Annotated in this window: 35 protein-coding genes (1 of these 35 running past the window's edge); 28 read left to right on the forward strand and 7 right to left on the reverse strand. The window is 70.3% G+C overall.

What is annotated here, in order from left to right:
- Window positions 1-134 precede the first annotated feature (134 nt).
- From ACYVDG_RS12710 to ACYVDG_RS12720, 3 genes are all read left to right on the forward strand, one after another.
- Complete coding sequence (locus ACYVDG_RS12710) at window positions 135-323, forward strand: hypothetical protein (protein ID WP_460750283.1); 189 nt, start codon at window positions 135-137, stop codon at window positions 321-323.
- A gap of 762 nt (window positions 324-1,085) precedes the next feature.
- Complete coding sequence (locus ACYVDG_RS12715; RefSeq protein ID WP_460750289.1) at window positions 1,086-1,574, forward strand: septum formation family protein; 489 nt, start codon at window positions 1,086-1,088, stop codon at window positions 1,572-1,574.
- A 263-nt stretch (window positions 1,575-1,837) separates the two neighbouring features.
- On the forward strand, window positions 1,838-2,455 hold the full coding sequence (locus ACYVDG_RS12720) for a septum formation family protein (RefSeq protein ID WP_460750293.1): 618 nt from the start codon (window positions 1,838-1,840) through the stop codon (window positions 2,453-2,455).
- Window positions 2,456-2,565: 110 nt separating this feature from the next.
- Here ACYVDG_RS12720 and ACYVDG_RS12725 read toward each other — a convergent pair whose 3' ends face one another.
- Window positions 2,566-4,149 (reverse strand): alpha/beta hydrolase, encoded by a 1,584-nt coding sequence (locus tag ACYVDG_RS12725; protein ID WP_460750296.1) that lies wholly within the window; start codon window positions 4,147-4,149, stop codon window positions 2,566-2,568.
- Window positions 4,150-4,540: 391 nt separating this feature from the next.
- Here ACYVDG_RS12725 and ACYVDG_RS12730 point away from each other — a divergent pair, with 391 nt between their 5' ends.
- The 15 genes from ACYVDG_RS12730 to ACYVDG_RS12800 all read left to right on the forward strand — a co-directional run bounded on the left by ACYVDG_RS12730 (window position 4,541) and on the right by ACYVDG_RS12800 (window position 35,826).
- The gene (locus ACYVDG_RS12730; RefSeq protein ID WP_460750299.1) at window positions 4,541-5,632 is read left to right on the forward strand and encodes an ABC transporter permease; all 1,092 of its coding nucleotides are present in this window, start codon (window positions 4,541-4,543) and stop codon (window positions 5,630-5,632) included.
- A gap of 13 nt (window positions 5,633-5,645) precedes the next feature.
- Entirely contained in the window at window positions 5,646-6,527 is an 882-nt protein-coding gene (locus tag ACYVDG_RS12735; protein ID WP_460750302.1) for an ABC transporter permease, read from the forward strand.
- A gap of 5 nt (window positions 6,528-6,532) precedes the next feature.
- Window positions 6,533-7,606, forward strand: coding sequence for an ABC transporter ATP-binding protein (locus ACYVDG_RS12740; RefSeq protein WP_460750306.1), 1,074 nt, complete (start codon window positions 6,533-6,535; stop codon window positions 7,604-7,606).
- Entirely contained in the window at window positions 7,599-8,654 is a 1,056-nt protein-coding gene (locus ACYVDG_RS12745; RefSeq protein WP_460750310.1) for an ABC transporter ATP-binding protein, read from the forward strand. The genes ACYVDG_RS12740 and ACYVDG_RS12745 overlap by 8 nt, the downstream gene beginning before the upstream one ends.
- A gap of 6 nt (window positions 8,655-8,660) precedes the next feature.
- The gene (locus ACYVDG_RS12750) at window positions 8,661-8,852 is read left to right on the forward strand and encodes a hypothetical protein (protein ID WP_460750313.1); all 192 of its coding nucleotides are present in this window, start codon (window positions 8,661-8,663) and stop codon (window positions 8,850-8,852) included.
- Window positions 8,849-10,660, forward strand: coding sequence for an ABC transporter substrate-binding protein (locus ACYVDG_RS12755; protein ID WP_460750317.1), 1,812 nt, complete (start codon window positions 8,849-8,851; stop codon window positions 10,658-10,660). Before ACYVDG_RS12750 ends, ACYVDG_RS12755 begins: the two co-directional genes overlap by 4 nt.
- Before the next feature lie 859 nt (window positions 10,661-11,519).
- Window positions 11,520-13,982 carry a sensor histidine kinase gene (locus tag ACYVDG_RS12760; protein ID WP_460750320.1) on the forward strand — a complete coding sequence of 821 codons (2,463 nt, stop codon included), beginning with the start codon at window positions 11,520-11,522 and terminating at the stop codon, window positions 13,980-13,982.
- A 136-nt stretch (window positions 13,983-14,118) separates the two neighbouring features.
- Window positions 14,119-14,544: a roadblock/LC7 domain-containing protein gene (locus tag ACYVDG_RS12765; protein WP_191274938.1), complete on the forward strand. Its 426-nt coding sequence runs from the start codon at window positions 14,119-14,121 to the stop codon at window positions 14,542-14,544.
- 45 nt (window positions 14,545-14,589) lie between these two features.
- Window positions 14,590-14,949 carry a DUF742 domain-containing protein gene (locus ACYVDG_RS12770; protein ID WP_211716369.1) on the forward strand — a complete coding sequence of 120 codons (360 nt, stop codon included), beginning with the start codon at window positions 14,590-14,592 and terminating at the stop codon, window positions 14,947-14,949.
- A gap of 22 nt (window positions 14,950-14,971) precedes the next feature.
- On the forward strand, window positions 14,972-15,529 hold the full coding sequence (locus tag ACYVDG_RS12775; RefSeq protein WP_460750324.1) for a GTP-binding protein: 558 nt from the start codon (window positions 14,972-14,974) through the stop codon (window positions 15,527-15,529).
- Window positions 15,530-15,600: 71 nt separating this feature from the next.
- Window positions 15,601-16,860 (forward strand): styrene monooxygenase/indole monooxygenase family protein, encoded by a 1,260-nt coding sequence (locus tag ACYVDG_RS12780; RefSeq protein WP_460750328.1) that lies wholly within the window; start codon window positions 15,601-15,603, stop codon window positions 16,858-16,860.
- A gap of 438 nt (window positions 16,861-17,298) precedes the next feature.
- Window positions 17,299-25,419, forward strand: a complete 8,121-nt coding sequence (locus ACYVDG_RS12785) for an SDR family NAD(P)-dependent oxidoreductase (protein WP_460750331.1) — start codon at window positions 17,299-17,301, stop codon at window positions 25,417-25,419.
- Entirely contained in the window at window positions 25,419-28,790 is a 3,372-nt protein-coding gene (locus tag ACYVDG_RS12790) for a type I polyketide synthase (RefSeq protein WP_460750334.1), read from the forward strand. Before ACYVDG_RS12785 ends, ACYVDG_RS12790 begins: the two co-directional genes overlap by 1 nt.
- Window positions 28,791-28,824: 34 nt before the next feature.
- On the forward strand, window positions 28,825-35,010 hold the full coding sequence (locus tag ACYVDG_RS12795; protein WP_460750337.1) for a type I polyketide synthase: 6,186 nt from the start codon (window positions 28,825-28,827) through the stop codon (window positions 35,008-35,010).
- A gap of 24 nt (window positions 35,011-35,034) precedes the next feature.
- Window positions 35,035-35,826, forward strand: coding sequence for an alpha/beta fold hydrolase (locus ACYVDG_RS12800; protein WP_460750340.1), 792 nt, complete (start codon window positions 35,035-35,037; stop codon window positions 35,824-35,826).
- A 21-nt stretch (window positions 35,827-35,847) separates the two neighbouring features.
- On the opposite strand, the gene ACYVDG_RS12805 is transcribed toward ACYVDG_RS12800, so the two are convergent.
- From ACYVDG_RS12805 to ACYVDG_RS12820, 4 genes are all read right to left on the reverse strand, one after another.
- Complete coding sequence (locus ACYVDG_RS12805) at window positions 35,848-36,651, reverse strand: HAD-IIA family hydrolase (protein ID WP_460750343.1); 804 nt, start codon at window positions 36,649-36,651, stop codon at window positions 35,848-35,850.
- Between the two features lie 105 nt (window positions 36,652-36,756).
- The gene (locus ACYVDG_RS12810; RefSeq protein ID WP_460750346.1) at window positions 36,757-38,532 is read right to left on the reverse strand and encodes an ABC transporter permease; all 1,776 of its coding nucleotides are present in this window, start codon (window positions 38,530-38,532) and stop codon (window positions 36,757-36,759) included.
- A complete protein-coding gene (locus tag ACYVDG_RS12815) occupies window positions 38,529-39,863 on the reverse strand; it encodes an ABC transporter ATP-binding protein (protein WP_460750349.1) in 1,335 nt (444 codons plus the stop codon). Before ACYVDG_RS12815 ends, ACYVDG_RS12810 begins: the two co-directional genes overlap by 4 nt.
- A 144-nt stretch (window positions 39,864-40,007) precedes the next feature.
- A complete protein-coding gene (locus ACYVDG_RS12820; RefSeq protein WP_460750351.1) occupies window positions 40,008-41,021 on the reverse strand; it encodes an ABC transporter substrate-binding protein in 1,014 nt (337 codons plus the stop codon).
- 373 nt (window positions 41,022-41,394) lie between these two features.
- Here ACYVDG_RS12820 and ACYVDG_RS12825 point away from each other — a divergent pair, with 373 nt between their 5' ends.
- From ACYVDG_RS12825 to ACYVDG_RS12835, 3 genes are all read left to right on the forward strand, one after another.
- Complete coding sequence (locus ACYVDG_RS12825) at window positions 41,395-42,180, forward strand: DeoR/GlpR family DNA-binding transcription regulator (RefSeq protein ID WP_460750354.1); 786 nt, start codon at window positions 41,395-41,397, stop codon at window positions 42,178-42,180.
- 151 nt (window positions 42,181-42,331) lie between these two features.
- Window positions 42,332-46,318, forward strand: a complete 3,987-nt coding sequence (gene hrpA, locus ACYVDG_RS12830) for an ATP-dependent RNA helicase HrpA (protein WP_460750357.1) — start codon at window positions 42,332-42,334, stop codon at window positions 46,316-46,318.
- A gap of 187 nt (window positions 46,319-46,505) precedes the next feature.
- Window positions 46,506-47,744, forward strand: coding sequence for a lactonase family protein (locus tag ACYVDG_RS12835; protein ID WP_460750360.1), 1,239 nt, complete (start codon window positions 46,506-46,508; stop codon window positions 47,742-47,744).
- Window positions 47,745-47,915: 171 nt separating this feature from the next.
- On the opposite strand, the gene ACYVDG_RS12840 is transcribed toward ACYVDG_RS12835, so the two are convergent.
- Complete coding sequence (locus ACYVDG_RS12840) at window positions 47,916-49,358, reverse strand: MFS transporter (protein ID WP_460750363.1); 1,443 nt, start codon at window positions 49,356-49,358, stop codon at window positions 47,916-47,918.
- 610 nt (window positions 49,359-49,968) lie between these two features.
- Here ACYVDG_RS12840 and ACYVDG_RS12845 point away from each other — a divergent pair.
- The 7 genes from ACYVDG_RS12845 (at window position 49,969) to ACYVDG_RS12875 (ending at window position 57,583) form a co-directional block, all read left to right on the forward strand.
- Complete coding sequence (locus ACYVDG_RS12845) at window positions 49,969-51,294, forward strand: HNH endonuclease signature motif containing protein (protein WP_460750366.1); 1,326 nt, start codon at window positions 49,969-49,971, stop codon at window positions 51,292-51,294.
- Between the two features lie 905 nt (window positions 51,295-52,199).
- The gene (locus tag ACYVDG_RS12850; RefSeq protein ID WP_460750369.1) at window positions 52,200-53,360 is read left to right on the forward strand and encodes a DUF2786 domain-containing protein; all 1,161 of its coding nucleotides are present in this window, start codon (window positions 52,200-52,202) and stop codon (window positions 53,358-53,360) included.
- Between the two features lie 99 nt (window positions 53,361-53,459).
- Window positions 53,460-54,152, forward strand: a complete 693-nt coding sequence (locus ACYVDG_RS12855) for a TetR/AcrR family transcriptional regulator (RefSeq protein WP_460750372.1) — start codon at window positions 53,460-53,462, stop codon at window positions 54,150-54,152.
- Between the two features lie 150 nt (window positions 54,153-54,302).
- Window positions 54,303-54,977 (forward strand): biotin transporter BioY, encoded by a 675-nt coding sequence (locus ACYVDG_RS12860; protein ID WP_460750375.1) that lies wholly within the window; start codon window positions 54,303-54,305, stop codon window positions 54,975-54,977.
- Window positions 54,977-55,762 (forward strand): energy-coupling factor ABC transporter ATP-binding protein, encoded by a 786-nt coding sequence (locus tag ACYVDG_RS12865; RefSeq protein ID WP_460750379.1) that lies wholly within the window; start codon window positions 54,977-54,979, stop codon window positions 55,760-55,762. The genes ACYVDG_RS12860 and ACYVDG_RS12865 overlap by 1 nt, the downstream gene beginning before the upstream one ends.
- Window positions 55,759-56,385 (forward strand): energy-coupling factor transporter transmembrane component T family protein, encoded by a 627-nt coding sequence (locus tag ACYVDG_RS12870; protein ID WP_460750382.1) that lies wholly within the window; start codon window positions 55,759-55,761, stop codon window positions 56,383-56,385. Before ACYVDG_RS12865 ends, ACYVDG_RS12870 begins: the two co-directional genes overlap by 4 nt.
- 214 nt (window positions 56,386-56,599) lie before the next feature.
- A complete protein-coding gene (locus tag ACYVDG_RS12875; RefSeq protein WP_460750385.1) occupies window positions 56,600-57,583 on the forward strand; it encodes a serine hydrolase in 984 nt (327 codons plus the stop codon).
- A 16-nt stretch (window positions 57,584-57,599) separates the two neighbouring features.
- Here ACYVDG_RS12875 and ACYVDG_RS12880 read toward each other — a convergent pair whose 3' ends face one another.
- Window positions 57,600-57,671, reverse strand: partial view of a VOC family protein gene (locus ACYVDG_RS12880; RefSeq protein ID WP_460750388.1) — the 3' end only. The gene runs 327 nt beyond the window's last position; only the last 72 of its 399 coding nucleotides appear in the window; its start codon lies beyond the right edge, outside the window; its stop codon occupies window positions 57,600-57,602.

The raw sequence follows: 57,671 nt of genomic DNA on the forward strand, positions 1-57,671 counted from the left end.
TTTGGTACCCCTCCCCGAAGAGCGGCACCGAAGGGCCATATCCTTCATCTTTCACGCAGTTAGCACATCGATTAAGGTTTCCTACCTCCTTCTCAACCTTTCTTTGTGCGCGTGGCACACACAACATCCAGCCGTTGTGCTCGGACCACAACCGGCTCAAGTACCGCAGGGAGACCAACCCGGACCAGTCCACGTGGCAGGGCCGCCCCTCCCACCGCAACCGGGGAAGCAAGAACAAGGGGGAGGACTCGGGTGGGGGCAAGGACCCGGACGGGGACCCAGACCCAGCCCCCACACCCACCCCCACACCTGAGGAGCGGTAACCGCCCGCCAAGGCCCTACCGCCCCACGCCCCCACGCCCTGGGTCCCCGGCATTCTCCCGAGGGGTTCGCCGCACACCGTGACCGGCCGCGACACCCGACCCGCCAACGCTCCGGCGGAGTGGACCACCGGCCGTAGGCCGTGCTGTTCGGGGTTCGGCTTTCGCAGCAGAGATTGACCGGCCGTGACACCGCCAGGCGTCAACGCTCCGGCGCAGGGGCAGGCATCGGCCGCCAGGCCGAGGGGTTCGGTTTTTCGAGCGAAGCCCGAACCGACGCAGGCCTCAACCACCCGTCCCCCTTTCCCGATAGCCGCCAACCCGCCGTCGCAGCGGAGCGGGTCAAGGTGGAGCGCCAATGACGCGCGAAGCGCTCGATGGCGACGACCTTGAGGCGCGCAGCGGAGACGGCCACAATCGGGCGGCGGGAAAGGAGGACACCCCAACCCAAAGGAGGAACCCCCACCAGGGCAGGCAACCCCTAGCCACTAGAGCAGGCAACCCAAACTAACAAAAGGACCTCACGCCAAGCACTCTCAGAATTGTCCCTTTCTTCTGTTGGAAATTGTCTGGAGGTAAAATTAAAGCTTAAAAAAGGGGCGGGGTCATCCGAAGGGGTCACAGTGTCACTCGGAGTGCTTGTCCATGACGTACTTGTGAGTTTTCGAATCCAGATTGACATGGGCGGCCGCTTGGTGAATTCTTCTTCCTCTCGCCGACAACCCGGGCGGGACCCCTTTTATGAAGAAATACCGGAGCACCCTCATGTCCACTCTCACCCCAGCCGTTCGCAACACCTCCCTCGCGCTGCTAGCCGCGGGTACGGCGGCCAGCCTCTCAGCCTGCGGTTTGGTGGCCTCGGTCCTCAGCCCCGGTGGCGGCAATGTCATGGAACTGAGCGCGGGCGACTGTTTCGTCGAGAGTGAGATGGAGGCCGCGTTCTCTGGCGACGAGGTCACCAACGTCCCGCTCGTCGACTGTTCGGAACCCCACGACGCCGAGGTCTTCCACACCGAAGACCTCCCTGACGGTGACTTCCCCGGTGAGGCGTCCTTGGACAACTCCATCGACGAGATCTGCTACGGCAGCGCCTTCGCGAACTACGTCGGTGTGGACTTCATGGACTCGGAGCTCGAGGTCTGGCCCCTGGTGCCGACCGAAGAGGGCTGGGACATGGGGGACCAGGAGATCCTCTGCTACGCCCTTGACCCCACCGGGACCGTCAGCGAGAGCTTCGAGGGCTCCAACCGCTGACCCGTCACCAGCTCCCTCCGGCCCCGCCACCGTCGGCCTCCGGCCCAACCACCTCCGGCCCAACCACCTCCGGCCCTCCGGCCCTCCGGCCCATCGGCCACCTCATCAACCCGTCTATCACTCGCACCACTCGACCGGTTTCGCCCCTTTCGGAACTTCTTCGTGAACGGGGCGAAACCTTCTCGCACCTGGGTGCATCTGGATAGGTATCGCCGATCCTCACCTGCGTGTCGGCATAAGACCAACGATCCAGTGGAGCCGTCATGTTGTCCGAAGCGCGCCACCCTTTGCTAGGCCGTATAGCCATGGGGACCCTGGCCGCCGGTGCCGCCCTGTCCCTGTCGGCGTGTGGACTCCCCCTTCTGCCGCCCGCCCTGAGCGGCGACACCGACGCCCCTTCTCCCGTGGCCGAACCCGAACCGGAGCCGGAGCCCACCGAAACCGAGGAACCGGTCGAAACGGAGGAGCCCGAACCCGTCGAGACCGAGCCGGACGACCTCTCCGGTCCGGAGGACACGAACGTCAATCTCCTCACCGTCGGCGACTGCCTGCACGAGCTCGAGTTCGACGAGGACGACACGGTGGCCACCGTGCCCGTCGTGGACTGCTCGGAGCCCCATGAACTCGAGGTCTACGCGGACGGCGACCTCGATGCCGACGGTGACTACCCCGGCTTCGACGAGGTCGCGGACATGGTCGACGAAGAGTGTGTCGACATGTACGAGGGTTTCGTCGGTGTCCCGCTCGAAGAGTCGGTCCTGGCGATCACGACGCTCTTCCCGAGTGACGAGACCTGGGACGCGGGAGACCGTGATTTCCTCTGCATCGTCGGCGACCCGACCGGCCCGACCACCGGCTCGTTCGAGGACTCCAACATCTAACAGTCCACAAGCAACGGCCCGCGCCATCCGATGACGCGGGCCGTCGTCCTGTCCGGACCGGCCAGCCTGTCCGGGCGAGCCTGTCCGGACCGGCCAGCCTGTCCGGGCCGTCAGTCCCGCAAACCCGGCAGGGGCGAGGTCCGCTCCATCTCGTCGTACGGCATCCACCCGTCGCCGAGGGCTACGACCTCACCCGGCGGTTCCGGTGTGCCCTCGGGCCGGGGTACGCCCGGGCACTCGGTGTCCTCGGGCACCGTGCCGTCCAGCAGATAGGAGTGCACGAGGTCGTCCACGCACGGGTAGAGGAGGCCCTCCTCATCCCCCATGCCGTAGAAACCGTGCGCGCCGTCGTCGGTGACGGTGACCAGCGGCGCACCCAGGCGGTCGGCCATGACCGGCGCACCCTCATACGGGGTCTGGGGGTCGAACTCACCGGCGATGACCAGCGGCTCCGTGGACCCGCCGTGCTCCACCTCGACCGGGGGCTCGGTCGGCTGGTTGTCGGTGAAGGCGCAGGTCTGCGGTGTCGCCCACAGCGCTCCGACCCCGAACGGGTGCTCGTCCCGCTGCTCGCGCGTGTCAGCGTGGTACTCGCTGATCCGGTCGGGCCACTCCGCTTCACACACGACCGCGGAGAACAGGTCGAAGTTCATCTCGGTGAGCTCAAGGAGGTCGTCGGGGATCCCGGCTCCGCCGTCCAGTTCAGGGACCGGTTCACCGGTGACCAGCGCCTGCACGACCCAGCTGGTCTCATCCCAGTCTCCCTGGTCGCGGGCGCCCTCTCCGACCATCATGTCGAAGAGGGCTCCGTCGAACTCGGGAACGCCGGGCACGTCTTCGCGCGGCTCTTCGGTAAGCCGTGCCGACGTCTCGTCGAAGTTGGCGACGATCTCGTCAGGGGTGGTGCCGAGCCCGTACACCTCGTCGTGCTCGGCGAGCCATTCGGTGTAGCGCTCGACGTTGGCGGAGTGTCCGGGCGCCTGCATGAGGAAGACGTCCCGCCAGACCCGGTCCGGGTGGATGGGGGAGTCCAGCACACTGCGGTCGAGCCGCTCGGGGAACAGGCTTCCGTACACCGCGCCCAGGTAGGTGCCGTAGGAGTAGCCGAGGTAGTTGGTCTGCTCCTCGCCCTGCGTGGCGCGGATGACGTCCATGTCGCGGGCCGTGTTGGCGGTGGTCATGTGCGGCAGCCGGTCGCCCTCCGCCTCGTCGCAGGCGCGGGAGTAGTGGATGGTCTCCCGGGTGTTGGCGGCGATCTCGGCCTCGTCCGGCCGCGGTGAGATCAGCGGATATTCGACGTCACAGTCCAGGGCGCTGGAGGCGCCGCTCCCGCGCGGGTCCATCCCGATCAGGTCGTAGGCGGCGCCGAGGGGCGTCTGGCTGTACGCGTCGGCCATATAGCGGGAGGGGCCGCCGGGGCCGCCCGCGTTGAGGAGCAGGATGCCGCGGTGCGCCTCGGGGTCGGTTGCGGCGGCGCGGCTGATCCCGAGGGTGAGGCGTTCGCCTTCGGGGTCCGCGTAGTCGAGGGGGACCTCGACCTCGGCGCATTCGAGGTCTTCGAGCAGATCTTCCTCGCACTCGCCCCACACGACCTCCTGATCGTGGAAGGGGGCGAGCGCATTCTCGTCAACGGGGTCTGCGGCGGCCGGGAGCGCGGCCGTGAGGGAGAGTGCGAGCCCGGCGGCCGTGGCCACCGCTGCTGTTCGGACGGTAATGCGTGCTCGGAGCACGGGGGTCCCTCCGATGTCTTGTCCGCCACCCAGGAGTGGGGTCTTGGCCCCTAGGCCGGAAACGTGTCCGTTCGCGACGTAACAGTACGAAGCGGATAGATCGCCGCAACACCTACAAATGTCATGAGTGTCGACGTGTGGCCGGATGTGGACAAGAACCCCATGGATTTATGTGGTGGTTTGTTGCTCTGTGTTCTTTTCACGATGCCGATCGGGTCGCGCAAAAGACGCCGTTTGGTCACGGGGGTGGTGTGAGCCACAGGCGGGGCGTTACCGTGATGTTCTGTTAGGAAAGTTTCCTAATAGAAAAGTGGTGCCCGCACCACAGCCGTCCCCCCTTGCTCGAAGGAGCCCCGTGGCCACCGAAATCGCGGCCTCCCCACCCCCACCCGAAGCCGGTGGTACCGGGCCCGCCGCCCCCCGGAAGCCGATTGCCCTCCTGGGCCGGATCTGGCGCAACTACGTCTTCGTGAAGGTCCGCAAGGCCCTCGTCGTGGTCTTCGTGGTGGCCAACGTGACGTTCTTCCTCGGGCGCGCGATGCCGGGTGACCCCATCGACGTCATGGCGGGCCGCCTCACCCAGGGCGGCATGTCGATGAACGAGGCCCGCGCCATCGCGATGAACTCGCTGGCCTACGACGTCGACGCGCCCATCTACCAGCAGTGGTGGGAATTCATCGTCGGGCTCTTCACCTTCGACCTCGGCGGGACCATCAACCGGCCCGGCCAGAGCGTCACCGACGCGATCGGCGCCTACCTCCCCTGGACGCTCTTCAGCATCGGTGCCGGCACACTCGTCGCGATCGTCCTCGGCCTCACCCTAGGCATGGTCATGGCCTACCGGCGCAACAAGGCCGTCGACCACGTGCTCAGCATCGTCGCCTCCGTCCTCGGCGCCATCCCGAACTACCTCATCGCGATGGTCCTCGTGGTCGGCGGCGGCATGTACCTCGGCTGGTTCAACCCGATCGAACTGCGCGGCACCCTCAGCCCCGGCATCCAACCCGGGTTCACGTTCGACTTCTTCGCCAGCGCCTTCTACCACGCGGCCCTGCCGATCTTCACCTACGTGCTCGCCATCATCGGCACCTGGATGCTCGTCATGAAGGCCTCCACCACAGAGGTACTCGGCGAGGACTACGTGACCGTCGCCCGCGCACGCGGGTTGAAGGACAGCCGTATCGCCGGCGCCTACGTCGGCCGCAACGCCGTCCTGCCGCTGGTCGCCCAGATCGCGATCTCCTTCGGCACCCTCGTCGGCGGCGCGATCTTCGTCGAACAGGTCCTGGTCTACAAGGGCGTCGGCGGGCTGCTGCTGGACGCGGTCAACTACCGCGACTACCCGCTCCTCCAGGGGCTGCTCATCATCATCACCTCGTGCGTGGTGATCGCCAACCTCGTCGCGGACCTGCTGTACAGCAGGCTCGACCCGCGCATCCGGAAGTAGGGGGACTTACGCCATGGCCGTCACCGCAGCACCCGCGCCCGCCGCGGGCGTCTGGGGCACCATCTGGCAGGGGATCACCCGCAGCGCGAGCGGGTTCGTCGGACTCTGTCTGGTCCTCAGCGTCCTGCTCTTCGCCTTCGTGGGTCCTCTGCTCATCGACAACCACAACCCCACGGACGTCACCAAGATCTGGGGTCCGATGAGCTCCGAGCACTGGCTCGGGACCAACCACGAGGGCAAGGACACGTTCACGCAGCTCGTCCTGGGCGGGCGCGAACCCATCCTGGTGGGTTTCACGGCCGCCCTCATCACCGTCGCCATCGCCGTCGTCCTCGGCGCGGTCGCCGGTTACGTCAGGGGCCGCCTGGACCACCTGCTGCTCCAGCTGACCGACATCACGATGACCATCCCCTTCATCGTCCTGATGCTGGTCATCGCCTCCTTCTACCGGACGTCCTCCCCGCTGGTGGTCTCCTTCATCATCGGGCTGGTCACCTGGCCCTTCCTGATGCGCTCCATCCGAGCGCAGGTCCTCACGCTGAAGGAGCGCGAGTTCATCGAGGCCGCACGCCTCCAGGACCTCGGTACCGCGCGCATCCTCTTCGTCGAGGTGCTTCCCAACATGCTGGGCTACATCTTCATCAACTTCATCATCGCCATCACCAACGCGATCTACGCGGTCGTCGGCATGTACCTGCTCGGCCTCCTGCCCAGCACCGCCGACAACTGGGGGCTGATGATCCAGCAGGCCTGGGACAACAACGCCTTCCTCCTGCCCCAAGCGGCACCCTTCCTCATCGCCCCGATGGTGATGATCATGCTCTTCCAGATCGGGCTGGTCACCATGACCCGTTCTCTGGAGCAGGCCCTCAACCCACGACTCCGGGACAGGTGAGCCCCGTGAACGACCTCCCCACCGCCCCGGACACCGGCAACGGTGCCCTGCTGTCCGTCCGCGGCGTCGACGTCGGCTACCGCACCGGACGCAAGTCGCAGGTCACCGCAGTCCACGACGTCTCCTTCGACCTGTACCCCGGCCAGTCCATGGCCCTGGTCGGCGAGTCCGGCTGCGGCAAGACCACGCTCGGCCTCGGCCTGCTCCGGTTGCTCCCGCGTACCGGTGTGGTCTCCGGTGGCGAGATCCTCTTCCGCCGCAAGGACGGGACCCGCGTCGACGTGCGCACCCTGGAGAAGGAGAGGCTGCGCCGCTTCCGCTGGAACGAGGCGGCCATGGTCTTCCAGGGCGCGATGAACGCCTTCAACCCGGTCCTGAAGGTCGAGGACCACTTCCTCGACACCTTCCGCGCGCACGAACGCGTCGGCCGCCGTCGCCCCCGCAAGGAGATCCTCGAACGCTCCGCCGAGCTGCTGGAGATGGTCCGGCTCGACCCGGGCAGGGTGCTCAACAGCTTTCCGCACGAGCTGTCCGGCGGTATGCGCCAGCGCAGCCTCATCGCGCTGGCGCTGGCCCTCGAACCGCAGCTGCTCATCCTCGACGAGCCCACCACGGCCCTGGACATCCTCACCCAGCGGTCCATCGTGGAACGGCTCGCCGAGCTGCGGGACGAGCTGAGGTTCTCGATGGTGTTCATCACCCACGACCTCGGCCTGGCCGCCGAGCTCGCCGACCGTGTCGGGACCATGTACGCCGGGCGGCTCATCGAGACCGGAACGACCCGGGACATCTTCTACCGGTCCCGGCACCCCTACACCTCGGCGCTGATCAACTCGGTGCCCCCGGTCGTGGGCGACCTCCACGTGCCCGAGTCCCTCCCCGGCGGCCCGCCCAGCCTCCACGCGTTGCCGTCGGGCTGCTCCTTCGCGCCCCGTTGCGCCCACGCCGTCGACGCCTGCACCGCCACGCGTCCCGTCCTGGACGTGCTCAAGCCCCGCGACCTGGGTCTGAGCCACGCCGCGGCCTGCCTGCGCTCCACCGATGCCGAACTCCACGCCGAGGGGGTCTCCCGTGATTGACCGGACCGCCAAGCCCGCCGAACCCCTTCCCGTCTCCGAGGCCGAGGCCCTCGGTGCCGAGCGGCGCCGCCCCGAAACCCCGGTGCTGACCCTGCGCGGCGCCGAGCAGGTCTTCAGTACGGCCCGGGGCGACGTCCCCGCGGTCGCCGGGGTCGACCTGGAGGTGCACCCCGGCCAGGTGCTGTGCCTGGTGGGGGAGTCAGGGTGCGGCAAGACGACCACTGCCCGGATGGCCGCGGCGCTGGCCAGTCCCACCGCCGGCTCGGTGCTGTTCCGCGGCAAGGACGTCGCGGAGATGGACCGCAAGGCGCGGGCGGCCTTCCGGCGCTCGGTCCAGTACATCCACCAGGACCCCTATGCCTCCCTCAACCCGGTGCGCACCGTCTACTCCACGGTCTCGGCGGGGCTGCGCCGCCACAAGATGGTCAAGGACCGCCACGACGCCCGCCGTGCGACCGTCGAGCTGTTGGAGCGCGTCGACCTGACCCCGGCCGAGGACTACCTGGACAAGTACCCCCACCAGATGTCCGGAGGCCAGCGCCAGCGCGTCGCCGTGGCCCGTGCTCTGGCGATGGAACCCGAGGTGATCATCGCCGACGAGTCCACGTCGATGCTGGACGTGTCTATCCGGGTCAGCATGCTCAACACCCTTGGAAAGCTCCGTGACGACCTGGGTGTGAGCTTCCTGTTCATCACCCACGACCTCGCCGTAGCCAAGTACTTCGCCTGGCGGGGCGAGATCGCGGTGATGTACCTCGGGAAGGTCGTGGAACACGGGCCCACGCCGCAGGTGGTCAACGACCCCCGGCACCCGTACACCCAGGCGCTCATCTCCGCCGTCTGCGAGCCCGACCCCGACCTCGCCAAGAGCAAGGAGCGGGTGCGGCTGCGCAGCTCCGACATCCCCGACCTCACGGACCTGCCCCCTGGCTGCGACTTCCACCCACGCTGCCCGATCTTCGCGAGCGGCAGTTGCGATACCGAACGACCGCCGCTGGTGCGCAGCCACGACCGGCTGCTCGCCTGCCACGTCGTCACCAAGGGGTGAGGCGGGTTGCTGCTCCTCATCGGACGCTTCGGCCTGTTCGTCGGAGCATTCCTCACCCTCACCTGCACCCTCATGGCCGTGTTCACATCCCCCGGCACAGCCGAGTTCGTCATCAGTGTCGCCACCGTCGGTATCGGCCTGGTCGTGCTCATTCTCGGTCTGCTCGCCGTCCTCTTGGAAAGGAAGCGTCAAGAATGACCTCCACACCCCCGCGCAACGCCGTCCTCCAGGACCTGAGTAGGCGGCGCCTCCTCAAGGCCGTCGGTTTCAGCTCCGTCGGTGTGGCGGGCGCCGGCCTGCTGTCCGCCTGCTCCGGTGACGACGGGGGCGGCGACGGATCCACCCAGTTCACCGGGGTCTTCGACTACGACCTGGACTCCCAGACCCGCAACGTGCACGTCGAGGACGGCGCGCTGCTCCTCAACTCCGTCTACAAGGACCTGTTCCTGTGCACGGGCGCCGTCTACAACTGGGCCGACCACGAGTGGGAGTACCTCCTGCTGGAGGGGCACGAGTGGGACGGTGACGACCTCATCGTCTCCCTGCGCTCGGGACTGAAGTGGAGCGACGGCGAGGACCTGAACGCCGACGACATGATCCGCAGCTACGCCATGCGCGTCCTGGAGGCTCCGCCGTGGGGTACCGGATTCCCGCAGGTCGAGGAGCTGGAGAAGCTGGACGACACGACGGTCCGGCTGGGCTTCGAGGACGCGTTCCCCAACATCGAGCGCAGCATCCTCAAGCACCGCATCGTCTCTAAGGCCACCTACGAGAACTTCGGTGAGCGCGCGCTGGAGATGGTCAACGACGGCGTCCGCCAGGGCGACGACGAGCACACCGACTGGAACGCCGAGTTCGTCGAGTTCGACCCGGACGAGATCATCTGCAGCGGTCCGTACATGTTCGACGAGGCGCAGATGTCGGACGCGCGCATCACGCTGGTACGCAACGAGGAGGGCTACCAGGGGACCGAGGTCAACTTCGACGAGGTCGTCATCCACAAGGGTGACAACCGGCAGTCGGCCCTCCTGGTGCAGCAGGGCGAGGTCGACTACTCCACGCTCGCCCCCTCCGCCGCCGACCAGGAGGCCTTCCAGGGCGTGGAGGGCTTCCGGTGGGTCGAGCACGCCGGGTACGACGGTGTCGGCCTCATGTTCAACCACCAGGCCAAGCCCGAGGTCCAGGACGTGCGCGTGCGCAAGGCGCTCGCCTACATCCTCGACGGGGACCAGATCGGCCAGGTGGCCCGCGGCGAGGCCTACTCCCGGGTGGAGCACTACGCGGGTCTGGCGGACATCCAGGCGGAGGAGATCCTGACCGCTGACGAGCTCGCGGACTTCGAGAACTACGACCAGGACCAGGAGAAGGCCGCGGAGTTGCTGGAGGAGGCCGGCTGGACCCTGGAGGACGGCCAGTGGTACCTCCCGGACGGCGAGGAGGCCAGCTTCGAGATCATCGGTGTCGCCGGTTGGGGCGACTTCGAGCTGACCGCCACCCAGGTGGAGGAGGCTTGGAACGACTTCGGGATCAGGACCGAGGCGCGCAACATCCCCGAGGACAACCCGTGGGGGATCTGGGGCGCCGGTGACTTCGAGGTCGCGGTCCGCCACTGGGGCAACCCGGAGCAGCCCGACTACTGGGGCGCCTTCGAGATGAACTTCCTGACGGAGAACGCGGGCACCGAGGACGACCCGGGCCAGGGCTTCGACCTCCAGGTGGAGAGCCCTTCCCAGGGCGATGTGGACCTCGAGGAGCTGGTGGACACCGCCAGGCGCGCCGAGACGGAGGAGGAGCAGCACGAGGCCCTGCGGACGATGTCGATCGTCTTCAACGAGCTGCTGCCGCGCATCCCCATCTGGACCTACGAGTACCTCTCCCCGGCGGTCGAGGGGGTCCGCGTGGAGTCGTTCCCCGATGACTCCCCGCACTCGCAGAACGAGCAGTACCAGGACAACCACGTCATCCTGTCGCTGATCCAGGGTGAGCTGTCCCCGGTCGACGAGTGACGCGGTCGGAGGTTGACGCGGCCGAGGAGTAACGCGGCCGACGGGAACAGATCGGCGACAAGTGGAGTGCAGGGGCGGTGCCTTCGGGCCCCGCCCCTGCCGTCTCGTGCACCACATTTTCGGCCTGTAGTGATGTATTTCTCTATAGCCCGTTTGTGCTCAGCGGGGAGACACCTTGCCCGCATCTCCAGGGCTGTGCTTCCTGCGGGGCCTGCCTGTGCCGGATCGCCGGGTAGCGGGGTGCGGCCGCCGATGCGGCGGCACCTGCCCCGAATCCGACAAAACGCCACAAACCTCTCGATCCAGGGTACGAGTTTGATCCGAATCTGTCAGTGTTATCGCACGTCAACCAGGGTCCCCACTGATGTGGATTCGGTGCTTCTTCGATTCTTCTGTCAAGCTGGGCGTCCTTTGTTAGTCTGACGAACCGAACGACGGTTCTCGGCGGAAGAACAGGAATTGTGTGGAGCACGGACAGTTGTCCGCCGGATGGGGTGCTCGTCACCGATCACGGTGACAGTCCCGATCGCACCTTTCCGCAGGTCCGAAAACCGTCGAGGCGTTCCCCCGGCTTTAGGGACGCCTGGCTGCCCCGGGGGTCGAAACGATCCCCGAAGCGGCTTCCTCCCTGGTCAGGGTGGTGGTGCGGGGCCACCGCCGATCCGCCCACCGGATTCGAGGAGACGAGATTGTGGCACAGGCGCAGTCACCGCAGGATCGCGGTAACCACTCCCTGGCCAAGATGATGTCGACGGAGGATGGGCATGGAGCCAGGCGTGAAGGAAGGTTCCGCCGGGCCATCTCCCGGATGGTCAAGTCCCAGGACCCCCCGTCACCGGAGACCGAGCAAGGAAATCCCGTGCATAAGCCCGTGCATCCGCACTCGCAGACCCCCGGCCGGACGTCGGACGGCGAGGACACACCCGCGACGGAGCCCCCCACCGGACCCTTCTCCGCGTCCGCCGAGAACGGTTACCGCCCCGCCTCCCGGGTAAGCGTCCCCAATCCCTACACGACCAGGGGTCTGGATGTCGACGATGTCGACACCGGGGCCAACCCGGTCGGCCAATGGCGCGGCGTCGGTCTCGACGAGCCCGAACCGCGCAGCCCGCATACCCCCGCCACGACGGACACCATGACCGACACCCCCTCCTCGCCAGAACCCGCAGCGCGGCCCGAGGCCCCCCTGTCCCCACCGGCGCAGTCCGCCCCGACGGCCGACCAAGGGCCCTCTGCGGGCCAGCACGCCTTCGGCGAGCCCCGTTGGCCCGCACCCGAGCCCGCCGCCCCGCCCGAAGCCGCACTGCCCGAACCCCCGCAACCCGAGCCCCCGCAACCCGAGCCCCCGCAACCCGAGCCGGCGCCGCATCAGCAGTGGACGCCTCCCGCCCACGCGCAGCAGGGCTACCAGGAGCAGCAGGGCCACTACCAGGGGCCACCCGGATACGGTGCTCAGCCCGGGCCGCAGGGTCCGCCCGCCCCACAGGCCCCCCACGGCCAGCAGGGATACCCCGGTTACCAGGGGCCTTCCGCTGGATCCCCGCCGCCCCGCGGATACCAGCAGCACGGGGGGTACCCGCAGCCGGAGCCGCACCACCCCGCACCCCACCAGGCGCCGCCACAGCATCCGGGGCAGTACCCGCCCCAGCAGTACCCGCCCCAGCAGTACGCACCGCAGCAGTACGCACCGCAGCCGTACCCGCAGCCCCAACAGCAGCCGCCCCAGCCGCAGCCGTACGCGCCGCCTCCCGCGCCGCACTACCCGGCGCCGTACCCGCAGGCCCAGCCGCTGGTGGCCTACCAGAACGCCTACCCGGCCCCTTACCAGCCGCCCGGTTACGTCCTGCCGGGGCAGCCTGTGGTCTACCCGCACCAGCTCAACCCCTATGGGCAGCCGGTCCAGCACGTCATCGTGCTCGCGCCGGGGCAGCAGCCGCAGGTCGTCACGGCGGAGTCGGCCGCCACGCTCTTCGCTGAACGCACCGAGCCCGCCACCACCGAAGAGGTACGGCAGAACAGGGCGCTCACCCGCTCCGAGCCCGCGACCGAGGAGCCCGGGGCCGAGGAGGAGGCCGAGTCCCCAACCGTCACCGAGGGCCCCGCCAAGGACGCGCGGATCCCGGAAGCCGACGAGGCCGCCCGCACAGAGAGCACGGCCCAGGAGGCTCAGAAGGAGGGTTCCGCCGCCGTCGGCACCGCCGACAGCACCCGAGCCGAACCGACCTCCACCGCCTCCCACGGCCCTCAGAGCGACATCCTCAACGAGGCGCTCGCCGGTTTGGCCATGCGCGACCTCTCGCTGGTCGACGCCCTGCTGGAGATGGTCGAGGAACTGGAGACCGGTGCCCAGGACCCCGACATCCTGGACAAGCTCTTCCAGATCGACAACTTCGCGACCCGTATGCGGCGCAACGGGGAGAACTTCCTGGTGTTGACCGGGCATGACGGCGGCGAGTCCGACGCACACGACGAGATCGTCCCCTTGCTCGACGTCGCCCGAGCCGCGACCTCGGAGATCAAGGACTACCCCAGGGTCACCCTGGGCAAGCTTCCGCAGACGTCCATCACCGGTCTGGCCGCGGACGACATCAGCCACCTCCTGGCCGAACTTCTGGACAACGCCACGGCGAACTCGCCCGAGCACTCGCAGGTGGTGATCAGCGCGCAGGAGCTGGACGACGGCCGCCTGATGATCGTCGTCGAGGACGAGGGCGTGGGCATCCCCGACGCCCAGCTCACCGAGCTCAACGGCCGCCTGGGCGGCGAGCCGGTCCTGGACGACGAAGTGCCCCGGCACATGGGCCTGTACGTGGCCAGCCGGATCGCGCGCAAGCACGGCCTGGAGACCCGCTTGGAGTCCCGGTCCTTCCGCGGGGTCAGCGCCTACACCATCGTCCCCAAGGGGCTCTTGCGGGTGGCGACTCCCAAGCAGCCCGGGCACTCCCGAACCTCCACGACACCCAGTGCGAGCGCTCCCGTGGCACCGACCGGACCGATCCCGCCGCAGTCCGCCAACGGCAAGGGGGCCGAGGGGGCCGACGGGCCCGGCGGCCCCAAGCCCTCCCCGGGCGGTACCTCCGCGGTCACCTCCGCGGGCCTGCCGCGGCGCAGCGCCACCCCGCACGGTTCGCCGCTGCGGATGATGCCGCACCCGGGGGCGCTCTCGGACAACCCGCCGCCACCGCCGAAGGGCCGGGAGGACACCCCGCCCAAGCTCACCGGTGAGGCACGCGCGGAGCAGATCCGAGACGAGATCGGCGACTTCCTCGACGGGGAGCGCGCCGCGCTCGAAGGCGAGGACATCGAGGGTGACAAGGAATGACGTCCAAGGCCAGGGAAGACGAACCAGGGTCCCGCTCCGAGGGGCAGGCCTCCGGGCCCCGCACCACGGAGCGGGACCGTACACCCCAACCCCCCCAGCGAACACGACACTCGGCCGAGGCAGGTAGAGCACAACCATGACTGAATCCACGAACGACAGTGTTGAGAACTTCTCGTGGCTCATCGACCGGTTCGTCCGGGACGTGCGCGGTGTCGAGCACGCCGTGGTGGTCTCCTCCGACGGCCTGGTCCTCACGCACTCCAGCGACTTCCCGGAGGAGCACGCCGAGCAGCTCGCGGCGATCGCCAGCGGCCTCCACAGCCTGGCGGTCGGCGGTGCCGGCCTCTTCCAGAGGGGTGAGTGCGAGCAGCTGCTCGTCCGCTTCAACCACGGCCACCTCTTCATCATGGCCATCAGTGACGGTTCCTGCATGGCGGTGCTCACCGCACCCGGCACGGAGCTGAAGATCGTCGGGTTCCAGATGGCCAAGCTCGTGGACAACGTCGCCCACGTGCTCACGCCGCAGCTGCGTTCGCAGCTGCGCGAGGTCATCCAGAACTGACGACGGTGATCCGTACGGTTCGGCAGGAATGAGGTTGCCGCGGCTATGAGCTTCCGCAGGCGAAGGAGTAACCGTGTTCGCCCGTTCACCTTCACAGGTGGGCGGACGCGGTCACGGCATCCGCTGATGGTGCAGACCCTGGTCTCGACATCCGAGCCCGGGCAGGACCCTCCTGGCACCCTCATGCCGGAGTCGATCAGCATTTACAAACTGTGCCGGGAGACACGGTCTCTCGCCGAGGTGTCGGCCGAGCTGAACATCCCCCTGGGCGTCACCCAGGTTCTGGTCAGTGACCTGGCCGAGCAGGACCTGGTGTACATCCACCCGACCATCACCGGCAGCAGTCCGTCCGAAAACCAGGTTCTGGAGAGGGCTCTTCGTGGTCTCGAACGACTTTTCCAGTGACAGCAGGTCGAATCGCAAGAAGATGTCGAGCAAGATCGTCATCGCCGGTGGCTTCGGCGCCGGCAAGACGACCTTGGTGCGCTCGGTGTCGGAGATTCCGCCGGTCACGACTGAAGCGATCATGACCGAGGCCAGTGTCGGGCACGACGACACCTCGGTCACCCCCGACAAGACGACGACCACCGTCGCGATGGACTTCGGCCGCATCACCATCGACGACGAACTGGTCATGTACATGTTCGGGACGCCGGGCCAGGCCCGGTTCTGGTTCATGTGGGACGATCTCGTCCGCGGTGCCGTCGGTGCCGTCGTCGTGGTCGACTGCCGAAGGCTCGCGGACTCCTTCGACGCCGTCGACTACTTCGAGACGAACAAGCGCATCCCCTACATCGTGGCGCTGAACAAGTTCGAGGGCCGCCTCGACTACACCTCCGAGCAGGTCCGTGAAGCCCTGGAGGTCAGCCCGGAGGTACCGATCATCGATTTCGACGCCAGGCACCGGATGTCCGGCGGCGACGTGCTCAAGACGCTGTTGCGGTACGCGTTGGAGCACAACCGAGCCAGCGAGCCCGTCGCCTGACGGGCGGGGAGCCGCTGGATGTCCAGTCCTCCCCACGGCCCCGTAGATTCCCCAGGAAAGTTAGCGACACAATGCGCAAGATCCTTATCGTCGGCGCGGGCCACGCCGGGCTGCACTTGGCCCACGGGCTCCTGACCCATGGCTACGACGTCACGGTGATCACGGGGCAGTCCTCGCTCGAGATCCGGTCAGGACGTCCTTCGGTCAGCCAGTACACCTTTCCCACCGCACTCGAGCACGAACGGGCTCAGAACCTGGACCTGTGGAGTGCCCTGTCTCCGCAGATCCGGGAACAGATCCTGCACCTGCGCCCCAAGTCCGGCGAGCCGATGATGGTCAAGGGACGGACCGGCGACAAGAACGACTACGTGGTCTCCGTCGACCGCAGGGTGAAGATGGCCGACTGGCTGGAGTTCTTCGAGGACCGGGGCGGCAAGGTCGTCATCCACGGTGTCACGGTGACCGACCTGGACTACTTCTCCCGGATGTTCGACCTGATCATCGTCGCGGTCGGCACGGGTGAACTCGGCCAGTTGTTCGACTACGACACCAGTCGTTTCAGCGGTGCCCGAAAGCGCGCGATCTCCCAGGTCTACGTGGACGACGTGTGGCCGCCCGAGAACGAGGACGAGAACGTGGGCTGGGGGTCGACCACGGCCGCAGCGGGCACCATCGCGCTCTTCCCGGTCCTCTCGAAGGAGGGTCCCTGCCACAGCCTGTTGCTGGTGGACAAGCACGGCGGCCCCATGGACGCCTGGCCGGACCGCCCCGGGCCGGAGGAGCAACTCCGGCGGATGAAGGATCTGCTCCGCCAGTACGACCCCTTGACCTATGAGCGCATGCGTGACGCCGAGTTGATCGATGGCAACAGCACGTTGATCGAGGAGCTGACGCCCCAGGTGCGCAATCCGGTGGGGGTCCTTCCGTCGGGTGGACGTGTGCTGGGGATGGCCGACGTAGTGGTCACGATGGACCCCTATGTGCTCCAGAGCTGGAACAACTCCACGCGGTGCGCCCTCGCCTACCTGGACGCGATCATGGAGCGGGGAGACCAGCCCTTCGACGAGGAGTTCCTGGTCAACACCTTCGACCGGTTCTGGGAATTCGGACTGCACAATCAGCACTGGGCGGAGATGTGCTCCTCGCTGTGGGACTTCGGTGATCTTCCGCCCTACTTCTACGACCTCATCAGGCACTCTGAGAAGTATCCGGAGGTCGGTGACCGGTGGATCCGGGGATGGGACTACCCGCCGGACTACCAGCGGTGGCTGTTGGACCCGGAACTGGCCGCCGAGTACCTGGCAGAGGTCCGCGCCCGCCACGGAGACTGAACCACTTCCCCTTAGCACATCGGGCCCTCAGCGCAACTGCTGAGGGCCCGATTTCTTTTCTGTCCTGTTCCGGGCTGGTTACGTCTGCGCCCTGAAACGCCACGAGCAATGTCCGAAAACAGGTCTTTTGTTGTCATGTGTCGTGAGCGGCGGATACGATCCAGGCGTTTGTTGACCAAAACTTTCTTGGCGGCGGGTGATATCTGTGTTCCCGGGATTCGGAAACCCCCTCCCTCCGCGCCGACCGCCGAGGCCTCCGGTGTAACCTCCTGGCCGTGTGCGAATCGGACACAACCGACCTAGCAATTCCTTCCTGACCTGCATAGAAGTCATTTGGGCCGTGCATTTGCACTGGACGATCGCGCCGCTTGCCTTCTACGGGGCACGCTGGCGGGGCGGCGCTCAGGGGTGCGCGGAAAGCGAGTAGCGGAGGCGACGATGGTGACGGGTACGCAGGCACCCCCGAGGCCCGACGACCTGGTGGCCGTGGTGGGTCTGTCCTGCCGGCTCCCCGGTGCCACCACACCCGATGCCTTCTGGCGTCTGCTGTGCGAGGGCCGTGAATCGATCGGTGCTCCGCCCGAGCGGCTGGGGGAGCCCTCCGATGCACGGGACGAACGCTGGGGCGGGTACCTGGACCGCGCCGAACACTTCGACGCCGCCTTCTTCGGGATGTCCGCGGACGAGGCGTTGGCGACCGATCCGCAGCAGCGCCTCATGCTCGAACTGAGCTGGGAGGCCGTGGAGAACTCCCGCCGGGCCCCCGACTCGCTGCGCGACACCCGCACCGGGGTGTTCACCGGTGCCATCGCCGACGACTACGCACTGCTGCGACAGCGGTCCGGCAGCGCCGCCATCAGCCACCACAGCCTGGCGGGGACCCAGCGCGGCATGATCGCCAACCGGGTCTCCTACGCCTTGAGCCTGGGCGGCCCCAGCCTCACCGTCGACGCCGGGCAGTCCTCCTCGCTGGTCAGTGTGCACATGGCCGCTGAAAGCCTGCGCCGGGGCGAGTCCGACCTGGCGCTGGCCGGCGGGGTGAACCTCATCCTCGTACCGGAGAGCACCGACAGCGTCGACCGGTTCGGCGGACTGTCCGCGGACGCGCGCTGCTACACCTTCGACGACCGTGCCAACGGCTACGTCCGGGGTGAGGGCGGGGCCGTACTGGTCCTGAAGACCCTGGACCGCGCCCTGGCCGACGGCGACCGCGTGCACGCCGTACTGCGCGGCGGCGCCGTGAACAACTCCGGGCGGACCCGGGTGCTGTCCGGGCCCGAGGTCGAGGGACAGGCCACCGTGCTACGGGCCGCACACACCCGCTCCGGGGTGGACCCGGCACGGGTGGGGTACGTGGAGCTGCACGGTACCGGGACCCGGGCCGGTGATCCGGTGGAGGCGGCGGCGCTCGGCGCCGTGTTCGCCGACACCCGTACCGATCCGCTGCGCGTGGGGTCGGTCAAGACCAACATCGGCCACCTGGAAGGCGCGGCGGGCATCGTGGGCCTGCTCAAGGTGGTGCTGAGCCTGTCCCACGGGCAGCTGCCGCCCAGCCTCAACTACGAACGCCCCCACCCGGAGATCGACATGGACGGGCTGCGGCTGGCCCCGCAGGTGACCCGTGAGCCCTGGCCCGCGCAAGCACCGTTCGCGGGGGTCTCGTCGTTCGGGATGGGGGGCACCAACTGCCACCTGGTGCTGGGCCCGCCGCCCCGGAGGTCGGAAAGCGCCCCCGGCGGCGACGAGCACCTCGACCCCGTGCCGTGGGTGCTGTCCGCGCGCTCCGAGCAGGCGTTGCGCGACCAGGCTTCGGCACTGCACCGCTTCGTGTCCGCGCGCCCGGGGGTGCGCCCCGAGGACGTGGGCGTGTCCCTGGCCACCACCCGTGCCGTCTTCGAGCACCGCGCGGTGATCCTGGCCCCCGGGGGCAGCGCCGCCCACGACCTCGAGTCGGTGCGCCCGACCGCCGCGCCCAACACCGACCGCGAACGGCCCGGACCGGTCCTGGTCTTTCCCGGCCAGGGCGGGCAGTGGGCCGGGATGGCGCGGGACCTGCTGGACGGGCGAGGTGTGCTGTCGCGGATGTTCACGGCGCGGCTGCGCCAGTGTGAGCGCGCGCTGGACCCCTACGTGGACTGGTCCGTGACCCAGGTGCTGCGCGGCGAGGAACAGGCCCCGACGGTGACGGGCCCGGGGACCCGCGTGGACGTGGTCCAGCCGGTGCTGTGGGCGCTCATGGTCTCGTTGGCCGGGGTGTGGTCGGAGCTGGGGGTGGAGCCCTCGGCGGTGGTCGGCCACTCGCAGGGGGAGATCGCGGCGGCCTGCGTGTCCGGTGCGCTGTCCCTGGATGACGGGGCCCGGGTGGTGGCGCTGCGCAGCCGTGCTCTGCGCGGCCTGGCCGGAACGGGGGCGATGGCCTCCTTCGGGATATCCGAGTCCGACGCGGAGGACCTGGCGGCGCGCTACAGCGACCTGCACGTGGCCGGGGTGAACGGTCCCGCGTCGGTGGTCATGTCCGGCGGGCCCCGGTCGGTACGCGACGCCGTCCGCACGTGTGAGGAGCGCGGGTTGCGGGCCGCCTTGGTGGACGTCGACTACGCCTCGCACTCGGCGCACGTGGAGCGGATCCGGGACCGGCTGCTGGACCACCTGGACGGGGTGCGGCCCCGTGCGGCGGACACCCCCTTCTTCTCCACCCTCACCGGCGGCGAACTGGACACGGCGCGCACCCCGCTGGACGGCGGCTACTGGTACTCCAACCTGCGCAACCGGGTGCGGTTCGCCCAGACGGTGGGAGCGTTGGTCGAGCGGGGGCACGACACCTTCGTCGAGGTCGGCCCGCACCCGGTGCTGGCCTTCGGGATCGAACAGATTCTGGAGAGCGCCGGGGCCGAGGGGCAGGTCCTGGAGACCCTGCGCCGACACGAAGGCGGCGCCCAGCAGTTCCTCACCGGTATCGCCCGAGCCTTCACGGCCGGCGTCGACGTCGACTGGGGGCGGTTGTTCGAACGGACCGGGGCGCGCGTGATCGACCTGCCCACCTACCCGTTCCAGCGCACGCGGGTGTGGCCGGACGGACCCGTTGCCGAGCCGGGGACCACCGGGCGGGCCGGGGTCCCGGGCACCGCCGCACCGGACCGGGAGACCGGCGGGGAGACCGGCGGGGAGGCCGCCTCCGACCTGCCCGTATGGGACCGCGAGGACCTCGTCGCCCTGGTGGGTGAGCACGCCGCACGCCTTCTCGGCGCCGACGAGTTGGACCCGGAGCAGCAGGGCACCACCTTCCGCGACATGGGCTTCGACTCCGTGCTGGCGGTGGAGCTGCGCAACCGGCTGTCCACGGTCACCGGGCTGAAGCTGGCCTCCACCCTGCTCTACGACCACCCCGACCCCGAACGGCTGGTGGACTTCCTGGCCGCCGAGCTGGAGCGTGCACCGGTCCGCGCCCCCCGACACGCACCGGCCGCCGACGCCCGGCCCGCCCCCGCTTCCGCGGACCGCCGCGTGGCGGCACGCCCCGGCCGTCCGGTACCGGACGAGGACGACCCGGTCGCCATCACCGCGATGGCCTGCCGTCTGCCCGGCGGAGTCCGCACCCCCGAACAGCTGTGGCGGCTGGTCGACGAGGGCACCGACGCCACCGGCCCCTTCCCCGACAACCGGGGCTGGGACCTGACGGGCCTTTACGACCCGGAGCCCGGTACACCGGGCCGTACCTACACACAGCGCGGCGGCTTCCTGTACGACGCCGACCTCTTCGACGCCGGCTTCTTCGGGATCAGTCCGCGCGAGGCCGACGCCATGGACCCCCAGCAGCGCCTGCTGCTGGAGACCTCGTGGGAGGCCGTCGCCCGTGCCGGGCTCGGCCCCGACGACGTGCGCCGGAGTCAGGTCGGGGTGTACGTCGGCGCGATGCCCACCGAGTACGGGCCGCGCCTGGCGGACGCGGGAAGTGGTACCGACGGCGGTTACCGGCTCACCGGCAGCACGCTGAGCGTGGCCTCCGGGCGCATCTCCTACGTGCTCGGTCTGCACGGCCCCGCCCTGACCATCGACACCGCCTGCTCGGCCTCGCTGGTGGCCCTGCACCAGGCCGCCGGCGCGGTCAGGCGCGGCGAATGCGACATGGCACTGGCCGGCGGGGCCACCGTCATGGCCGGCCCCGGCATGTTCCTCGAGTTCTCCGCCCAACGGGGACTGTCCCCGGACGGGCGGTGCCGGGCTTTCGGTGCCGGCGCCGACGGAACCGCTTGGGCCGAGGGCGCCGGAATGCTGCTGCTGGAGAGGGTCTCCCGAGCCCGTCGCGCCGGGCGCCCCGTTCTGGCGCTCGTCCGGGGCAGCGCCGTCAACTCCGACGGTGCCAGCAACGGGCTCACCGCCCCCAACCGGGAGGCCCAGGAGCGGGTGATCCGCCAAGCGCTGGCCGATGCCGACCTGGTGCCGTCCGACGTCGACGCCGTCGAAGCACACGGAACGGGGACCAGGCTCGGCGATCCCATCGAGGCGCGCGCCCTCATCACGGTCTACGGCAACGAGCGCCCGGAGCACGACGGTGCCGATCTGCGCGTGGGGTCGCTCAAGTCCAACATCGGGCACGCCCAGGCCGCCGCCGGTGTGGCCGGGGTGATCAAGACCGTGGAGGCGTTGCGGCACGGCCGCATGCCCCGCACCCTCCACGCCGACGAGCCCACCGGCGAAGTCGAGTGGGGCGGCAGCGGGGTGCGTCTGCTCACCGAGGGGGAGGCGTGGCCGGACACCGGTCGGCCGCGCCGTGCGGCGGTGTCGTCGTTCGGGATCAGCGGCACCAATGCCCACCTGGTCCTGGAGGGTGTGGCCGACGAAGGCGCTCCGGTCACCGTTCCCGACGACCCCTTCGACCGGAGCCGGCACTGGGTCGAGGCCGCAGTGCCCGTCGTCTCGGAGCCGGCGCCCGAACCGGAGCCGCTGCTGGACGACGGACTCGACCTCGTCGACGGGGGAATGGTGTTCGGCGGCCGCGTCGGCGACACCGGGCACCCTTGGGTGCTCGACCACCGGTTGCTGGGCCGGACCGTCCTGCCGGGGACCGCCCTGGTGGAGCTGGCCGCCCACGCCGGAGCCAGGGTCGGCGCCCATGACGTGGCGGATCTGACGTTGGAGGCGCCGCTGGTCCTGCCGCGGGGCCGGGCCACCCGCCTGCAGGTGGCCGTGGCCGCACCCGACGGGAAGGGGCGTCGCGGTGTGGTCGTGCACTCTCGGGCCCAGGCCGCGGACGGGTGGGCCCGGCACGCCTCCGGGCTGCTGGAACCCCGAGGTAACCCCGACGCGTCCCGGGTCCTGTCCTGGCCGCCGGAGGGCGCCGTGGCCGAGGGCTTCGAACCGGGCGCGGACTACGCCCGGCTGGCGCGGCGCGGCTACACTTACGGTCCCGTGTTCCGAGGTTTGCGCTCCCTGTGGCGGGGCTCAGGCACGCTGTTCGCCGAGGTGGCGGTGCCCGACGGGCAGGAACGCTCCGGGCCCTTCCAAGGCACCCACCCCGCGCTGTTGGACGCCGCCCTGCACGCGGTCCTGCTCGCCGACGGGGATCCGGAGGCATCCGCACAGGTTCCCTTCGCCTGGTCCGGGGTCCGGTTCGCCGAGCGCTCCGGAGCGCCGGTCACCCGGCTCCGGGTGGCCTTGGAGCCGCTGGGCGGCGACCGGTACCGGCTCACCGGGGCCGCCGAGGACGGTTCGGCGGTCGTCACCGTTGACGAGCTGGCGCTCCGCCCGATCGACGCGGAGGGGCTTCCGCCTGCACCGGGTGAGGAACCCGGCCTCTACGAGGTGCGCTGGGAGCGGGTGTCCGTGACGGACCCGGACCCGGAACCGCCCACCGGACTGGTCGGGCTGGCCGACATCACCCCGGAGATGGAGTCGGTTCCGGACGTGGTCTACACCGAGCTGCCCGCCGCTGTGGCCTACGCCGGGCCCGATCAGGTTCCCGAATCCGTGCACGAGGGACTGCGCGCGGCTCTGGCTGCGGTGCGCACCTGGCTGGCCGACGAGCGGTTCACGCACGCCCGCTTGGCCCTGGTCACCTGGCGTTCCGTCATCGCGTTGCCGGAGGATCCGCTCAGCGGGCTGATCGCCGCGCCCGCGTGGGGTCTGCTGCGCGCGGCCCAGCGCGAGCACCCCGACCGTCTGATCCTGGTGGACTCTGACGGCTCAGAGGACTCGCACCGCGCCCTGACCGCCGCCGTCGGCCTGGGTGAACCCCAGGTGGCGCTGCGTCGTGGCCGGGTGCTGGTCCCGCGCCTGGACCACGCCGTCGAAGACGGGGAAGCGGTCCCTCCCGGCACCGCCTGGCGGATGGACACCTCCAAGGCGGGGTCACTGGAGGGCGTGTCGTACCTGAGCGCTCCGGAGGCCACGGCTGAGCTGGACGAGCACGAGGTGCGTGTGGCGGTGCGCGCCGCCGGGGTGAACTTCCGCGACGTCGTGGTCGGCCTGGGCCTGGTGGAGGGCGAGACCGGCATGGGCATCGAGGGTGCCGGGGTGGTCGTGGAGGCCGGGGCCTGTGTCACCGACCTCGCCCCGGGCGACCGGGTCACCGGCATGTTCGACGGCGCCTTCGGGCCCTTGGCCGTCGCCGACCGGCGCAGGCTCGCCCGCATCCCCGAGGGGTGGAGCTTCGAGGAGGCCGCCGCGGTCCCGGTCGTGTACCTGACCGCCTACTACGGCCTGGTCGACTTGGCGGTGCTGCGGCCGGGGGAGAGCGTCCTCGTGCACGCGGCGGCCGGCGGCGTGGGTCTGGCCGCCGTGCAGCTCGCCCAGCACATGGGGGCGCGGGTGTTCGGTACGGCCAGTCCGCACAAGTGGTCGGTGCTGTCCGAGTACGGGCTGTCGGAGGACCGGCTGGCGTCCTCGCGGACCCTGGACTTCGAGCAGAGTGTGCGGGCAGCCAACGACGGCCGCGGCGTCGACGTGGTCCTGAACTCGCTGACCGGCGAAGCGGTGGACGCCTCCCTGCGGTTGCTGCGCACGCCCACGGAGAGCGGCGGACCCGGGGGCCGCTTCGTGGAGATGGGCAAGACCGACATCCGTTCGCAGGACGAGGTCGCAGCCTCCCACCCCGGGCGCGGCTACCAGGCGTTCAGCCTGCCGGACGTGGACCCCGAACGGATCGGGCAGATGCTCGAGCGGGTCCTGGAACTGTTCGAGTCTGGGGCGCTGCAGCCCGCACCCGTCACCGTCCACGGTGTGCGCGACGCCACAACCGCCTTCCGCGCCCTGCAGCGCGGCGAGACCGTCGGCAAGACGGTGCTGACCCTCCCGGCACCCTTCCCCCAGGACGGGACCGTCCTGGTCACCGGGGGCACCGGAACCCTCGGCCACCGGGTGGCACACCACCTGGTCGCCGGGTACGGGGTACGCCACCTCACCCTGGTCAGCCGCGGCGGTGAAGCCGCCGAGGGGCAGGACGAGCGGAGCGAGGAGCTGCGCGCGCTGGGCGCCGAGGTCGACGTACGGTCCTGTGACGCCGCCGACCGGGCGGAGCTGTCCCGTCTCCTCGACTCCCTGGACCGGCCGCTGCGCGGAGTGGTGCACACCGCCGGTGTGCTCGACGACGCCACCGTGCCGACCATGACGGACGCGCAGCTCGAACGGGTACTGAGGCCCAAGGTCGACGCCGCGTGGAACCTGCACGAGCTCACCGCGGACCGGGATCTGGGCGCCTTCGTGCTGTTCTCCTCCGTGGCCGGGGTGCTCGGCAACCCGGGGCAGGCGAACTACGCCGCGGCCAACGTGTTCTGTGACGCGCTGGCCCATCACCGCCGCACCCTGGGACTTCCGGGTACTTCCCTGGCTTGGGGCCTGTGGGCGGAGGCCAGCGGTATGACCGGCCACTTGGACGGAGCCGACATGGCGGTCCTGGGGCGCGGCGGCCTCCTTCCCATGCCAGCCGACCGGGCGCTCGCCTGCATGGACACCGCCCTGCACCTGGACCGGGCGGTCGTCGTGCCTGCCCTGCTGGATCTGGAGAACGGCCCCGACCTGCACGTGCTGCGTGCGCTCACCGGCGGTTCGGGTGCGGCCGAGAGCCGCCCCGAACCGGAGGACCCCGGTCGGCGCAGTGCCTTCGCCCCCGAACGCCTCGCCGCGCTGCCCGAAGCCGAGCGCGCCCGGCTGCTGCTGGCCGAGGTCCGCACACACACGGCCGTGGTCCTGGGCCACGGGGAGGAAGGGGCAGCCCGGGTCGCAGCGGACCGGCCCTTCACCGACCTGGGACTGGACTCACTCACCGGGGTGGAGCTGCGCAACCGGCTGGGAGAAGCCGTCGGTCTGCGCCTGCCCGCCACCGCCGTGTTCGACCACCCCACACCGCGTGCCATGGCGCGCCTGGTCACCGACCTCCTCCTGCCCGGTCAGGCCGAACAGGCCGGTCCGCCCGAGGAGGGAGACGGCCAGAACACATCAAGCACCGCCCCGTTCGACGAGGAGGCCGAACAGGGTGAGATCGACGAGATGGAAGTGGACGACCTGGTCAACCTGGCACTGCACGGCCAGGGCCCCACAACCCCGGGTGGACAGGAGAACTGATGTCTCACGACAACGAACGCCTCGTGGCGGCGCTCCGATCCGCGATGAAGGAGAACTCCAGGCTGCGGGAGGAGACTGAGCGGCCACCGGAGCCCGTGGCCGTCGTGGGCATGGGCTGCCGCCTGCCCGGCGGGGTCAACTCCCCCGAGGACCTCTGGGACCTGGTGGAGCGCGGTGACGACGTGGTCGGCCCGCTGCCCCAGGACCGCGGTTGGGACATCTCCGCCCTGACCGGGCAGTCCGGTGACGCCCCGCTTTCGGTAATGCGTCAGGGCTACTTCCTCGACGACGCCTCAGCCTTCGACCCCGCGTTCTTCGGTATCTCGCCGAGGGAGGCCGAGGCCATGGACCCGCAGCAGCGGTTGATGCTGGAGGTGGCCTGGGAGACCGTGGAGCGCTCCGGGACCGGCCCCGACAGCCTCGCCGGAAGCGACACCGGGGTCTACGTCGGCGCCATCACCCAGGAGTACGGGCCTTCGCTCACCCAGGCCCCCGGTGACGGGTTCGCCATGACGGGGACCACCGGCAGCGCGGTCTCCGGGCGCGTGGCCTACGCATTGGGCCTGACCGGACCGGCTCTGACGGTGGACACCGCCTGTTCCTCCTCCCTCGTGGCCGTGCAGATGGCCGTGCAGGCGCTGCGTGCAGGGGAGTGCTCCCTCGCCATCGCCGGCGGCACCACCGTCATGGTGGGCCCGGGGGCGCTCACCGAGTTCACCCATCTGCGGGGCTTGGCCGCCGACGGGCGCTGCAAGGCCTTCGGTGCCGGAGCGGACGGTGCCGGGTTCTCCGAGGGCGTGGGCGCGGTGATGCTGGAACGCCTTTCCGACGCCCGCCGCAACGGCCGCCGAGTCCTGGCCGTCATCCGCGGTGCGGCCGTCAACCAGGACGGTGCCTCCAACGGACTCACCGCCCCCAACGGGCCTTCGCAGACCCGGGTCATCCGCAAGGCCCTGGCCGACGCTCGGCTGGAACCGGGTGACGTGGATCTGGTGGAGGCGCACGGTACCGGCACCACCCTGGGCGACCCCATCGAGGCGCAGGCCCTCGCGGCCGCCTACGGGCCGGGCCGGGACGGGCCCCTGTGGCTCGGTTCGCTCAAGTCCAACATCGGCCACCCCCAGGCCGCCGCGGGGATCGCCGGACTGATCAAGCTGGTGCTGGCGCTTGAGCACGGCACCCTGCCGCGCACCCTGCACGCCGACGAACCCACACCGCACGTGGACTGGTCTTCCGGGTCGATGCGGCTGCTGAACGAGGCGCGCACCTGGCCCGGCACGGGCCGTCCCCGCCGCGCAGCGGTCTCCTCCTTCGGGCTGAGCGGTACCAACGCCCACGTGGTCGTGGAGCAGGCGCCCCGACCCGAGGACGCCGTCACCGGCGACGCGGAGGCGGAGGGCGCAGGGGCCGAGGCCCCCGGCCGGAGCGATGCCGCTGAGGGCAGCGGCCCCAGCGCGGACCGCCCGGGCGGACTGGTGCCTTGGGTGCTGTCCGCCCGCACCGAGGCCGCGTTGGCCGCGCAGGCCGCCCGGCTACGCGACCACGTCGGCCAACGCCCCGAACTCGACCCCGTGGACGTGGGCTGGTCCCTGGCCACCACCCGCTCCGCCCTCGACCACCGTGCCGCCGTCCTGGCCTCGGACCGGGACACCTTTCTGGCCCGGCTCGACACGCTGGCCTCGGGGCGTCCCGACCCGGACGTGGTGACCGGTACCGCGGCCCCCGACCGCCAACCCGTCCTGGTCTTCCCCGGGCAGGGCGGCCAGTGGCCCGGGATGGCCGTAGGACTGCTGGACTCCTCCCAGGAACTGGCCGGGTACATCGCCGAGTGCGAGGAGGCGCTGGCGCCGTACGTGGACTGGTCGCTGACCGACGTCCTGCGGCAGAGCCCCGGCGCCGCCTCACTGGAGCGTGTCGACGTCGTCCAGCCGGTGCTGTGGGCGGTCATGGTCGCCCTGGCCCGGCTGTGGATCTCCCACGGGCTGCGCCCAGCCGCCGTGGTGGGGCACTCACAGGGCGAGATCGCGGCGGCCTGCGTGTCCGGTGCGCTGTCCCTGGAGGACGGGGCCAAGGTCGTGGCTCTGCGCAGCCGGGCCGTGCTCGAACTGTCCGGCACGGGTGCGATGGCCTCCGTCGGCCGCCCCGCCGACCTGGTCCGCGCCGACCTGGCCGACCTGGCGGACCGGGTTCACGTGGCGGTGGTCAACAGCCCGTCGGCCACGGTGGTCGCCGGTGAGCCCGAAGCCGTCCGCACTCTGGTCAAGGAATACGAGGAGGCCGGGGTCCAAGCGCGCATGATCGCCGTGGACTACGCCTCCCACACGCCGCACGTGGAACGGCTGCGCGCCACCCTCACCACCGCGCTGTCCGGGGTCGTCCCGCGCCGGCCCGAAATCCCCATGTACTCGACCCTCACCGGAGAACCGGTGGGCGCCGGTGAGCTGGACGCCGAGTACTGGTACCGCAACCTCGGCGAGCCGGTCGAGTTCGGCCGGGTCGTGCACAACCTGCTCGCCAGCGGGCACGACGTGTTCGTGGAGGCGGGACCGCACCCGGTACTGAGCATCGCCCTCCAGGAGTGCGCTGAGTCCGCGGGTCTGTCCGACACCGTGGTCCTGGGTACGCTGCGCCGGAACGAGGGCGGCCTGGACCGCTTCCTCACCTCTCTCGCCGAGGCGCACACGTACGGGCTGCCAGTCGACTGGCCAACCGTGTTCGGCGGCGCCGCGCGCGTGGTGGACCTGCCCACCTACGCCTTCCAGCGCCAGCGGTACTGGCGCGTCAACCCCGCCCACACCGGAGCGCCTGCACCGGCGCCGACGGCCGCAGCGGAACCGGATACCTCCGGGGCCGAGGCGCCCGTGCGCTGGGAACGGTCCCCGAACCTGTCGGCGGAGGAACGCGAAGACGCCGCCCTCGCCATGGTCAGGGAGGAGACCGCCGCCCTCCTCGGCCATCCCAGTGCCAGCACGGTCGAACCCCGCCGGGGTTTCCTCGACGCGGGCGGCACCTCCCTGGCCGCCGTCCGCCTGCGCAACCGCGTCAACGCCCTGACCGGCCTCGAACTGCCCGTGAGCGTGGTCCTCGACCACCCCACACCGCTGGCCCTGGCCCGCCACCTCGTCGAACAACTGGACCGCGCCGACGCGGACGCCGAAACGCCACCGGTTCCCGCGCTGACGGAGCTGGAACGCCTGGAGGCGGCGGTGTACGGCGGCGACGTCGACGGCGCCACGCGGGCGGAGCTCGGCGACCGCCTGCGCGGTCTGCTGCGCGGTCTGGACGACCGCCCCGACCAGGGCGCCGACCTGGACGAGGCCAGCGACGACCAGCTCCTGGACCTCATCGACCAGGAATTCGGCATCTCCTGACCGGCAGGAACGAGATTCGAGGGCGGACGCAGCGATGACCAACGAGAACAAGTTCCGCGATCTGGTCAAGAAGATGGCGGTCGACCTGCGCCAGGCGCACGGGCGCGTGGAGGAACTGGAGGATCGCGCCCGTGAACCCATCGCGGTGGTCGGCACGGGCTGCCGCTTCCCCGGCGGCGTCGACTCCCCGGGGGGACTGTGGGATCTGGTGGCCGACGGCCGCGAGACCCTCGCCGAGTTCCCCACGGACCGGGACTGGGACCTGGAGCACCTGTACGACCCCGACCCCGAGGCATCGGGCCGCACCTACGTGCGCCACTCCCACTTCCTCGACGGCGCGGGGGACTTCGACCCGGGCTTCTTCGGGATCAACCCCCGTGAGGCCCTCGCCATGGACCCGCAGCACCGGAAGATCATGGAGGTCTCCTGGGAGGGCCTCGAACACGCGGGGATCGACCCCGCCAGCCTGCACTCCACCCCCGCCGGGGTGTTCATGGGCGTGGTCGGCCAGACCTACGGGCCCCCCGTCCAGACGGCCGCCGACGGCCTGGACGGCTACCGGATGACCGGAACGATGCCCGCCGTGGCCGCCGGGCGCGTCTCCTACACCCTGGGCCTGGAAGGGCCGGCCGTCACCGTCGACACCGCCTGCTCCTCCTCCCTGGTCGCCCTGCACCTGGCCGTGAGGTCGCTGCGGGCGGGCGAGTCCTCGCTGGCCCTGGCCGGAGGCAGCACGGTCTACACCGACACGTCCTCCTGGGTGTCGTTCAGCAGCCAGCGGGCCCTGTCACCGGACGGGCGCTGCAAGGCGTTCTCGGCCCACGCCGACGGCACCGGCTGGGGCGAGGCCGCGGGGGTCCTGGTCCTGGAACGGCTCTCCGACGCCCGCCGCAACGGCCGCCGAATCCTGGCGGTGCTGCGCGGAAGCGCGGTCAGCCAGGACGGGGCCAGCAGCGGGCTGACCGCGCCCAGTGGGCCCGCGCAGCAGCGCGTCATCCGGCAGGCGCTGGAAGACGCCCGGCTGACTCCAGGCGACGTGGACGCGGTGGAGGCGCACGGTACCGGCACCAGCCTGGGGGATCCGATCGAGGCCAACGCCCTGCTGGCGACCTACGGCGCCGACCGCGACGAAGGCGACCCCGTGTGGCTGGGATCGCTCAAGTCCAACATCGGACACACCGGTGCGGCCGCCGGAGTGTCCGGGGTCATCAAGGCGATCATGGCGATCCGTGCGGGCACCCTGCCGCGCACCCTGCACGCCGACGAACCGACCCCGCACGTGGACTGGTCCGCCGGGGGTCTGCGGCTGCTCACCGAACAGCGCGCCTGGCCGGACACCGGGCGCCCCCGCAGGATGGCGGTCTCCGCGTTCGGGGTGAGCGGTACCAACGCCCACCTGATCGTGGAGCAGGCGCCCGAACCCGAGCGGGACGGGGCCGCGGGCACCGGCCGGGCCCGGAGCGGCACGGGCACCGGCCACGGTCCGCTGCCCTGGGTGCTCTCCGCACGCACCGAGGCCGCGCTGGCCGCGCAGGCTGCCCGGTTGCGCGACCACGTGACCGCCCGCCCCGACCTCGACCCGGTCGACGCGGGCTGGTCGCTGGCCACCACCCGCACCGCCTTCCCCCACCGCGCCGCCGCCCTGGGTAGCGACCGCGACACGCTCCTGTCCGGACTCGACGACCTCGCGCACGGCCGACAGGGTCCGGCCACCGTGTCCGGCCGTACCGCGGGCGAGGGCCGCACCGTGTTCGTCTTCCCCGGCCAGGGCGCACAGTGGGCCGACATGGCCCGGGAACTGCTCGACACCTCGCCGGTTTTCGCCGAGCGGATCGCCGCCTGTGACCGGGCACTGGCACCCCACACCGACTGGTCCCTGACCGACGTGCTGCACGGGCGGGAAGGCGCACCTCCACTGGAGCGCGTGGACGTCGTCCCCCAAGTGCTGTGGGCGATGCTCATCGGCCTGGCCGCCCTCTGGAAATCCCACGGAGTGCACCCTGACGCCGTGGTCGGCCACTCCCAGGGCGAGGTCGCCGCTGCCCACATCGCCGGCGCACTCACCTTGGAGCAGTCCGCCAAGGTCATCGCCGAGCGCAGCCGCGCCGTGCGCGACCTCGCCGGTACCGGGGCCATGGCCTCAGTCGCCCTCGGCGCCGATACGGTCCGGGACCACATCGCCGACCAAGACTGGCCCCTGTACATCTCGGTCCACAACGGGCCCGGCACCACGGTGGTCGGCGGGGACGGGGAAACGGTGGCCCGAGTGGTGAAGGAGTACCAGGAGCAGGGGGTCATGGCCCGGGTGATCGCCAAGGACTTCGCCTCCCACACCCCGTGCACCGAACCCGTCCGCGAGGGCCTCACCGCCGCACTGGCCGACATCACCCCGAGCCGGCCCGACATCCCCGTGTACTCCCCGCGCACCGCCGGGCCCCTCGACGTGCCCATGGACGCCGACTACTGGTATGCCGCACTGAGCGAGACCGTGCGCTTCCGCGAGACCGTCGACGAGCTCCTGCGGTCCGGCCACACCCGCTTCATCGAGATCGCCCCGCACCCCGTCCTCAGCCTGCCGATGCGGGAGACCTTCGAGGAGGCCGGCGCGGACGCCGCCGCCATCCCCACGCTGTACCGGGACGAAGGCGGCCTCGACCGGTTCCGTCTGGCGTTGGCCCACGCCCACACCAGCGGCGTCACCGTGGACTGGTCGACCGTGTTCGGCGGCGCCGCACGCGTGGTGGACCTGCCCACCTACGCCTTCCAAAGCCAGCACCTGTGGATCACCGGTACCCGCGCCGGGGGCGATGCGGCCTCCGCCGGGCTGGAGACTGAGGACCACCCGCTCCTGGGTGCGGCCCTTCCGCTGGCCGATACCGGTGCCACCCTGTTCACCGGGCGGCTCTCCCGCGGCACGCACCCGTGGCTGGCCGACCATGCCGCCCTCGGCACGAACCTGCTGCCCGGAACGGCCTTCCTGGAGTTGGCCAACAACGCGGGAGAGCGCACCGGCAGTCCGCGCATCGAGGAGCTCCTCGTCCAGGAGCCACTGGAGATCCCCGAACGCGGTGCCGTTCAGCTCCAGGTCACCGTCGGCGCCCCCGACGAGGAGCGGCGCCGGGCCCTGACCGTGCACTCACGCCCCGCCAGTACCCCCGGCGCCCCCGACCTGGGCGAACGCCCCTGGGTCCGGAACGCCACCGGGACCCTCGCCCCCGAGACCGCTCCGCCGGGGGAGGGCCTGACCGCCTGGCCCCCCGCGGAGGCCGTTCCGGTCCCCGTGGACGACCTCTACCCCCGCCTGGCCGAGGCGGGGTACGCCTACGGACCGGCCTTCCAAGGGCTCACCGCCGCCTGGCGGCTCGGCGATGACGTGTACGCCGAGGTCGCCCTGCCCGACGGAGCCGGCGACCGCGCGGAGCACTACGGTCTGCACCCCGCCCTGGCCGACGCCGCCCAACACGCGATCGCCCTCGGGCCCTCCGGCGGAGGCGCGACCCGGTTGCCGTTCTCCTGGACGGGGAGCACACTGCACGCCGCGGGCGCCACCCGCCTGCGCGTACGGGTCCGGCCCATCGGCGCCGACGAAGTCGCGATGCTGCTCACCGACACCACCGGCACACCCGTCGCCACCGTCGACTCACTGGTCCTGCGCGCCGCCGACCCCGGAGGCCTCCGCAGGGCGGGCGACGACCTGTTCACCGTCGACTGGGCGCCGACGGCCACGGGCGCGACGGCCGGCGCGGGTACCGGGGGCGGCCCGGTGTGGGCGGTCGTCGGCGGCGACTACCTCGACACCGCCGCCGCCCTCACCGCAGCTGGGCACAGCGTCCGGGTCCACGAGGACGCGGCGGCGCTCGTCGCGGCCCTCGACGACGGCGCCCCCGTACCCGACAACGTCCTGCTGCCCTTCCTCTCCGTCACCGGAGCCTCCGGGCCTCGGGTGGCGCACGACGTGCTCGGGCGCGCCGTTTCGGAGGCGCAGACCCTCTTGGCGGACCCCCGCACCGAGGCCGCCCGGCAGACCCTGCTCACCTGCCGAGCCGTGGCCACCACCCCCGACGCGCAGGTCGACCTGCCGTACGCGCCCCTGTGGGGGTACGCCCGTTCCGCCGCCCTGGAACACCCGGGCCGGTTCGCGATCGTGGACACCGACGACGCCGGGCGTACCACCCCCACCCTGCTCGCCGCTCTGACCGGCGGCGAATCCCAGGCCGCCGTCCGGGACGACCAGATCCTCACCCCGCGCCTGACCCGCGTGCGGCGCCCGGAGAAGGACGGGATCGACTTCGGCGGCGGCACCGTCTTGGTCACCGGGGCCACCGGCACCCTCGGCGGCGAGATCGCCCGCCACCTGGTCGACCGGCACGGGGTGCGCGACCTTCTGCTGGTCAGCCGCAGCGGGGCGGAGGCGCCGGGCGCCGCCGGACTCGAAGCGGACCTGGGCGCGCGCGGCGCCACCGTCACCGTCGCCTCCTGCGACACCTCCGACCGTGACGCACTCGCCCGCCTGCTCGACACCGTCCCCGACCTGACCGCCGTCGTGCACGCGGCGGTCGCACTCGACGACGGGGTGATCGGAGGGCTCACCACCGACCGCATCGACCGCGTCCTCGCCCCGAAGGTCGACGCCGCCTGGCACCTGCACGAACTCACCCGTGACCTGTCCGCGTTCGTGCTCTTCTCCTCGGTGGCGGGGACCCTGGGCAACCCGGGCCAGAGCCACTACGGAGCCGCCAACGCCTTCTTGGACGCACTCGCCCACGACCGCCACCGCCAGGGGATGCCGGCGGCGTCGCTCTCCTGGGGGATGTGGGAGCTGCGCAGCGCCTCCACCGCCCGACTCGACGACGTCGACGTTCAGCGCTTCGCCCGGCAGGGCATGGCCGATCCGGTCACCACCGACCACGGCCTCGACCTGTTCGACGCCGCGCTGGCCACCGGCCGGCCCCACGTGGTGCCCATGCCCCTGGACGTGGCCGGGGTCCGGGCCCGCGCCTCCCGCACCGGGGAGGTCCCGCCGATGCTGCGGGGCCTGGTCCGCCCGCCCCGGCGCCGCGCGGGCAGCCGTCCCGCCGCCGACGGGCGCCAACAGCTCGCGGCCGCCGGTCCGGCCGAACGCGCCGAACTGCTCCTGGCCGCGGTCCTGAGCCACACCGCCGACGTTCTGGGCATCGGCAACCTCCAGCCCGAGGACGCCTTCCTGGAACTGGGCATGGACTCGCTGACCGCCGTGGAGCTGCGCAACCACCTGAACACGGCGACCGGTCTGCGGTTGCCCGCCGGACTGGTGTTCACCCACACCACCCCGGCCGTCGTCGCTGGCCACCTGGCCGAACTCCTGGACCGGCAGGGCGGGGACACCGAACGCCCCGCCGCGGAGCAGGCGGCCGCGCCCGTCGGAGAAGGACTGGTGGAGCTGTTCAAGGCGTGCTGCGCGAACGGACGGGTCGCCGAAGGCCTGGACCTGGTGGCGGCGGCCGCGCACGTGCGTCCCACCTTCACCGGTCCCGAAGACCTGCGCACACCGCCCGCCCCGGTGCACCTCGCCAAGGACGAGGGCGCCGAGTCACCCCTGTTCGTCTGCCTGCCGTCGATCCTGATGATCTCGGGTGTGCAGGAGTACGCCCGGTTCGCCGCCGGGGTCCGGGGGCTGCGGGCCGTCGACGTGGTGCCCCAGCCCGGGTTCGTCGACGGGGAACCCCTGCCCGCCACCGTGGACGCGGTGGCCCGGGTCCAGGCCCGCACCGTCGCGCGCATCGTCGGTGACCGGCCGTTCGTGCTGGTCGGGCGCTCGTCGGGCTGCTGGGTGACCCACGCGGTCCTCGAACGCCTCGAAGCCGAGGGGGTCGGTCCCAAGGCGATGGCGCTGCTCGATCCGCCCTATCCCACCGACGACGCGGCGCTGCCGACCATCGAGGCCGGCGTGGTCGAGCGCGGCGAGTCGTTGGGCATCATGGACGGCGTGCGTATGACCGCGATGGGCGCCTATTTGCAGCTGTTCCGCGAATGGCTGCCCTCACCGGTGCGGACCCCCACCGTGGTGCTGCGGCCCGAGGAGCCCACCATCGACCTCCAGGGCCGGGAGGTACCGCCGTTCACTTGGGAGCCGGAGCACGAGGTTCTGCGTGTACCCGGTGACCACTTCTCGATGCTGGAGGGACACGTGGACATGGTCTCCCGTGCCCTGCACGACTGGCTCGCCGAAAGGGATCTGTGAGTAGCTGTGAGTAAAGGGGTTGCGGTGCCCTCGCGGTGGATCCGCCGCGAGGGCACGGATCTGCACGTCCTGGACACCGCCGGGGCGGGACCGCCGGTCCTGCTCCTGCACGGCCTGGCTGGCAGCGCGGGCGAGCTCCTGCCCACGGCGAGGGCCTTGGCGCCCCTCTTCCGCGTGTTCCTGGTGGACCAGCGCGGGCACGGCCACAGCACCACGCACCCCCGGGAGGTCACCCGCGAGGCCTTCGTGGCCGACACCGTCGCGGTGATCGAGGAACTGGCCGGGGGACCCGTGCACCTGGTGGGCCAGTCCATGGGCGCGCACACCGCCTTCCTCACCGCGGCGGCCCGACCGGACCTGGTGGACCGGCTGGTGATGCTGGAGGGCCACGCTCAGGGCGGCAATCCGGACGATGCGGCCCGGCTCGGGGACTTCTTCCGCTCCTGGCCCGCGCCTTTCCCAAGCGCCGAGGCGGCCCGCGACTTCCTGGGGGAGCGCCCGATCACCGAGGCCTGGGTGTCCGATTTCGAGGAGACCGCTGAGGGCCTGAGCCCGCGCTTCGACCCCGGCGTGATGGAGGGGGCGCTGCGCGCAGTTTGCGACCCCCGCTGGTCCGAGTGGGAGAGCCTGGCGGTGCCCACCCTCGCGGTCTTCGCCGAGAACGGGATGTTCCCCGGGGACGAGCGGGACGCCCTGATCGCCCGCCGCCCCGCCACCCACCGTGTGGACCTCCCCGGTGCCTCCCACGACGCCCACCTCGACACCTTCGACCCGTGGATCCGCACCCTGAAGGAGTGGCTCACCCGACCGCTGTGACCGCTGGAACCCCGGCCCTGCCTAGGCTTCGGGGCCTTCGGGGTACTCCGCCAGGAACCAGGCCGTGAACTCGGCGAGGTCGGCGCACACCCGGTCCGGGCGCCACGGGCTCTCCGCGGCCTGCTCCCGTGTGGCAACCCCGCTGAGGAGCAGCGCCGAGGACAGGCCCGCCTCGTTGGCCATCCGGACGTCGGTGTTGACCCGGTCCCCGACCATCCAGCACCGCTCCGGGGGCAGGCCCAGCTTCGCCGTGGCCGCGCGGGCCATCGTCACGGAGGGCTTGCCCACCACGGCGTCCACCTCCCGGCCCAGCGCCGCCTCCAAGGCGGCGATCTGCGCCCCGCAGTCGGGCAGCTCGCCCTCCTCCACCGGGCAGGTGGCATCCGGATTGGTGGCGGCGACGTAGGCGCCTCGGCGTGCGGCTTGGAACGCGGCGTTGAACGCGGAGTAGTGCAGGTCCCGGTCCCACCCCATCGCCACCGCGTCCGCCCGGTCCCACCGCGTGGTCGTGGACAGGCCCGCGGCCGCCAGCTCGTCGTGCAGCGGTGCCTCACCGACGACCAGGACCCGCTGGTCCGGGCCTAACCGCTGCACCAGGTGCTGGGCCAGGACCTCGTTGACCGTCACGAGTTCGTCCAAGGCGGTGGGGATCCCCATCGCGGTGAGTTTCTCGACGTAGTCCTTGGGACGGGCGACGGACTTGTTGGTGGCGAACACGGTCCGGTGGCCGGCCGCGCGCAGCCGGGCCAGGGCGGAGTCGGCGCCCGGGATGAGGTGTTCCCCCAGATAGACGGTGCCGTCCAGGTCGACGATGAGGCCGGGCATTGCACTGCCCCCTGTTCCATAACAACACTGTGTTCCACATGCGATGTGCCGCCCGCCTTCGGTGCGGGCGGCACATCGTCGTCCGCGGTGGGTACTGGAAGCCGGTCAGTACAGCGACTTGCGACTGAACCGGTAGGCGACCTGCTGCAAGCTGATCACGATCACCAGCAGGATCACCGTCATCGCCGCCGCCGGGTAGCGCTCGCCCCGCAGCAGGTTGTCGAAGATGTCCCGGCTCATCGGCTCCCAGCCGGACGGAGCGATCAGCACAGTGACGCTGGTTTCCTTCAGCACCGTGACGAACACGAGGATGCCTCCGGCGAACAGCGCGGGGCGCAGTAGCGGCAGCACCGTCGTCATCACGGCGGTGATGCGGTTGGCGCCCAGGCTGCGCGCCGCCTCCTCGACATCGGTGCCGATGGCCTGCATGGCGCCGACCGTCGGACGCAGCATGTAGGGCAGCCGCCGGATCGCGTACGCGATGACCAGGAGCCCGGCCGTTCCGTACAGCGCCAAGGGCTGGGAGTTGAACGTCTGGATCAGCGCCAGCGCCAGCGCGATACCCGGCACGATCAGCGGCATCGTCGCCAGGAAGTCCAGCCCGGCCGAGCGGTGGCGGACCGTGTAGTAGGCGACGGTCGCCGCCACGAACAGCGCGATCAGCAGCGCGCCGCCCGCCAGGGTGAGGCTGTTGGCGATCACGCCCCAGGACCGGTCGAGCACGCGCTCGTAGTGCGCGGTGGTCCAGGCGTCCGGCAGGAGCGAGCCGCGCCAGGTCGTGGCGAAGGACAGCGCCAGCACGGACAGCAGGGCCAGGGCCGGGATCAGGGTGAAGGCCATGGTGAACACCGACAGGCTGATGCACAGGCCGCGGTGGCGGACCAGGGGGGCCTGGTGCCCGCGTGCGGTGAGCGTGCCGTAGTCGCGTCCGCGCAGCACGAGGCGCTGCAGCGCGAAGAACAGCGCCACGACCACGACCATGACCATGACCAGTACGGAGCCCGCCGCCCAGTTGAAGAAGCCGGCGATCTCGCGGTAGGCCTGCACCACGATCAGGTTCAGCCCGTCGATACCGAGGATGATCGCGGCACCGAAGTCACTGAAGGTCACCGCGAAGATCAGCAGCAGCGCCGACAGCAGCGACGGCAGCGCCAGCGGGAGCGTCACGGTGAAGAACGTGGTCAGCGAACGCGCGCCGAGGCTGGCCGACGCCTCCTCCACCTGTGCGTTGCTGATCCGGAACGCCGCGACCATCGGCCACAGCGCGAACGGGAACAGGAAGAACAGCAGGACGAGAACGAGCCCGGTCATGGAGTACGGGCTGATGAGCTGGCCCTCGCCGCCCATCGCCTGCCAGATGGTGGTGACCCAGCCGGCCTGGCCGAACATGGTGATGAAGCCGCCCGCGGCCGCGAACGTGGGGACCACCATCGGGATCGTGCACAGAACGCCGAGCGTGCGTTTGAACGGCATCTCGGTGCGGGCGAATCCGTAGGCGATCGGCGTGCACAGCACCATGGCCAGCAGCGAGACGCCCAGTGCCAGCAGCAGGCTGTTGCGCAACGCCTCCATGTTGCGCGCCGACCCCACGACGTCGATGAAGGTGGCGAGGGAGGCACCGCCGAGGTCGGAGATGTTCTGGGCGCGGACTTCGGGGTCCACGATCGAGCCGAAGATGTTCACGGTCTCGCCGGTGAACGCCACGACCGCCATGGACAGCAGCGGGATGATCAGGAAGAGCGTGAAGAAGCCCAGCACCAGGACCCGGAAGAACGCCAGCAGGTCCACGTGGAACGAGCGCTGGCGCCGCTTTCTGCCCGTCGGCGGCGACCCCGGTTTGGACTCCCGACCCTCGGGGGGATCGGCCACGGCCGTGCTCACGAGGAACCCTCCTCAACCAAGGTGATTCGGTTCGGTTCGATGGCCACCTGTACCGGGGTGCCGACGTCCAGCAGCGCGTCGGCGCCGCGGAAGGTGTCGGTGACCTCGATGAGCTGGCTGGCGACCGGGTCGTCCGCTGCTGCGAGCGCATCAGCTTCCAGCGCCTCGGCTTCGTCCAGCGCCTCGGTGTCCGTGGCCTTGCCGTCCGGGTCTTTGTCGTCCTGGGCCGCGTCTTCGGCGGCCGCTGCGCCCGGGGCCTTGTTCCCCGTAGGCTCCGCTGGCACGACCGAAGCGCCGCCGGCCGCGCCGATGTCCACGGTGTAGGAGATGTTGGGGCCGAGGTAGGTGAGATCGGCGATGGTGCCGGGGAACGTGTTCTCGGCGTTCTGGTTGGGGTCTGTCGCCGCCTGCACCGAAAGCGCTTCGGGGCGCATGAGCAGCCGCACCTTCTCGCCGACGACGGCCTCGGAGGCGGGGATGCGAATGTTCCGGCCGCCCAGCACCACTTCGGTGCGGGTGTCGTCGGAGCGCTCCACAGTGGTGTCCACGAGGTTGGAGGAGCCCACGAAGCGGGCGGCCCAGGCCGAATTGGGCCGGGCGTAGAGGACGGTGGGTGTATCCACCTGCTCCAGGCGGCCGTCGCGCATCAGGGCGATGCGGTCGGCCATGCCCATGGCCTCTTCCTGGTCGTGCGTCACGAAGATCGTGGTGATACCGACCTCGCGCTGGATCTCGCGGATCGTGGTGCGCATCTGGATGCGCAGGTTCTTGTCCAGGTTGGACAGCGGCTCGTCCATCAGCAGCACGGCCGGGCGCCGCACCAGCGCGCGGGCCAGCGCGACACGCTGCTGCTGGCCGCCGGACAGCTGGCTCACCTGGCGCCGGTCGTAGCCGGTCAGCCCGACCTGCTCCAGCGCCTCGTTCACCTGTCGGCGGATGTCGGCGGACGAGCGGGCGGCGCGCTTGCTGAACAGGCCGGCGAACGCCCGGACCTTCCCCTTGTACAGGTCCCGCATCAACAGGCCGTAGGCCACGTTCTGGAACACGTCGTAGTGGGGGAACAGCGCGTAGCTCTGGAACACCATGCCGGTGTCGCGCTTGTGCGGCGGAACGTCGTTGATGAGCCGCTCCCCGGCCCAGATCTCACCCTGGGTGGGGCGTTCGAATCCGGCCACGCAGCGCATGGTCGTGGTCTTGCCGCAACCCGAAGGACCTAGGAGCGCGAAGAACTCGCCCTCCTCGATCTCCAGGTTCACGTCGTCGACCGCGACGGTCGCGTTGGCTCCCGAACCGAAGCTCTTAGACAGGTTCCGCAGGCTGACGGCTACCATCGTTTACCTTCCTGGCTGCTGCTGAGGCGGGGTGGTTCCCGCAGAGGCGGTGCCGACCGCGACCCGACCGAACGGTCGGACCGCGGCCGACACCGGTGGCGCCGAATCGGTCAGCCCCCGCGGGGCGTGTCCGCGGGACACGCCCTAGCCGATCCGTTCGTTCCATTCGTCGCGGGCGTCGTCGTAGTTGTCGACCACCCAGTCCACGTCCAGTTCCTGGGCGTGCTCCTCGACCTGGTCCAGCGTGATCGGGGTGCGGGACTCCACCTCGTCGTCCAGCGGGATGTGGAACCAGTCCGCGCGGATCTGCTGGCCCTCGGTGGACAGCATCCAGTCGATGAACTCCTCTGCACCTTCGGGGTTGGGCCCGTCGGTGACCATGGCGACCGGGTTGACCAGGACCGGGGTCTCCTCGGGGATGTGGAAGTCCACCGATTCCCCGCGGTCCTCGTGCTGGTAGGCCATGAAGTCGTAGCCCACCGCGATGTTGGCCTCCCCGGTGGTCACGGCCTCGGTCGGCGCGCCGCCGGAGTCGGGGATGGCGGTGGCGTGGTCGGCCAGGGTCTCCAGGTACTCCCAGCCCTCTTCCTCACCCATCTCCATGAGCTGGCTGAGGACCAGAAGGGTGGCGGTGCCGGAGGCGGCCGGGTTGGGGAACTGCAGTTCGCCCGCCCAGCGGTCGTCGGCCAGGTCCGCCCAGGTCTGGGGCAGCTCGTCCTCGGAGACCTCGTCGGGGTTGTAGGCCAGGCCCAGCACGAACAGCTCGGCGCCGGTCCAGCCCCAGTCCTCCTGGCGCAGCGCGATGTCGCCCTGCATCGCGTCCATGTCCTCGACGGTGGTGGGGGTGTAGGGCTCGATGATGCCCTGGTCCAGCGCGTTCTCGAACGGCATCCAGCCACCGCCGCCGTACCAGAGGTCGCCCTGAGGGTTGTCGGACTCGGCGATCATCTGGTTCACGAGCTCGTTGGTGCCGGAGTAGTTCACCTCCACCGTGTAGTCGTGCTCCTCCATGAACGCGTCGGCCATTTCCTGGGTCATGTCCGGCGTCTCGGGGGAGTAGAAGCTGATCACCTCGGTGTCTCCGCCGAATCCGCCGCAGCCCGTGCTGACCAGTACCACCGCTCCGCAGGCGGCTGTTAACCGCAAGCCCTTGTTCATCTGCGCTCCTCTCGATACGGCCCGGATGGCGGGTGCGGCCGCTTTCCGGACCATCCGGGCACTCACGCGATCGCGCGGATGCCCATGGCACCCCGAACGGGACAGGCGCTGTTCAGCCAGCGGATAGGAACTTGGGTCGCATGCCGGCACAGCGTGCCTTCTGGATAGGAAGCCCGGTTCGCTACCTGTTCGGTTGTGTTCGGATTTCGGACCATAGGCAGGTAGCCCTGGTTGCGTCAAGGGTTAAAGGTGCGGAAACATACATTCGCGTACTCTTTCGTTCATTAGCGAAAGTGTGATGAGTTCATGTCGGTCGTGTTACCCGGACATGCGGGTGGCCGCCACCGGACGACTCGGGCAGAGAGGACTGTCGATGACGCGCGAGGCCATACCCGCCGAGCGGCGCAAGCGGATCCTGGACCGGCTGCGGGAGAACGGAGCGGTCCGTGTCTCGGTGTTGAGCAACGAACTGGCGGTTTCCGACGTCACGATCCGCCGGGATCTGGCCCTGTTGGAATCCGAAGGCACCCTGGAGCGCACCCATGGTGGCGGGATCATCACGCAGAGATTGAACAGCGAGCCCGAGTACTCCGACAAGGACCAGCGCCAGCGCGAGGGCAAGGAACGCATCGGTTACCTCGCGGCCACCATCGCCGAGGCCGGCGAAACGGTGTTCGTCAACAGCGGTTCCACCAACCGCCACGTGTTACGGTGCCTGGCTGAACGCGCTGACCTGCGGGTCATCACCAGCAACGCGGCCGCCCTCGCCCATTCCTGGTCGGACAACGAACTCATCGTGGTCGGCGGTACGTACCGCGCGCAGTCCAATTCCCTCGTGGGCCCCTTGGCCAACCAGCACATCCGACAAATGCACGCGGACCATGCTTTTCTGGGCGTGGACGGGATCAGCCCCGTGAGCGGCCTGAGCACCCCTTCCCCGTGGGAGGGGGAGATCGCCCGCCTGATGATCGAACAGACCCGGGGTTCGGTCGTGGTCGTCGCCGACCGCACCAAACTCGGCGTGATCGCCGACTTCGCCACCGCGCCGCTGTCAGCGGTGGACCTTCTGATCACCGACGAGGAACCACCGGAGGATTTCGCCGCGTCGCTGGTGAACAGCGGAGTAGGCCTGCTCGTGGCGGGCCCCGACACCCGCTGAGGCCCCAGGGGCCCGACCCACCCTGACCGACGGAACAAACCCCGGCCCCATGGACGTTGGAGCGAGGGTGTGCCCGGGGCCGTCCCTGCCCCGCCAGCCCTGCCCGTCGCCGGGAAAAACCGGTTGCCCGCCCTCATAACCTTGAGTACTGATGAGCACCACCACGCCCGCGCCCGCCGCGGACCAACTCCGTTCCCGGTTGCGCGACCTCATGCCCGCCGACCGGCACCGGCTCCGTCGGCGTATCGACGGCCTCGCCAAGATCCGTGACGAGCGCCGCCGCGCCTCGGTCACCACCCAGATCGCCGGGGACATCGACCGCGCCGAACTCCGTGTGGGCCTGCGGCGCGAGGCGGTCCCAGAGCTGCACTACCCGGAAGAGCTGCCGGTCAGCGCCCGGCGCGACGACATCGCCGAGGCCATCCGGGACAATCAGGTCGTCATCGTCGCCGGTGAGACCGGCTCGGGCAAGACCACCCAGCTCCCCAAGATCTGCCTGGAACTGGGGCGCGGGGTCATGGGCACGGTCGGCCACACCCAGCCCCGCCGCCTGGCCGCCCGCACGGTGGCCGAGCGCATCGCCGACGAGATCGGCACCCCCATGGGCGAGACGGTCGGCTACAAGGTCCGGTTCACGGACTCCTCGAACGAGAGCACGCTCGTCAAGCTGATGACCGACGGCATCCTGCTCGCCGAGATCCAGCACGACCGCATGCTGCGCCAGTACGACACGCTCATCATCGACGAGGCCCACGAGCGCAGCCTCAACGTCGACTTCCTGCTCGGCTACCTCAAACAGCTCCTGCCCAAGCGGCCGGACCTGAAGGTCATCATCACCTCGGCGACCATCGACCCCGAGCGGTTCTCCCGCCACTTCGACGACGCACCCATCGTCGAGGTCTCCGGGCGCACCTACCCGGTGGAGGTCCGCTACCGGCCCGTCTCGGACGACATCCTCGACCCTGAGGAAAATAATCCCGGCCCGGGAACCGACAAGGACCAGACTCAGGCGATCCTCGACGCCGTCGACGAGCTCTCCGGCGAGGACCCCGGCGACATCCTGGTGTTCCTCAGCGGGGAACGGGAGATCCGGGACACCGCGGAAGCCCTGGAGAAGAAGAAGCTCCGCGGCACCGAGGTCCTGCCCCTCTACGCCCGCCTGTCCGTGGCCGAGCAGAAACGCGTGTGGTCCCGGCACGGCGGCCGCCGCATCGTCTTGGCCACCAACGTCGCCGAAACGTCGCTCACGGTGCCCGGCATCAAGTACGTGATCGACCCCGGCACCGCCCGCATCTCCCGGTACTCCCACCGGACGAAGGTGCAGCGCCTGCCCATCGAGGCGGTGTCGCAGGCCTCCGCGAACCAGCGCAAGGGCCGCTGCGGCCGCGTGTCCGAGGGCATCTGTATCCGCCTGTACTCCGAGGAGGACTTCCTCTCCCGCCCGGAGTACACGGACCCTGAGATCCTGCGCACCAACCTCGCCTCCGTCATCCTCCAGATGGCCTCCCTGGGCCTGGGCGACGTCGCCGCCTTCCCGTTCGTGGACGGCCCCGACCACCGGCAGATCAAGGACGGCGTCAACCTCCTCTCGGAGCTCGGCGCCCTCCAGCCCGAGACGCACCGGACCAAGACCAGCAAGCCCGCCGAAGGCCACAAGGATTCGCGCCAGCGCCGCCTCACCCCCGTCGGTCGCCGCCTGGCCCAGCTGCCCGTCGACCCGCGCCTGGGCCGCATGGTCCTGGAGGCCGAGAAGCGCGACTGCCTGGCCGAAGTCCTGGTGATCACCTCGGCGCTGTCCATCCAGGACCCGCGCGAGCGCCCCACCGAGAAGCAGCAGCAGGCCCAGCAGGCGCACGCCCGGTTCACCGACAAGGAGTCGGACTTCCTGGCGTTCCTCAACCTGTGGATCCACCTGCGCGACAAGCAGCGGGAGCTCTCCGGCAACCAGTTCCGCCGGATGTGCCGCGAAGAGTTCCTCAACTACCTGCGCGTACGCGAGTGGCAGGACATCCACGGCCAGCTCAAGCAGGTCCTGCGCACCATGGACGTCGAGGTGCCGCCGCTGCGCGAGGAGGCCGCCGACCCGCGCGACGTGCACAAGTCGCTCCTGTCCGGGCTGCTCTCGCACGTGGGCCTCAAGGACCCGGACAAGCACGAGTACCTGGGCGGCCGCGGGGCGCGGTTCGCGATCTTCCCCGGGTCCGCGCTGTTCAAGAAGCAGCCCCGCTACGTGATGGTCGCCGAGCTGGTCGAGACCTCCAAGCTCTGGGGCCGCATGGTCGCCAAGATCGAACCGGAGTGGGCCGAGGAGCTCGGCTCCGGCATCGTCAAGCGCAGCTACAGCGAACCGCACTGGGAGCGCAAGCGCGGCGCCGTCATGGCCTTCGAGCGGGTCACCCTCTACGGGGTGCCCATCGTCGTGCAGCGCAAGGTGTCGTACGGCAGCATCGACCCCGAGCTCTCCCGCGAGCTGTTCATCCGCCGTGCGCTGGTCGAGGGCGACTGGGAGACCCGGCACCAGTTCTTCCACGACAACCGCAAGCTCCTGGACGAGGTCGAGGACCTGGAGCACCGGGCCCGCCGCCGCGACATCGTCGTGGACGACAACACCCTGTTCGACTTCTACGACGGCCGGGTAGCCGACTCCGCCGTCTCCGGCGCGCACTTCGACTCCTGGTGGAAGAAGGCGCGCCGCACCGAGCCGACACTCCTCGACTTCACCCGCGAGGAGCTCATCAACGACGGTGTGGACGCGATCAGCGAGGACGACTACCCGGACGTGTGGCGCCAAGGCGCGTTCGTCTTCCCGCTCACCTACCAGTTCGAGCCGGGCAGCGACTCCGACGGCGTCACCGCGCACGTCCCGGTGAAGTTCCTCAACCAGATCGAGAACACCGGTTTCGACTGGCAGATCCCCGGCCTGCGCGACGAACTCATCACCGCGATGATCCGTTCGCTGCCCAAGCCGCTGCGCCGCAACTTCGTACCCGTGCCGGACAACGCGGCCCGGGCACGCGGTGGCCTGACCCCCTACGGGGGCCCGCTCACCGAGGCCCTGGCCGCCGAGCTCTCGGTGATGGCCGGGGACCGCATCCCGCCGACCGAGTTCCAGCTGGACCGGGTTCCCGACCACCTGCGCATCACCTTCCGCGCCGTGGACGACCGCAAGCGGACCCTCGCCGAGTCCAAGGACCTGGAACAGCTGCGCGCCAAGCTCAAGCCCCGGCTGCGCGAGGCGATCGCCACCGAGGCCAAGGGCGTGGAGAAGAAGGGGATCACCTCCTGGGACTTCGGCCCGCTGGAGCAGACCCTGGAGCGCAAGGCCCTCGGCCCCAAGGTCAAGGGCTACCCCGCGCTGGTGGACGAGGGCGAGAGCGTCGCCATCCGCATCTTCGACACCCGGCCCGAACAGCGCTCCGCGATGCGCGCGGGCGTCCGGCGCCTGCTCATGCTCACCGTGCCGTCCCCGGCGACGGTGGTCAGCAAGGGCCTGAACAACCCGGACAAGCTCGCGTTGGCCGACAACCCGCACGGCTCCATCAAGAAGATGCTGGCCGACGCCGAGACCGCTGCCGTCGACCACCTGCTCGCCCGCGAGGGCGGCCCGGTGTGGAACGCCGAGGACTTCGCCAAGCTCGCCGACCGGGTCCGCGCCGATCTGGGGGACACCCTCGCGGAGATCCTGGACAGGACCGCCCGCGTCCTCGTGCTGTGGCGCAAGGTCTCCAAGAAGGTCAAGGGCACCACGTCGCTGGCGGTCCTGCCGTCCCTCAACGACGTCCAGGGCCAGCTGGGCGACCTGGTTTCGGACGGTTTCATCACCCGCACGGGCCTGTCCCGCCTGGACGACCTGCACCGCTACCTGCGCGGCATCGAGTACCGGCTGAACAAGCTCCCGGACAACCCGCGCCGCGACCAGGTCAACCTGTCCAAGGTCGAGCAGATGCGCCAGGCCGTCACCAAGCTCAGGGGAGTGCTGCCCGCGGGCCGCGGCGGCGATCCGGACGTGGTCGAGCTGCGCTGGATGCTGGAGGAGTACCGGGTGAGCCTCTTCGCCCAGGAGCTCCGCACGGCCTATCCGGTCTCGGACAAACGCATCATGAAGGCCCTCGAAGCCGTCAAGCAGGCCGGAAAGTGAGTTAGCCGCCGCAACCCCCGTGATCTTGCTACCAGAAGCAACTTCGGCGCCGATTTCGCCTCTGGTAGCAAGATCACGCAGGCCGTGGCGGGGGCGTGGGCGCACCTTCCCCGGTCGGGCAGAGGGCGATAGCATCGGCGGGGTGGTATAGACCACATCTGCGGCTACGAGGGAAGCGAGGTGCCCGGTGGGCGTCCCGGACGGTTCGGTGGAAAAGCGGTGGCGGCTCCTGCTCGTGGGGACCTACACCCCCGGCTCCGAGCCGCAGGGGGAGGGGCAGGGCATCCACCGGGTCTGGTTCGACCCCGAGACCGGCGAGATGCGCGCCGACGGCGTCGCCGCCCGCACCACCGGCCCCTCGTTCCTGGCCTTCCGCGCCGAACCGCCCACGGTGTACGCGGTCAACGAGCGGGCCAAAGGCGCACTCACCGCTTTCCGGGCGGACGGGAAGGCCGAACTCACCGAACTCGGCTCCGTGCCCACCGGCGGCGGTTCGCCCTGCCACGTGCGCTACCTGGGACCCGAACAGGTGGCCGTGACCAACTACGCCAACGGCGTGGTCAGCTTCGTGCCCACCCGGGACGACGGCACCCCCACCGCCCCGGACCGCGAACTCGCCCACCGCGGACGCGGCCCGGTCACCGAACGGCAGGATGGGCCGCACGCGCACAGCACCGCGGTCGTCCTCGACTCGCACGAACCCCGCCTTCGCTACCTGCTCGCCGCCGACCTCGGCACCGACGAGCTGCGCGTCTACCACTACGCCACGCCCCTGAGCCCGGAGAACGAGGGGCCCGCCCCCGCATCGGAGGAGGGCCTGCTCGGCACCGTCGCCCTGCCCGCGGGTACCGGGCCGCGGCACCTGGCGGTCAACGGCAGCTACGTCTACGTCGCCGGAGAATTGGACTCCCGCGTGCACATCGTGCGCTGGAACCCCCGCAAAGGCACCGGGGAGCACCTCGGCTCCCTCCCCGCCCTCGGCGCGCACAAGGCGGCGGTCACCGAGGCCAACCACCCGGGTGAGATCACCCTGCACCGGCTCAAGGTGGAGGGCCGTGAGATCGCCGACGGCGACGCCCTGCCGATGACCAACACCTACGAGGGGCGCGTGTACGTGTCCAACCGCGGCGCCGACTCGATCTCGACCTTCGCGGTGCGCGACGAGGGCGCCCGCCTGGAGCACTTGGCCGACACCCCCGTGGGTGCCTGGCCCCGCCACTTCGCCGTGGTCCGGGGCCACAACGGCCAGCCCGACCACCTGGTCGCCGCCGCCCAGAACGGTGATTCGCTGATGTCGCTGCTCATCGACCCGGACACCGGAATCCCCGCCGACACCGGTCACCGCCTGGACGTCCCGGCCCCGGTCTGCGTGCTCCCGGTCCCCATCAAACGCATCCAACGCGCCGAGGCGGCCCGGGAGCGGTAAACGGTCGTCAGACCCCGGGTAGGTCCTTGGCCCGCTACCCGGTGGTCATCGGGTTGTCCACAGGCTGGACAGGTCCCGGTGGCGTGCCCTGAGGTCGGTGTGGTCTCTTAGCTGTAAGGGGGAGCTCAGGCTCCGCCAGCCCAGCGCTGCCCGAACTCCCCGACCAGCCCCTTACCGTCCACGCTCGACCCCTGGCGTGTGTTCGGGGAGCATCCGCACGCTCACCAGAGCGCCCGCCAGCAGCACCAGCACCCCGGCCAGCACCACGCCCATCGAACCCCCACTGCTCGCTGCCGCATACAGCCCGCCGAGCAGGGCGCTTCCCACGGCACCCGCCAGATGCTGGGCGTTGTTCACCAGCCCCGACGCCGACCCTGCCAGCCCTTCCGGCACTTCGGCCAGGCCGAGCCCCAGCACCGGGGCGACCACGAGCCCCATGCCCGTCCCGGCCACCAGCAGCCCCGGAACCAGCGCCCACGGACTCGGGTCACCGCCGATCAGTGCCCAGGGACCCGGCCCACCGTCGGCCATCGCCCACGTTCCCGATCCGCCGCCGACCAGCACCACCGCCAGCGTCCCCATGCCCACGAGCATCAGCAGCAGCCCCGAGGCCAGCACCCGCCGTCCGAACCTCGGCACCAGCCACCTCGACGCCGGTCCGGACACCGCCGGAATGCCCAGCATCCACGGCAGCACCACGAGTGCCACGGTCACGGCGCTCCACCCCAACTGGCCCTGGAGGTACAGGGTGAGGGCCAGGAACAAACCGAACACCGCCGCGTACACGAACCCGGTCACGGCCAGCGCCCCTCGCAGCCCTCGGAATCCGAACAGCGCCGGGTCCACCACCACGGCCGCACCCGCCCTCGAGCGCCGCCCCTGCCGGACCACCAGCACACCCAGCGCCGGCACCGCGCCCGCCATGCAGGCCAGTGCCCACACCGGCCACCCGGCGCCCGGCCCCCACAGCAGCGGGGCGACGAGCAGGGTCAGCCCGCCCGCCAACCAGGCGGTACCCGGCAGGTCCAAGTCCCGCACCGACACGGTCCGTCGGCCGCCCGGCACCACCAGCAGCCCCACCAGAACCAGCACCCCCAAGGGAACGTTGATCGCGAACACCGCGCGCCAGCCCCAGCCGAACAGGTCGGCCGCGGTGATCAGCGCACCCAACATGGGACCGGCCAGTGTCGCGGTCCCCGCCACCGCGGCGAACAGCCCCAGCGCACGCCCGCGCTCTTCGGCCGGGTACAGGATCTGGATGATCGCGAGCACCTGCGGGACCAGGACCGCGCTGGCCACCCCCTGCAGGGCCCGCGCCGCGACCAGCCACCCCGCGGTGGGAGCGGTCGCGCACAGCACCGAGGCCAGGACGAACCCGGCCATGCCCAGCCCCAACAGGAGCCGATGCCCGAACACGTCGCCGAGCCGCCCGCCGGTGACCAGCAGGACGGCGAGGGCGAGGGTGTAGGCGGAGGCGATCGCGGCGGCCGTCGCATCGGTCGCACCCAGATCGCGTTGGATGACGGGGAGGACGATGTTGACCACTGCCCCGTCGGTCAGGTCTGTGGCCGCGGCCAGGATGACGACGAACAGCGCGAGAGAGCGCCGGCCCATGGAGTGCCCCTTCCGAGAGAGTCCTCATCGAAAGGGGGTGGCGACGGCCACCCGTCATCCAACGAAACCCGCTCCCGGAAGGTTCCCGATCGGAGTCACCGAATCAGGGTCGGCCAGGTGTAGTAAGGGTTCCGGAGCGGGTGCGGGTGTGGGTGCGGGTGCGGGTGCGGGTGTGGGTGCGGGCTCAACTGCGAGACGGTATTGCTTGTGGGCCGGGCTTGTGGGCCGGTCGGGTGTTCCGCTGTCGGGCAGGCCCTGTTATCCACAGCCGGGCGGCACCCGGATTGTCGCGGGCCCGGTCTGGCGCGCATGCTCGATACCGGGGGAGCCTTCGTCCCCGCCCGCGTCCGTGTGCCCAATACCCGGTCCCCTCGGCCTTTTTCCCCGATGATCTTGCCCCCAGCTCCACCCTCGGCCCTCGAGAGTGGAGGCAGGGGCAAGATCATCCCCTATGAGCGACCTGGAATTCCAGGTGGACATAAACACCACACCAGGCGGCCTGAATCAGGAGCCCGAAGAAAGTCAGGGGCACCCCTGACGAAAGTCATGAATTCAGCGCGAACCAGCGATAAGACTTCCTTTGTTCGGCCCTTTCGCTTACAATAGAAGAATGACGATCTCTCCTGAAGCACCCACCCCCACCGGGCACACCCCGGTGGATACCGCGGTGGTCGCTGCTCGGGACGAGACCACAGCGTTCTTTAACCGCGACGTGCCCCCGGGAGCGGCGGGCGAGGTGCTGGACCAGGCCACCCGCGTGTGGGAACAGCTCGACCAGATCAAAGTCTCCATGGCCGCACGGCTGGCCCAACTCGAAGCCACCGGCCAGCTGCTGGAACAGGGCGGACAGAGGAACCTGGAGGCGTGGCTGCGCCACGCCTTCGGGATCGCGGCCGCCCAGGCCAACGACCTGGCCCTGATCGGGCGGGCCCAGTTCCGCCAGGAAATGGCCCCCACCCTGGAAGCACTGGCCGAAGGGACCCTGTCGGTGGGTGAAGCCGCCGCGGTCATCAAGGGCGCCGATGCCGGGGTGGAGAAAAGGCAGAAGGGCGACCACCCCGACCCGGAGCTGTTCCGCGCGAAAATGGAATGCGGAATCCTGGACTTCAAGGAGTCGCGCCCGAACATGTCGGTGGGCCAGATCACCCACTTCGCCCACCAGCTGTGCATGCGACTCAACCCCAACAAGGTGGAAAAGGACCACGCGGCGGCCCACGCCGCCCGGGGCGCCCAACTGGTCACCACCTTCGACCGCACGTTCCTCTTCCAGATGTGGGGCTCACCCGCCGACGCCCTGCGGATCCAGGTGGCCTTGGACAACTACCAGGTGCCCTTCCACCCCGAGGACGGGCTGTCCAAGTACGAGCGCACCTACGACGCCCTCATGGCCGCGTTGGGCTTCGCCCAGTCCCACCAGGGGTGCGAGACCCCCACCACGGCCACGGCGTTGATCAACATCACCGTGCCCGCCACGTCCCTGGCCGGGGACGAGGAAGCCGAGGACGCTGGTCCGGCCACCACGGAGACCGGGCAGGTCGTGCCCATCTCGGTGGTGCGCGAACTCCTCGGTGAGAGCTGGATCCGCCGCCTGGTGGTGGAGCAGAAGAACGGTCAGGTCCTGGATGTGGGCCGGTCCTGCCGGCTGGCCCCGCCCAAGATCCGGGCGGCCGCCTTCCACGGCCACACCAGCTGCGCCTGGCAGTACGGGTGCGAGGTGCCCCTGCCCTGGACCCAGGCTGATCACATCGTGGAGTTCTGGCAGGGCGGCACGACCAGTGCCGCCAATATCCAGCCGCTGTGCGCGACCCATAACCAGATCAAGCACCGGTGGTCGGTACGCCAGGACCGCCGCATGTGGTCGGGGCGAAACCGAGGCCGCACCGGAAACCAGGAGGGGGACCCGGATGGGGATCCAGCCCCACACCCGAACCCGTAACCAGCCACCCCTCATCACCCCAAGCCCCCCGCTTCCGCTGGGTCTCTACCCCCGCATGGACAGACCCCACCCCGCCCTCGGGGAGCCGGTCCCGGCCCCGAGCTCTCGCCACCCCGGGGGCCGTGGGTGAGACCTGGTCCTAGAAGCACGCTCACCCCTGTTCTTGCCTCCAACAGGGGGGCTCACCCACGCCCCAGCACCGGCCGGCCCCCAAACACCAGCCCCACCCGCCGACCGGGGTTCGCCGCACACCATGACCGGCCGCGACACCGCCGGGCGTCAACGCTCCGGTGGAGTGGCGGTTGACGGCCGCCAGGCCGTGCTTGTGCCGTTGGGTCCTCCGGGCCCGAAGGGCCCGCCGCCTCCCCTGCCCACACCTCCCCCGTTCCTGCTAGCCGCCAACCCGCCGTCGCAGTGAAGCGGGTCAAGGTGGAGCGCCTCCGATAGCGCGCCAGCGCTTCGACGGCGACGACCTTGACGCGCGCAGCGGAGACGGCCACCATCAAGCGGCAGGAAAAGGGGGAGAACCACCCGCACCAGCAGCAAACCCCCACCCATGCGGACCTCGGGGCCACAGATGTCAAGCCAAGAGCCCGAAGCAACAACATCCCCGAATTCCCGGTCCTTCTGCCCCGGTCCCTCCATAACGGTTCCCGCTGAGATCACTCTGATGGGATGCTCGGACTGACTCCAACACCGAGGAAGGAATTCCGTACGTGGGCAAGAGCAACCGTGAACGCCGCCGAGCCAAGTAGAAGAAGACGCGCGAGCAGCAACGGCGGCGCCGCGCCGCCACGCAGGACGAGCAGCTGTTCGACGGGGTCCCCGAGCGGGACATGGTGCTGGCCGTGATCGGTGCGGCCGTTGACCCGTGTGACTGTGGTCAATGCCCCCCAGGTACGCCCTTGGAAGAGGCCGCCGAGCTGTTGGCGCTGGAGACAGGACCCCAGTGGCGGCGGACGGTGGACAAGACCCTGTTCGAGATACTCGTCGAAGCGGTCGGCACGGTGTGGCCCCGCGGCTGGCAGCCCGCCGAACTCGTGCGGGCGGTGCGCCAGGAGAGCACGGCTCAGGCAGCGAACCTGGTCACCGACATAGTGGTGGCCGAGAGCCGGCACTACGCCGAGGCGCGAGTGGCCCCCGAGTGGGCCTCTCAGGTCAGCGGACTCGGCGAGCAGTGGTGGGCAACCGACATCGACCACGCGGCATTGTTCTCCGAGCGCCACGGCCTCACCCGTCAGGCCTACATCGAGCTCGCCTTGGCACTCCTGGAATTCATAGCGGAGCTCTCCGACATCCAGGTCCTCCTGCCGCTACCGGGAACGGCCCGCCGGGCTCCGGAGCAAGTGGGGAGCCAGGCGGACCCGGGCAAGCTCGCCCGGGTCCGGGCGCTGCTGGCCAAAGCGGAGGCCACAGAGTTCCAGGAGGAGGCCGATGCGTTCTCCGAACGCGCCCAGCAGATGATGGCCCGCCACAGTATCGATTACGCCGCCTTTGAGGCACAGACGGGAACCGTGTTGGAGGTGGGCGGACGCCGCCTGCCCGTTGACGCTCCCTACGAGGAGCTCAAGGCGACGCTGCTGAGCGTCGTGGCGCAAGCCAACCACTGCCGTTCGATCTGGCACAAGAACCTGCGTATGTGCACGGTGATGGGCTTCTCCAACGAGGTGGACATGGTGGAGATGATGTTCACGTCCCTGCTGGTCCAGGCCACCACCGCGATGCGGCGGTCCGGTCCCTCCCGGGACTCCCGTTGGCGGTCCAGGACCCGTTCGTTCCGCACCTCCTTCCTGACCTCCTTCACCGAGCGCATCGGGGAACGGCTCGCCGAGTCGGCGGGCTCGGAGGAGCGCAAGGCGGTGGACGACTACGCCCGCGAGGGCACCGACCTGCTGCCCGTACTGGCCTCCCGCGAGCGCAAGGTGGAGGAGGCCATGGCCGAGGCCTTCCCCGGGATGCGGACGTCACGAGTCCGCCGGGCGTTCAACTGGCGGGGATGGTTCGCCGGGCGGGCCGCCGCAGACTCAGCGAGTCTGAACAGGGGTGAGCGCATCGAAACAGGGTGAGCTCGGGTCACAGGAGCCTCCTACCGATCAGCTCACCCGTGCCAACCGCCTCATGAGATTCGCGCGAGTCGCCACCACCAAGGTGTTAGCGTCCACCACATGAGCGATCGGCAGACCACCCCTCAGGAACAGCAGTGGCGCGAGACACAGCGCATGATCCAGGAGCACGCGGTGCGCGTGTTCGCTGAGCGCGGGTACGACGCCATGTCCGTGGCGGACGTCGCCGAGGCGGCGGGGATCTCATCCGAGACCGTGTACCGGCACTTCCCCGCGAAGGAGGACCTCGTCCTCGCCGACCGGTGCGGCCCGCTCGCCGCCGAGCAGATCGCGGCTATATCCCCCGCGCAGCCGCTGGTGCGCCGCATCGGCATCGCGCTCATCCGCTCGGCGGAGGCGTTGACCGGCGCCGCCCCGGAAGGGGACCCGACCGCGAACGAGCGGTTCCAGCGCACCCGGCACCACCTTATGATCACGACCCCCGCCCTGCGGGCCAGGCACCTGGACCGTCAGGACGCGCTGCAGCGGGCGATCGTCGACGCCATCGGGCCCGGAGCGGGCGGACTCAGCGTGATGGACTTCGACGGGACGGACCCCGAAGTGGTCGGCTCCGAAGCGGCCGGCGACGCGGTCTTCCAAGCACAAGCAGCGGTCAGCGCCTGTCTGGCCGCCATGCACACCGCGCTGGTGCGCTGGGCCGAGGACGACGGGCGCGACGAGCTGCCCGGCGTGGTCGCGGGGGCGCTCACCGCGGCCTTCGGTTTCGACTTCGAGGACCTCTGCTCGGGCAGGTGAGCGGGCAGAGCCCCTGTGACCTGCATCTCAGTCGAGCCTCTACAACGCCGGGGCACGCACTTCTGTGTGCCCCGCCTCCTCCACCGCTACCCCGCATAACGGACAATGGACGGTGATCCGCTCCCACTACCTCCCCGAGGGGAACCACGCATGCCCACCACAGTGACGGCCCACGTCCGCTACCGGGGCCTGACCGCGCGCGACCTCGCACTCGTCGCCGTGTTCGCCGCGCTCATCGCGGCGCTCAGCGTCACCGTCGCGATCCCCATCCCGTTCTCCCCGGTTCCGGTCACCCTCCAGACCCTGGGCATCATGCTCGCCCCCAGCCTCCTCGGCTGGAAGCGCGGCAGCCTCGCCGTGGCCACCTTCCTCGCCCTCGGCTTCGCCGGGCTGCCCCTCTTCGCGGGCGGCCGCGGCGGCCTCGCCGTCCTCGCCGGGCCCTCCGCCGGGTTCGTCGTCAGCTGGGTCTTCGCCGCTCTGGTCATCGGCCTGCTCACCGACCTCATGGTCCGCAAGGGCAAGTACAGCTTCTGGCAGGGTCTGTTCATCAACGCCCTCGGCGGCATCATCGTCATCTACGCCATCGGCGTCCCGTGGATGGGCGTCGTCCTCGGCGACGGGGTCCTCGCAGCAGGGCTGTCCATGGCGGTCTTCCTCCCCGGCGACATCCTCAAGGCCGTCCTGACCGCGGCCATCGCCAGCGCCGTCTTCCGCGCCTACCCGATCCCGCCCGCGGGCCGGCCGGTCGCCGACGAGAGCGCGGACGAGAGCGCGGACGCCGCCAGCGCCAACCGGGCCGCCGACCCGGATGAGAAGTCTTCCTGATGCTCCGCCTCGAGGGTGTCTCCCACTCCTACGAAGGTCGCACGGTCCTGCGCGACATCAGCCTGGACCTCACCGAACACCGGATCGGCGTGATCGGCGCCAACGGATCGGGCAAGTCCACGCTGGCCCGTACCCTCAACGGACTCGTCCTGCCGGACGGGGGCCGGGTGTCGCTGGGGGAGTGGGACACCCGGCGGCACGCCAAACACATCCGGCGCCGCGTCGGCTTCGTCTTCTCCGACGCCGCCAACCAGATCATCATGCCCACGGTCGCCGAAGACGTGGAGATCGGTCTGCGCTCCCTGCGCCTGGGCCGCGCCGAGACCGCCCGCCGGGTCGACGCCTGCCTGGAGCGGTACGGCCTCGCCAACCACCGCGACCACCCCGGCCACCTGCTCTCCGGAGGCCAGAAGCAGCTCCTCGCGCTGGCCTCCGTGCTGGTCACCGAACCCGGGATCCTCGTCTGCGACGAGCCCACCACGCTGCTCGACCTGCGCAACACCCGCATGGTCCACCGCACCCTCGCCGGGCTCGAGCAGCAGGTGGTGCTCTTCACCCACGATCTTGACCTGCTCGCCGACTTCGACCGGGTGCTCGTCATGAGCGACGGCCGGGTGGCCTTCGACGGCGCCCCGGCCGACGCCGTGTCCTTCTACACCAAGCTCCTGGACGCCGAGGAGTCCGAGGGACCTGCTGGGCCCAGCGGGTCCGAGGTACCGCGGCCCGAGGTACCGCGGCCCGAATCGCCGGGACCCGAAGACTCAGGGGGAGGGGCCGACCGGTGAGCGTGATCGGGCTGTACGTCCCCGGCACAGGCATGCTGCACCGGGTCTCCGCCGGCCCCAAACTCCTGGCGCTGCTGGTCATCGGTGCAGCGCTGCTGATCGCGGCCGACCTCCGGGTGGCTCTCGGGACCCTTGTGACGGCCCTGCTCCTGTACCCGGCCGTCGGTCTGCACCCGCGCCGAGCCCTGGGAGTCCTGCGCGTCCTGTGGCCCTTCCTCCTGGCCATCGGGGTGTTCCAGACCCTGTTCATGGGCGCCTGGGAGGAGGGTGTGCGCCTCTGCGCGCAGCTCGCCGTGCTCGTCCTGTTCGCCAACGCGGTGACCCTCACGACGCGCGTGCGGGAGATGCTCGGCCTCTTCGAGCGCCTGGCCCGGCCGTTGCGCCACGTGGGCGTCAACCCCGACCGGGTCGCCCTGGTCCTCGCGCTGACCATCCGCTCGATCCCGATGGTCGCCACCGCCTGGCGCGCCGCCCGCGAGGGCTACCGCGCCCGAGGCCTGTCCGGCCGCCCCCACCTGCTCGTGGTGCCGGTGATCGTGCACCTGCTCCGGATGGCCGATGCCACCGGTGAGGCCCTGGTGGCCCGGGGGATCGACGAGGACAGCCGGACCGGCGCGGACTGACGTGGCGTTGAAGGGCCGACGTGACCAGTATGTGTGGCCCGAACTGGTCGTCACGAACGTTCCGCTCGTTCCCTGAGCCCCCTGAAGCACCGGCGTAAGCCACAAATCGGAACTCGGTACCGATTTCATATCGAGAGGGTGCTTTTCCGGCCTCCGCGGGGATAATATCCGGCACAGCCCACATCCCCCACGGTGCCAACGAACCGGTGATCGCGTGACCCGGCGTCTCTCCGCCGACCGACGAGTCTGGTCGCTCGCGATGGCGAGCCTCATCGCGTTGTTCATGGCCTTCGCCCTTCCCGGGGCGACCTCGGCGACCGTCGCGTCCCTGCCCCCTGACACGGACTTCCTCGACCAGCTGACCTCACACACCTACCTGCCCCTGATCCCCTTCGCCCCGGTCACCTCCCCCGCCCAGGGCGGTACCGCCCTGCCGCCCGAGAAGCGCGCCGCCCTCACCGAGCGGATCGAGGCCGTAGAAGTCGCGCCCGAAGTGGAATTCGGCATCGCGGTCCAGGACCTGCGTACCGGGACCACCTTCAGCCACAACGCGGAGCAGCGCTTCCCCACCGCGAGCGTGGCCAAGCTGACCGTCCTCACCATGCTCCTCATGCGCGCCGACGAGGAGGACCGCGACCTCACCTCCGGGGAGCGCGCCCAGGCCGAGCAGATGATCCGGTTCAGCGACAACGAGGTCACGGACGGCCTCTACGAGCGGATGGGCTTCACTGACGGGTTCCTCCGGCACTCGGAGAACCTGGGTTTCACCCGTACCGAACCCAACCCGACCGGTGTGTGGGGCTCCACGATGACCACTCCCGCCGACCAGATCCGCCTGCTGCGGGCCCTGTACACCGGCGAGGGACCGCTGTCCGACGGAGACCGCGCCTACGTCCGCGAGCTCATGGAGTCCGTCGCCCCCGAGCAGGCCTGGGGGGTGTCCGCCGCGGCCGAGCCGGAGGACACCGTCGGCCTCAAGAACGGCTGGACCCCGCGCGACAACAACGGCGGCCTGTGGACGGTCAACAGCGTCGGCTACGTCAGCGGCCACGACCGGGAGTACCTGGTGGCGGTCTTCTCCGATCACCACCCCGACTACTCCGGCGGGGTCGCGCTCCTGGAAGAGCTGGTCGCCGAGGTCACCGAAACCATCGAGGACTCCGGCGAACACGACGACAGCACGGTCTCCGTCCGCTGACGGGTGCCAGAGGCGGTCACTCCTCGCGGGAGGACAGGACGCAGAACTCGTTGCCGTCGGGGTCGGCCAGCACATCCCAGGGGTGCTC

The sequence above is a fragment of the Nocardiopsis oceani genome, from assembly GCF_054777395.1.

Excerpts from the sequence above, each read along its gene's own strand:
- ACYVDG_RS12715 (WP_460750289.1), top strand. The coding sequence starts at position 1,086 with ATGTCCACTCTCACCCCAGCCGTTCGCAACACCTCCCTCGCGCTGCTA.
- ACYVDG_RS12720 (WP_460750293.1), top strand. The coding sequence starts at position 1,838 with ATGTTGTCCGAAGCGCGCCACCCTTTGCTAGGCCGTATAGCCATGGGG.
- ACYVDG_RS12735 (WP_460750302.1), top strand. The coding sequence starts at position 5,646 with ATGGCCGTCACCGCAGCACCCGCGCCCGCCGCGGGCGTCTGGGGCACC.
- ACYVDG_RS12755 (WP_460750317.1), top strand. The coding sequence starts at position 8,849 with ATGACCTCCACACCCCCGCGCAACGCCGTCCTCCAGGACCTGAGTAGG.
- ACYVDG_RS12765 (WP_191274938.1), top strand. The coding sequence starts at position 14,119 with ATGACTGAATCCACGAACGACAGTGTTGAGAACTTCTCGTGGCTCATC.
- ACYVDG_RS12770 (WP_211716369.1), top strand. The coding sequence starts at position 14,590 with ATGAGCTTCCGCAGGCGAAGGAGTAACCGTGTTCGCCCGTTCACCTTC.
- ACYVDG_RS12775 (WP_460750324.1), top strand. The coding sequence starts at position 14,972 with ATGTCGAGCAAGATCGTCATCGCCGGTGGCTTCGGCGCCGGCAAGACG.
- ACYVDG_RS12780 (WP_460750328.1), top strand. The coding sequence starts at position 15,601 with ATGCGCAAGATCCTTATCGTCGGCGCGGGCCACGCCGGGCTGCACTTG.
- ACYVDG_RS12785 (WP_460750331.1), top strand. The coding sequence starts at position 17,299 with ATGGTGACGGGTACGCAGGCACCCCCGAGGCCCGACGACCTGGTGGCC.
- ACYVDG_RS12790 (WP_460750334.1), top strand. The coding sequence starts at position 25,419 with ATGTCTCACGACAACGAACGCCTCGTGGCGGCGCTCCGATCCGCGATG.
- ACYVDG_RS12795 (WP_460750337.1), top strand. The coding sequence starts at position 28,825 with ATGACCAACGAGAACAAGTTCCGCGATCTGGTCAAGAAGATGGCGGTC.
- ACYVDG_RS12805 (WP_460750343.1), bottom strand. The coding sequence starts at position 36,651 with ATGCCCGGCCTCATCGTCGACCTGGACGGCACCGTCTATCTGGGGGAA.
- ACYVDG_RS12815 (WP_460750349.1), bottom strand. The coding sequence starts at position 39,863 with ATGGTAGCCGTCAGCCTGCGGAACCTGTCTAAGAGCTTCGGTTCGGGA.
- ACYVDG_RS12820 (WP_460750351.1), bottom strand. The coding sequence starts at position 41,021 with ATGAACAAGGGCTTGCGGTTAACAGCCGCCTGCGGAGCGGTGGTACTG.
- ACYVDG_RS12825 (WP_460750354.1), top strand. The coding sequence starts at position 41,395 with ATGACGCGCGAGGCCATACCCGCCGAGCGGCGCAAGCGGATCCTGGAC.
- hrpA (WP_460750357.1), top strand. The coding sequence starts at position 42,332 with ATGAGCACCACCACGCCCGCGCCCGCCGCGGACCAACTCCGTTCCCGG.
- ACYVDG_RS12840 (WP_460750363.1), bottom strand. The coding sequence starts at position 49,358 with ATGGGCCGGCGCTCTCTCGCGCTGTTCGTCGTCATCCTGGCCGCGGCC.
- ACYVDG_RS12845 (WP_460750366.1), top strand. The coding sequence starts at position 49,969 with ATGACGATCTCTCCTGAAGCACCCACCCCCACCGGGCACACCCCGGTG.
- ACYVDG_RS12855 (WP_460750372.1), top strand. The coding sequence starts at position 53,460 with ATGAGCGATCGGCAGACCACCCCTCAGGAACAGCAGTGGCGCGAGACA.
- ACYVDG_RS12860 (WP_460750375.1), top strand. The coding sequence starts at position 54,303 with ATGCCCACCACAGTGACGGCCCACGTCCGCTACCGGGGCCTGACCGCG.
- ACYVDG_RS12865 (WP_460750379.1), top strand. The coding sequence starts at position 54,977 with ATGCTCCGCCTCGAGGGTGTCTCCCACTCCTACGAAGGTCGCACGGTC.